Below are 57505 nucleotides of genomic sequence, written 5' to 3' on the forward strand. Positions count from 1 at the left end.
GCGTGCCTGACCCGCGCTCGCGCACAATGAACTGGTGATGCGGCAGGTCCGAGCGGCGGATTCGGCTGGAACGTACCAGCGGATGATCCGGGTGCCCGATCAGAACATAAGGGTGCTTGGCAAACTGATGCGCCGTCGTCTCTAACCGGCGCGGAGGCCGCCCCATCAGCGCAAGATCGATCTGGTCGGTATCCAGCATCTCGATCACCTCGCGGCGGTTTGCGATCTTGAACTGCAGGTCGCATTCGGGGTGTTCCTGCTGAAATTGTGCCAGCAGATGGGGCCCGAAATTGCGCGCCGTCGTCACCATCGCTACCCGCACCCGGTGATCCAGCTTGCCCTGCATGATCTGGACGACATCCACTGCCTCGGCCAGCGTTTCGGTCATTCGTTCGGCATAGGGCACCAGCGCCGTGGCAACCTCGGTCGGGATCACGGACCGCCCCGATTTCTCGAACAAGGGCGCGCCGAATTCCTCGCTCAGTCGGCTCATCTGCATCGAGACCGCAGGCGGGGTCAGCGATAGTCGTTCCGCAGCGCGCACAAAGCTGCGCGTTTCGATAGCCACCAGAAAAATCTGCAACTGGCGCAGGGTGATCTTATCTGAGGATGGCGGCATTGCGGCTCCTGTGACCTAGAATGAGGGTTTGCGGGTAAAGAAATCCTCTCCCTTGTCGTCAATAATCACAAATGCCGGGAAATCCACGACTTTTACGCGGAAAACGGCCTCCATGCCGAATTCGGGGAAATCCAGCGTTTCGATGCTTTTGATGACATCCTTACCCAGAACCGCCGCCGCCCCACCGACCGAGCCCAGAAAGAACCCGCCATGGTCCTTGCAGCTTTGCACCACGGATGACGCCCGGTTGCCCTTGGCGATCATCACGCGCGACGCCCCCAGGGCCTGCAATTCGGGCACATAAGGGTCCATCCGCGCGGCGGTGGTCGGCCCGAACGAGCCCGAGGCATAACCGTCGGGTGTTTTGGCCGGACCTGCATAATAGACCGGGTGATTGTAGATGTAATCGGGAAGGTCTTTGCCCTCGGCGATCATCCGGGCCAGTTCTGCATGCACCAAGTCACGCGCCACGATCATGGTGCCGGACATCAAAACCGGGCTGGACACGGACAGCTTGGACAGTTCCGCACAGATACCGTCCATCGGTTGGTCCAGATCGATCCGGGTCGCGGATTTCGCCGCAACATCCTGCGAGGGCAGGAATTGCGCCGGGTCATGCTCCAACTGTTCGACCCAGATGCCATCCCGGTCGATCCGCCCTTTGATCTGACGATCTGCCGAGCAGCTGACACCCATGCCAACCGGCAGACTGCCGCCGTGGCGCGGTAGGCGGATCACCCGAACGTCGTGGCAGAAATACTTGCCGCCAAACTGAGCACCCAGCGACATGTTCCGCGTCAGCTCCAGTATCTGCGCCTCAAGCTCCAGATCGCGGAACGCGCGCCCATCCGGGCTGCCAGATGTGGGCAGATCGTCCAATTCCTTGGCCGAAGCTTTCTTGACCGTTTTCAAACACTGCTCGGCCGACAATCCGCCAACTACGATCGCCAGATGGTAGGGCGGGCAAGCGGTGGTGCCCAGCGTGCGTATCTTTTCGTCGAAAAAGGCCAGAATGCGCTCGGGCTCCAACAGACGCCGGGTTTCCTGGTACAGGAACGTCTTGTTCGCCGACCCGCCGCCCTTGGCCATGAACAGAAAATCCAGCGCATCGCCGCTGCGTGCCTCGATGTCGATCTGTGCGGGCAGGTTGGTGCCGGTGTTCTGTTCCCGGTACATGCTCAGCGGGGCCATCTGGGAAAACCGCAGGTTCCGCGTCTCCCACGTGTCCTTGACCCCTTGCTCGACGGCGTCGTGCAAATCGCCCCCCACCAGCACATTCTGGCCCTTTGCGCCGTGAATGATGGCTGTACCTGTGTCCTGACAACTTGGAAATTCCCGTTCCGCCGAAATCACCGCGTTTTTCAACAGTTCCAACGCCACATAATGATCATTGGCCGAGGCATCGCTATCGTCCAGAATGCCGCGCAACTGCGCCAGATGGCTGGGCCGCAGCAGATGCGAGACATCCGCAAACGCGGTCGCGGTCAGGGCGCTGACCGCCTCGGGCGAGACGCGCAGGAAGGTTTCATCGCCAAATCGGACCGTTTCCAGCCCGTCATTGCCGAGATAGCGATAGCACGTCGTGCCGAGTGTTTTCGTTGTCTGGGTCATGGCGCGGACCCTAGTGATTCACTACCTATAATTCAATTCTTTTTATTTTTTAGTATCTTTAAGTAATACAATATTACCTTACTTAAGTTTTGGGCCTAGCCGTTCAACAGCAGTCTCGTCTGTTCGGCCTCGGCGCAGACCCATTCGGCAAATGCTGAGGCATCGGGCGACAGCTGTGTCCCCGCACCATGCACTAAGTGATACTCTTCTATTCCCCGCAGGCTGAACTCTGGCAGGCAGCGAGCCAAACCATACACATCCGTCAGGTGATCGCTGGCCGGAGGACGCGCCAAGGCAATACCACCCTTGGCCGAGGCCAAGGCCAGCGCGGACAGGGTGGTGTCGACATAGGTGATCTTCGTGTTTGCAGGCGGCACATCCCCGCCAAAAATCTGCACCCAGTTCATTCTGTGATCCGACACTTCGATCAGCGGAAAGGCCATCAGATCCCCCAAATCCCCGATCTCTGCGGCAATCTGCGGGTGCGCCACCGGGTACAGCCATTCCCCAAACAACGGGCGCGCCTCGGTGCCCGGCGGGGGCGGGCCAAAGGCAATCCACAGTGCCGCGTTGCGCGGCGGGAGTTCGGGACGCCCAACCATCGACGTCAGTTCAAGCCGCACATCCGGATGACGTTCAAGAAATTGGGGCAAACGAGGGGTCAACCAGCCCACCGACAGCGTCTTGGACACTGCCACCGTCAACGGCGGCCCCACCGGCGCCGCGATTGCGGCGGCGGCGCTTTCCACCCGGCCCAGCGACTCACCCACCACCGCCAACAGCGTGCGCCCGGCTTCGGTCAGCGACACACCCGCCGCCGCCCGGTTGAACAGAGGCTGACCCAGATGCGCCTCAAGCGCACGGATCTGCTGGCTGACGGCCGGGGGCGACATCGCCAAACGCTCGGCCGCGCGGGCAAAGCTGCCGGCACGGGCGGCGGCCTCAAAAACGCGCAACCAATTGAGGGAGGGAATACGACGGGACATGAGCCAAGGATAAGCTCAGCTTAACCTCGGGGGCAACAGAGATATCTTTTTAAGCGCCGCCACCGGTGTAGCCTGTTTCAAGCAGTGGGAGGATTTCATGCTGGATGCAGACAACAACCATGTAGACGCCTATCGCCAGAACGGCTTTGTCGCCGGTCTGCCCGTGTTCTCGCAACAGCAAGTCGCGGCGCTGCGCCAACAGATCGAACGCCTTGAGGCCCAGCACAGCGCAGGCGCAGGCGGGCATGATCTGGGTCAGTTCTTTCGCGTGAACGGCCATGTGGTCATCCCGTTGCTGGCCGAGGCTGCGCGCACTCCGGCAATCCTGAACGCGGTTGAGGCGGTTCTGGGGCCGAACCTTTTGGCCTGGTCGGTTGAGCTGTTCATCAAGGAACCCGGCAGCACCAAGACCGTCTCGTGGCATCAGGACATCACCTATTGGGGCATGGGCGAAACCGATGACGAGGTCACCGCCTGGGTCGCGCTTTCGGATGTCTCCGAACAGGCGGGCTGCATGCGGTTCATTCCCGGCAGTCATAAGGGCGGCATCGCCGATCACGAAGATACGTTTGATGAGAACAACCTTTTATCGCGCGGTCAGAGGATCGCCGGGATCGATGAAGACAAGGCCGTGCCCGGCCCGCTGAAACCGGGTGAGATGTCACTGCATCACGGGCGCTGCTTCCATGCCTCAGGGCCCAACCAAAGCGCAGACCGGCGTATTGGGCTGGCGATCCGCTATGTCACGCCCGAGGTGCGTGATCACGCCCCGGGCAAAGACTGGGCCATGCCCGTGCGCGGCGAAATCCCTGCCGGTGGCTGGGATTGTATCGCCGGACCACGGTCCCTGTTCCATTCGGCGGATCTGGCGCTTTATAATCGGATATTGGAAGGTCAGGCCGCCACGCTGGCGGCGGGGGCCGATCAGGATGTGGGCTTGTACAGCGTTGGAGACCGGAAATGAGCGAAACAGTCAGCTTCACTGCAATGAAAGACGGCACCAAAGAAGAATACGAGCTGCTGGAACGTCTTGAAAAACCCTTTCTGGCGCTAACCGCAAATCGTGTCCTGGACGAGCTGCGCCGCGCCGGCGAGGTCACCTTGGAAGGCTACCGGATCAGCCGCTTGCAACACGGGCTACAATCTGGCACCCGCGCCCTGCGCGACGGGGTGGATATCGACTGGGTGGTGGGTGCATTGCTGCATGATATCGGCGACGGACTGGCCCCACAAAACCACGACCGCATGTCTGCCGAGGTCATCCGACCCTTCGTGCGGTGGGAAGTGTCCTGGACGGTGGAACATCACGGCATCTTCCAAACGCTTTACTACGGGCACCATTACGGGTGGGACCGCAACGCGCGCGACCGGTATCGCGATCACCCCCTGTTCGACACCTGCGCCATCTTCTGCGAAGCCTGGGATCAGTCCAGCTTTGACCCCGATTACCCGATGGAGCCGATGGACACCTTCGAGCCCATGGTGCGCGAGGTGTTTTCGCGCAAAGCCTATGACCCCGCGGTGATCCGCGAAGGCGAGGTGACCGGCCTGCCCGCCCAACTCGCGGCAGGGTAATAGCTAGGCTCGGGCGCCGCTGACAAACCATCCCGGCGCGGGTGTTTATCAGACGCGCAGCCTGTATGATACCGACACGTCCGATCTGTATGAGAGAACCGTGTCCGAGATTGATACATTAAACCACTGGCTGATTTCCGATGGCCGGTTGCTGGGCGATGAAATCGCGATCGTTCAGGGCTATTGCGAGGGGTTGGTGAAGCTTGGCGTGCCGCTGGCACGGGCGCGGATTGCGCAGAATTACGCGAACCCTTTGCTCAGCGCCTGGGGCATCATCTGGACCCCGGACGAAACCCGCCGCTACACGGTCCCCACAACCGTCCTGTCGACCAGTTCCTGGCATGGCAGCCCTTTTGAACACGTGGTCACCCAACGCCGCCCGCTGCGCAAACGCCTGTCCGGCCTGAACCTTGAGGATGAACACCCGGTCTATGCAGAACTGGCCGAGGCAGGCGCCACCGACTTTCTGGCCATCCCTCTGGAACATGGCAACGGGTCCGTTCAAGGCACCAGCTTTACCTCAAATGCCGAGGCCGGGTTTTCCGACGCGCATATCCGCTATATCGAAGACTCGCGCCACGCGCTGGCCGCCGCGTTAGAGCCCATCGCCATGCGCCAATCACAACAAAGCCTGCTACAGACTTACCTTGGCCATGGCCCTGCAGAAGAAATCGGGCAAGGTCACATCAAACGCGGCGAGTCCAAGACCGTCTCAGCCGCGATCCTGTTTGCCGACCTCAGGGGTTTCACTGCCAAAGCGCAGATGTGGCCGGAACAGCAATTGCTTGAGATGATGGGCGATTACTTTGAGATGGTCGTCGCCCCTATTCAAGAGGCAGGGGGCGATGTGCTCAAGTTCATGGGCGACGGTATTCTGGCCGTCTTCGATCTGGGAAAGGACACCGCCCCCGCCTGCACAGCTGCCGTTCGGGCGGCAGAACAGGCGTTGTCCAATCTGGCCGAGTATAACAAAAATGCCACGCGCAATGGGCGCGAGGAAATCGAGTTCGTGATCGGACTGGATGCAGGGCCGGTGACCTTTGGCAATATCGGCAGCCCGGACCGGCTGGATTTCACGGTGGTTGGTCAGGCCGTCAACGTGGCTAGCCGCGTACAGGAACTGTGCAAGCGGCTGGGTGAAACGCTTCTGGTCACGGATCGCGTCGCACGTCATATGCGCGGCACCGTTCAATCCGTTGGGCATTACGCTATCCGTGGCGTGACCGGGGACATCGACGTTTTTAAACCTACCCGGGCGGACGACTGACATCTTCGCAGCACCATGTCCCTCCGGCCGATCATCTGACGGTACACACAATACACAGACCAAGTTTCTTGTGTTCCGGGCCCCGTTCCCGCACAAATGCCCCAACCATTCCCAAGCGCCAAAGACACATGCCTGATCTTCTTATTCTCGGCTCTGCGACGCAGGCCATCCTGCAGCGGCTGCAAGAAGCCTTTACCATCCATACGCTGGCCGATCTGGAGGCTGACTGGCTGGATCAGAACGGCCACCGCGTGACGCATGTTCTGACCAATGCCCATGACGGGATGCCCCCGAAAGTCATGGACGCCCTGCCCCGCCTTCAGATGATCAGCTGTTTTGGCGTCGGCTATGATTCAATCGATGTACAGGTGGCGCGGTCGCGCGGCGTCATGGTCACCCATACGCCGGATGTGTTGAACGCCGAGGTCGCCACCACCGCCGTTCTGCTGCTGCTGTCCTGTTACCGCGAAGTTCTGCGCGACGACGCCTTTGTCCGCTCGGGCCAGTGGGAGACGGGCGCGCGGGCTCCCTTTAGCCGATCAGTCGACAACCAGGTGATCGGGCTGCTGGGCTTTGGCAGAATTGGTCAGGCCATCGCCCGCAAACTGGAACCCTGGTCGCCGCGCATCGTCTACCATTCCAGAACGCCCAAAGACGTCCCCTATCAGTATTTCGATGACCTGACCGCGATGGCCGCCGAGGTGGACGCGCTGATCTGCATCACACCGGGCGGCGAAGAAACCCGCCATCTGGTGAATGCCGAGGTGCTGCGCGCCCTGGGGCCCAAAGGCACTTTGATCAACGTGGCACGCGGTTCGGTCGTGGATGAGCCCGCCCTGATCGACGCGCTGTCTGGCGGAGAGCTGGGCTGGGCCGGGTTGGATGTGTTTCAGAACGAACCCTTTGTCCCCGAGGCGCTGCGCCAGATGTCAAACGTCGTGCTGCTGCCCCATGTCGGAAGCGCCACGCATGAGACACGCCATGCGATGGCCATGCTGACCGTCGACAACCTGCTGCAACACGCCACAGACGGCACGGTCAAAACGCCTGTGCCCGAGCTGAGGGATCGTGCCGAAAACGCGCAAACCATGCGGGACACATGATTACGGGCTGAAGATCAGCACGACAAACACCAGAAACAGCACACAATGCATCGCACCATTCAGCACATTGGTGCGCGCGCCACCGAAGGTCATAAGGCTCATGACCAAAGTCAGCAGCAGCAGAACCATGGAACTGTCGCTGAGACCCAGGACAGTGGTTGTACCGCTAAGCAGGCTGATCGCCAGCACCGCAGGCACCGTCAGCCCGATCGTGGCGAGCGCCGAGCCTAGCAGCAGGTTGACCGAGCGCTGCAGGTGATTGGCCCGCGCCGCCGCCAGCGCAGCCAAGCCCTCGGGCGTCAGAACAAGCAGGGCGATAACCACACCACCCAACGCAAGCGGTGCTCCGGCTTGCACGATGCCAATATCCACCAGCTTGGCCATCCGCTTGGACAGCAGCACAATCGGCAGCAGCGTCAGCAGCAGCATCACCGTGTGATACCCTGTCGAATAGACCGGCCCGTGCCCGTGATCCGAGGCCGGGGGCGGGGCGTTTTCGCTGACCGGTTGCAGGAAATAGCCCTGATGCCGCATCGTCTGCACCGTCAGAAACGCCGCGTATAGCAACACGATGATGATCCCGAAAAACGCAGCCTGCGGCACCGAGAAGGTCGGGTCCTCGGTCGAAACGGTGAATTTCGGCAAAATCAGGCTCAGCACTGCCAGCGGCAACAGGACGGCCATGAACGCCTGTGCGCCCTGCAGGTTGTACTCCTGTTCGCGGTGGCGCAACGCCCCGATCAGCAGCGCCAGCCCGACCAGACCGTTCAGCACGATCATCAGCACCGCAAACATGGTGTCACGCGCCAGTGTCGGGGCCGCCTCTCCGGTCAGCATGATGGCGGCGATCAATGACACTTCGATCCCGATCACGGCCAGCGTCAGGATCAGCGTGCCATAGGGTTCACCCAGCAATTCCGCCAATGCATCTGCGTGTCGTACAACGGCAAAGCAGGCCCACATCATGACCGTAAAGATCACGACGAACAGCGCCCCTGCCATCCACAGATTCTGTAGATCATACAAAAGTCCATCCGCCCCGAACTGAAAGACACACAGCGTCAGGATGATCATCGCCGTGGGGGCTTCGGCCCGTATCATGTTCAACGGGCCGGGTTTTGCGGGTGCGGGCTGATCTGTCATGGATCACTTTCCCAAAAGCGGCGGGCCGGGCCGGGCGTAAATGAAAATGCGGTGCTCTCAGAGTGTTACACGCAACCCGCCTGGGTCAAGATTTTCCTATCCACCGTGGTCCCGGCGCGTATGTCAGCCCGAGATCATAGAGCCAAGCTGGTGTTTCAGCTCTTTGGCATCGATGGGTTTGTGGAGCAGTTTCAGCCCGTGCGCGTTGCATTCCTCGGCCGTTTCCGGCGACCGGTTGGCCGAGATGATACAGGCCGGCATATCACCGAATTCCGCCTTGATCCTGCGCACCGCTTCGGTGCCGGTTTTTTCGTGATCCAGCTGAAAATCCGCAACCACCGCATCCGGTGTGATACCAATCTCACGCAGCAGGTCCACAGCCTGATCCTCACTGGCGCATTCCAGCACATGAACACCCCAGGATTCCAGGATCAGGGTCAGTGCGTTGCGCAGGTTGGCGTCATTTTCAATCAGCAATACGATGACATCGACCAGCTGACCCGTTTTCTTGTCCGGCACCACGGGGCGGCCATCCTGAAACGGACCCTGATCCAGCACCGGGGGCACCTCGATGGAAAACACCGTGCCCTTGCCCAGCTCGGACCGCAGATGGATGGGGTGTTTCAACAACCCGCAGGCGCGTTCGACAATGGCCAGCCCCAGACCCATGCCCTCGGCCGCGCTGGCATCGGATTGCACGCGTTTGAACTCTTGAAAAACAATATCCCGCTGATCGGCGGCAATGCCTATTCCGGTGTCCAGAACCTCGATCGACAGACAGGATTTGCGCCGTTTCACCCCGACCAGCACTTTGCCCCTGTCCGTATAGCGGATCGCGTTGGACAAAAGGTTTTGCAGAATGCGCCGCAAATAGCTGGCGTCACTGGCCACAAGGGCGCTGGTCGGAACCACCCGTAAATCCAGCCCCTTGGCCTGTGCAACCGGGCGGAACGCATCCTCCATCTGTTTGAACATGTCCCCTATCGACACCGTGGACAGATGTACCGTGGCACTGCCGCTATCGAGTTTCGAGATATCCAGCAGCGCCTCAAGGATATGTTCCACACTGTTGAGCGCGCTTTCCGCCTTGGTGGCCACATCCCGTGTGTCCACCTGATCCGGCCCGCTTTTGAGAGAGGCAACATAAAGCTTGGCGGCCGACAGGGGCTGCAACAGGTCGTGACTGGCGGCTGCCACAAACCGGGATTTGGACGCGTTGGCGCGCTCGGCCTCGCTCAGCGCGTCGGCCAGCTCGACGGTGCGCGCCTCGACACGTTTTTCCAACAATTCCTTGGCGTCCAGCAGGGCCTGCGCTGATTTGCGTTCCGCCGTGACATCGGTGAAAGAAATCACATAGCCCTTGTCCGGCATCTCTTGCGCAAAGACAGAGAGGATTTTTGACCGCCCCCGATGCAATTGAAACCGCAGCGGCCGCCGATAGGTGCGCCGCCTGGTCCAATCGGACAGATCGGTCCAGGTCATCCCCGGCTGAAAGCTCATGTTCGAGCCCAACCGGTCATAGAGCGTTTCAAACTGCGTCCCCATCTGGAACTGTGTGACCGGGATGGCCAACAGCTCGCTTGCCCGGTTGTTCCAGCCGACCAGCCGGTGCTTGTTGTCGAAAATGCAGACACCCTGATCGATATGTTCCAGCGTGGCGCGGATCAGGCGCGATTTGTCGTCCAGAATACGGTCGCGCTCTAGCCGCTCGATCCGCATCATATCGGTCACATCCGTCTGCAGGATCACCGTCCCGGCATCCGGCGTGCGGTGTTCGGACACCTGCAACCAGCGATTGCCGCTGAGGCCCACATTGAACACCACATGATCATCCACATGGCGTGCCAGCCGCAGTTCGGCCCAATCCCCGGGGGTGACCCCTTCGGGCAGCGACAATGAGCTCGACCGACTGACAAATTCGACATATTCGGTAAAGTGCAGCCCCGGTTTCAGCCAGCCCTGAATATCGGGCATATGCAGCCCGAACCGGCTGTTGCAGAGGATCAGCTTTTCATTGCGCCCAAACAGGGCAAAGCCATCCTGCACCGCCTCAATCGCGTTCGCCAGGTCGGCGCGTGCGGCTTCGGTTTCCTGATTGGCCTTGGCCAGTTGCGCGTTCGAGGCGTTCAGCAGATCCAGCGCGCGTTCCAGATCATCCGTGCGGGTGCGGATTTCCTGTTCCAGCACGGCGGCCCGCTGAAACTGCGCATAGGCCGCACCCGAGGCATCGGTGGATTCCTCGACCCGCCGCATCAGCGCCTCAACGATCCTCAACAGCTTTTCGTTCTGACGCTCAATCGGGTCCAGGGGGTCGGTGAGATGCTCAATCATCCCCTAATCTTCCCCGGGCGGGTAAATCGCCACGCCGGTCATCGTCTGATTGACGTGGAGCGAGTTGAACTGCTCACCATAGGTCGAGAACCCGACCACATGATTGTCCGACAAAATGCCCGAGATTTCATGCGTCTTCTGCTTTTCCTGCGCCTCAAGACGCCGCAGGATACAGTCGCAGGCCAGAATCGTGTCGGGCCTTTGCTTTTCGCCAAGCGCGGCGATTTCTTCCTGCAGATGCACCACCATGTCGCGCGGCTCGGCCAGGGTCAGAACCAGACCTTCGTCAATGGCCGAAAAGAACACCAGATCGCCATTTCCTGCCACCTGTTGAATGGCGCGCACATGGTGTTGGCCGCCGATCTGCACCACAACCGGATGTGCGGCAAATGTAAACGGGGTCAGCTGTTCGGGGTCCTTGCCCAGAATACGCGCATATTCCCGCGCCGCCGGTTCCGCGTTGATTTCCTGTACGATGCGGTTGGCCGGATCAGCCTTGGTCACGACCATGCGCTGCGCGGCGGGCACAAGGTGATCGGTCTTGAACACCTTGATCGGACAGGACGTGCGCACCTGCACCAGAATGGCGGCGTTTTCCAATGCCTGCGCGCCATGCAGAACATAGGTGTGGCCAAAGGCCGTCCCATCCCCCGCCGATCCGCCAAACAAAGGCACCGGACCCAGACCCATGGCCAGTTCCGATGTCAGCTTGTCCTCTTTGGTGGACAGCCCGTCGATCATCAGAAAGGTAAACTCATGCCCCCAATCGGGAAAGCTGCGCATCATCGCATTCCGGTTATGGATCATCCGGGCAATAATGTCCTGCGCGCTGAAATCATCCAGGTCCGGTACCAGAATGGTGCGCGTTTCAAAATGTGACCGCGGCAAGGCCAGCGCCACGATCTGATCCTCGCTATAGCCGCCTTTGGCGAGCTCTCCGGCGGTGGTGCATCCGACAACCATCGTTGGCGCGAACTCCCGCTCGGCCTCGGCGATCACTGTCGCTGCATCGGCGTTCGGGCTGACAAACAGGATAACCAGCGCCATCGGGTCATTGCCCAACGACCGGGACAATGCCCGGATTGCCCTGTCGGCGTTGCACTCTGCAAATGCCGTTTTTACGATGCCTGGCCTGCCGGATTGGGCGGTGGCCCATCCGAATGCTTGGTTCATCGTGCCTCCTCCCTAAAGCGCGACGATTCCTGCGAGGTTAGAGTATCTTGCCCTAATCTTGCAATACGCTGGCAAAGGACGCTTTCTTGGCGATCAGCACCGCCTGCGTGCGGCTTTGGACCCCAAGTTTGCGCATGATCGCAGTGACATGCGCCTTGACCGTGGTTTCCGCGATCGACAGGTCATAGGCGATCTGCTTGTTCAACTTGCCCTCGCAGATCAGTTGCAAAATGCGGCCCTGCTGATTGGTCAGCGCCGCAAGCCGGTTGACCGCGTCGCTATGTTCATCCTCTTCCTCTTCTTCGATCAGCACGCAGCCTTCGGGAACAAAAATCCCGCCCGCATGCATCGTTTCGAACGCAGTGCGGAACACGTCGCGTTGGCTGTGTTTAGGCACATATCCGGACGCGCCCGCCTTGATCACCTGGCTGATCACCCGGTTGTCGGTCAACGAAGACACAACGATCACCGGCGCGTCTGCTGCGGCTTTCAAACGGACCAGCCCATCCAGCCCGTCTACATCGGGCAGGTTCAGATCCAGCAGCACGGCATCCGGGTTCAGGCCCCCTGCCAGCAGCTCCATCGCCTGTTCCAGACGGTCTGCGGTGTGAATTTCGCCAATCTCGGCCACGCTGCGCAAGGTCATCGACAAGGCGTCGCAGAACAGCGGGTGATCGTCGACAATCAGAACATTCTCAAAATCATTCTGTCGGGCGGGTTCTGCAAGCATAAGAGGCGCCTTTGCAAAAATACGTTCTCTGATCCAAGTCTAGCAACCCCGGCGCGAAACGCCTACTGGCCGAAGGTCGTAGATCACAAAAACGCGCGCCCGGCTGGCGGGCGCGCGTTCTTTTTGGGGGTCAGGGCTCGGCTCAGTTCGCCGAGGCCAGTTCCTTGGGCAGGCGGAAGGTCCACAACGTGCCACCTTGATTGAGGTAGTTGACCTTCTTGGCCACTTCACCGCCCCACAGCGGAACCGCACCGCCCCAGCCGGATATGATCGAGACATACTGTTCCCCATCCTGTTCCCAGGTCACAGGCTGACCCACGATGCCCGAGCCGGTCTGGAACGACCACAGCTTTTCACCGGTTTCGTCATCCAGCGCGATGAACTCGCCTTCGGGGGTGCCGAAGAACACCAGACCACCAGCCGTCGTCATCACACCTGACCACAGCGGCGCGTCGTTCTTGTATTCCCACTTCCACTCGCCGGTATCGGGGTCAATCGCCTTGAGCGAACCGATGTGATCCTCGTAGTTCGGCTTGATGGTAAAGCCCGCGCCCAGATAGGCCGCGCCTTTCTTGTAGGTGATCGGCTCGTTCCAGATATCCATGCCCCATTCGTTTGAGGGCACATAGAAATTGCCGGTGTTCTGCGAGAACGCCATCGGCATCCAGTTCTTGCCCCCCAGGAAGGACGGCGAGGCAAAGATGACCTCACCCTTGTTGCCGTCGGCCGCAGCGGCCGGATCACCGGGGCGGTTGTTTTCCACAAAGATCGGGCGGCCGGTGTCATCGATACCATCGGCCCAGGTGATGTCCTTGACGAAAGGTGTCGCCGAGACGAACGCGCCATCCTCGCGGTTCAGGACATAGAAATACCCGTTCCGGTCGGCGGTCGCATAGCGCTTGTTGCCCTCGCGGTCGGTATAGGCGACGACTTCGTTCACACCGTCATAATCCCAGCCTTCACGCGGGGTGGTCTGGAAATGCCACTTGATCTCGCCGGTTTTGGGGTCGATGCCGATGCGGCTGGCGGCATAGAGGTTGTCGCCCTTATTGCCCTCGGTCGGGGTGCCCGCATTGCGCAGCCAGCTGTTCCAGGGGGCCGGGTTGCCCGCGCCAAAGACCAGCGTGTCGGTGTCAGCATCGTAAGAACCGCCCAGCCACGTCGCGCCGCCGCCGGTTTTCCACATGTCACCGGGCCATGTCGCGTTCAGCTCACCGGTCATGGTGCTTTCTTCGCCGTTCAGCGTACCCATATGGCCTTCGATCACGGGGCGTTCCCAGACCAGATCGCCGGTATTGACGTCACGCGCCTGAACCGCGCCGACGATGCCGAACTCACCACCCGAGTTGCCGGTGATCACAAGCCCATCAACGATCAGCGGGGCCGCCGTATAGGAATAGCCCGCCTTGTAGTCGGCGATCTTGTCGCGCCAGACCACATCGCCGGTGTCCTTGTTCAGCGCCACGATACGCGCGTCCAGCGTGCCGAAAATGACTTTGTCGCCATAGATGGCCGCGCCGCGGTTCACCACGTCACAGCAGGGCAGAATGCCTTCGGGCAGGCGCGCATCGTATTGCCAGACCTCTTTGCCGGTCTCCAGATCAATCGCGTAGAGGCGCGAATACGACCCGGTGATATACATCATCCCATCATAAATCAGCGGCTGGGTTTCCTGCCCGCGCTGCTTTTCACCGCCAAGACTGAAAGCCCAGGCCGGAACCAGATTCTTGACGTTGTCCTTGTTCAGCATGTCCAGCGGGCTGTAGCGCTGCAAATGCCGCCCCATACCATTTGTCACGACCTGAGTGGTGATCGTTTGGTCATTGGCCAGATCGTCTTCGGTAACTTCTGCATAGGCTGCGCCAGATGCGAGAATGCTCGCGGCGGCGGCCATGATAAACCGGTTCATCGGTGTCCTCCCTAGACTTATGTCTTTCCTCCACGCCGAATCTCCGACGCGTCGGGATTGTTGGCGAGTGTATTATTCGCAGGCAGGCACTCGTGTTGGAATTGCACATTGGTCGTAGGGCGGTGCGGTCGGATTTCAACCCAAAAATCGCAACCCACCGAGCCAAGAGAGCACGTCGATTTTCCCATAAATAGCAGAGTGTTAGGTCAGTTCTGGTCTTGCAGGCTGTTCAGATAAGCCAGGATAAAGTCCTGCACTGTCCGGTCCTCGATGCCCACATGGCGCATCTTGGTGCCGGGCATGAAGCCATCATTGTCCTCCATCCACGCGCGCAAGGCCGCCGGTGTCCAGACGATGCCCGAACCGGCCAGCGCCTCGGAATACTCATAGCCTTCAACCGTGCCCGCCTTGCGACCCACGATCCCATCCAGCTGCGGGCCATAGCTGGGATCGGTTGCATCCGGCGCGTGGCAACGGCGGCACTCTGAGAAGAACAGGGTTTCCCCGGCCTCGACCTTGACGCGGTCAAAGGTGGACTGCGCCGATGCGGGTGCGGCCGCGATTGCGCAGGCGGCAAACCCAAGGGACAGGATGAAGTGTTTCATGTGATCCTCCGAACGTTTGTCGGAGTATAAATCCGCGCCCCGGACCCCAAGCTTGACGCATATCAAGAAATCAGGCGCGCGGCCTCATCCTTTGGTCGTAGAAAACGTAGAAAAACGGGCCATTTCAGAACAGCGGCGCGTATTTCCATTCGTCTGCGTCGGGTGTGACCTCGTTCGGATCATAGTCTGATGCCTGCAGACGTTTGGCGATTTTCAGACCGTCGCGGGCGGCCTCATCCACATAGGCGCGGCCCAGTTCCGGGTCCTGTGCCACCCCGTGACCGCGCAGCAGGTTCAGGCCGTAATTGAACTTGCCCACCGGATCGCCCAGATCGGCTGCGCGCTTGTCCCAGGCGGCGGCGGCATCCGGGTCATAGTCACCGCCCAGCCCATTGTTGTCCAACTGCCCCATCCACGTCATCGCGCCGGTATACCCGGCATTGGCGCAACTTTCGAACAGCTTGCGCGCCATCTCATGCCGACCGGATTTGGTGATGTAATAGCCGGTGGCGCAGGTGGTCATGTCGGTGACGCCATTGTCAATATTGCTCATGACGCGGCCAAAACCGGTGTCCTGCGGATTGAGTGTGCCATACTCATCCTCGACCGTTTGGGCCGAGGCCGCTGTGCCAAGAACCAGCAGGGAAACTGCGATACGGATCATGTAAGAACCCTCCGTTTGGCGGGCATCCTAGCGCATTGGGGGCTGCATTTCACCTCTGCTATGGTCGTAGACGGCTCAGCCCCCGGACCGTTTGAGGCCACGGGCCGGATCATACCCCCACAGCGCAAGGCCCAGAAACACCAGGCCGGCCAGGATGGTCCAGCCCAGGGCCGCGCCGTTGAACTCACCATAAAGCGCAAAACGGATCAGCTCGACCGCGTGGGTAAAAGGGTTGAGCGCGCAGATATCACGCAACAGAGCCGAGCTTTCGGCCATTTTCCACAGCGGGTAGAGCGCCGAGGACAAGAAGAACATTGGAAAGATGACAAAGTTCATGACCCCGGCAAAATTCTCAAGCTGTTTGATGGCCGAGGACAACGCCAGACCCAGTGCCCCCAGCATCAGCCCGGCGATAATCAGCGCGGGAAAGACGCACAGATAACCGAACCACGGCATATCGATGCCGTAGAGCGCCGCCACCGCCAGAAACGTATAGACCTGCAGGATCGAGATCGTGGTGCTGGCCAGCAGACGGCAGAAGAGAAGCCACCACCGCGGCAGAGGGCTGGTCAGCAGCAACCGCATCGACCCCATCTCGCGGTCATAGACAAGGCTGAGAGAGCTTTGCATGCCGTTGAACAGCATGATCATCCCGCACAGGCCCGGTACGATGTAGATCTCATAGGTGATGTAGGTCTGATAGGGCGGCGTGATCGACAGGCCCAGGGCCGCACGGAACCCGGCCGCAAAGACGATCAGCCAGACCAGCGGGCGGACCAAAGCGGCGATGAACCGGCTACGCTGACGGACAAAGCGCAGCGCCTCGCGGATCAGGATCGCGCGCAGGGCGATCAGCGCGCCGGTCACGCGGTGGCTCCGGTCATCGACAGGAACACCTGCTGCAGCGGCTGGCCGCCGGTGATGTCGCGACAAGTCCCCTGTTCCAGCATCTTGCCCCGATGCAGGATGGCAAGCTGATCGTCGGGCGTGATCTCATCGGTCAGATGGGTGGCCCACAACACGGTCAGCCCGTCCTGCGCTGACAGATCATGCACATGTTGGGTGATGGCACTGCGGGCGGCGGCATCCAGCCCCACCGTCGGTTCGTCCAGCAACAGGACCGAGGGTTCGTGGATCAGACAGCGCGCAATCTCCAGCCGTCTGCGGTGACCGCCATTCAAATCGCGGGTGCGTTCGCCTGCGCGCTCGGCCATATCCAAACGTTCCAACGCGGCGGCGATCCGGGTCTCGGCGGCGCGGCCTGACAGGCCATGCAGGGCGGCGAAATAGCTGAGGTTGCGATGGACGGTCAGGTCCAGATCCAGCGTCGGCTGCTGGAACACAACCCCGATCTGCGCCAGGGCCTGACGGGGCTGTTGAGAGATGTCGTAACCGGCCACCTCGATCCCCCCCCGCCCGGTGGTGAACAGGCGGGTCAGCAGGGAAAACAGAGTTGATTTGCCCGCGCCATTGGGCCCCAGCAACGCGCAAAACGCGCCCTGCGGGACGTGAAAGCTCACATCATCAAGGGCGCGTTTGTCGCCATAGGCGTAGCTGACATTGCGGACCGAAAGCCCTGTCACTTAATGGTAATCTCCAGCCGCTGCGTTTCACCGGTGCTGCCCGGCACTTTCAGATAGTAGCTGCCCGGCTTTATCGCGACAAAGCCTATTTCCATCTCGCCCGCCTCATCGAACTCAACGGAATCCACGCCCAGAGGCCGGATTTCCAACCCTTCGACCACGATTTCATCCACCCAGATCGCGCGGAAGAATTCGGGCCCGACCAATGCCAGTTCCTGGCTGCCATCACCCTGGATTTCGAACTCGTAATAGGTGCCGGATTTCAGCTCCCACGGGGCCTCGGCCAGTGGCACACCAGCAGAGAGCGTGATTGGCGGCAGGTCCTCCTTGTTCTTGGCTGACAAAATGCCCGCCAGACCAAACCCATCGTCGTCGTCATCATCCGCGATGGCAGCGGCGGGCAAAGCCAAGGCCATCATTACAGCCGCAGATATCAGTCGGTTCATCTCTTCAATCTCCTCAATCCTGTCAGTTGGTCGGACGGAAGGCCGCGCCCCAGGGGAAACGCCCAACCTTGATCGTCTTGATCGGTTCGCGCTTGGACACATCGATCACGGTCACATCGCCCGACACGCCGTTGGTGGTAAACAGCAGCGACTTGTCGGCATTGAAATCCATATGCCAGACGCGGCGACCCACAAGGATGTAGTCCTCAACCTCATAGGTTTCGGCATTCACTGCCGCTACATGGTTCGACGGCCCCAGCGCGACAAAGGCGGTCTCATCGCCGTTGGACAGCTCAAAGCCCACGGGCTGCACCCGGTCGGGGTGAACGCCTTCGACCTCAAACTCGATCTTGGCCTTTTCGGTCTGGGTTTCCACGTCAAACACGGTGATGGTGCCACCGATTTCCGAGCTGACCCACAGCTCGGTCCCGTCCTTGACGAACTCCGCATGGCGCGGGCGGGAATCGACCAGAGTGTTGGCGAACAAATCCTGCGTTTCCGTGTCGATCCAATGGGCCATGTTGGTGGTCTCGGACGTGGTGATGGCGATCTTGCCATCGGGCGACACGGCCATGCCTTCGGGTTCGATGCCCACGTCGATCTGCGCAATCACCGTGCGCGATTCCGTGTCGACCACCGTGGTGATCGCGTCGTCCTCGTTGGCGATATAAAGGTGCTTGTCATTGGGATGCAGCACGAACTGCTCGGGGTCTTCGCCCGAGGGCAGGTCATGCAAAATCTCACCCGTTTCCGGGTCCATCACCTGCACCGAGTCACTGTCGGACGCGCAGATGTATAAAACCGAGTAATCCTTGGAGAACGTGATCCCCCGCGGGCGTTCGCCGGTCTCAATCGTGCGGATCACCTCAAGCGTTTCGATGTCGATCACGCTAAGCGTGTCGTCCTTTTCATTGCTGATCCATATCTCATCCGCCATCGCCGGAGCGCAGAGCGCGGTCGCTGCCAGAAGTGCTGCTAATCTCATCGCTACTACTCCTTGAATGCCTGACACTGGCTTTCGGCCTCATCAATGCCCAGCGTGTCCAGTTCGCTGCGTTGATGCAGGAACCCCTCAAGCGGGGCCATCGCCACCACGGCGCGGTCGGTGACCAGCGGGATGGGCTGCCGCAACTGGCCGTTCCAGGCCCGGAAGTTCATCGCGCGACCCTTGAACCCCGCCAGTTCGAAATCATCCGACAGGATGTAGTCGCGCAGGACGGCTGGATCATCGGATTGGGTGCGCGTCACCGCCTCGCCCAATGCCCGGTAAGCCGCCCAAGCCGCGTAGTCTTTCGGACGCATTGCCCGCCCCGCCTGTTCGGCAAAACGGTTCTGCATCTGCACCGCACCCCATTGTTCGACCACGCGCGACCAGGTGACGGGCTGCAGCCCCTCCGATCCGGCAACGGGGCGCGCCTCCCACGTATTAAAGGGGATATAGCGGCCGAAATCGTCCAGCTCATCGGCCACAAGCAAGACGTCGTAGTCGCCGAAATCCTGCGTGAACAACGGCACCTCTTGCGCTGCGTTGCGCCGCAGATCGGCGTCAAACACCCATGTTTTTTCGGCCTGAAGCTCCAACCGGAACTTTTGCAGCGACAGCTTCAGCGCCTCGGCAAAGGCATGATCCCCCGGATGATTGCCCGAGATCAGGACGATCTCGTCCCACCGGCGTTTGACGAGGAACTGCGCCAGCGCATCGGTGCGCATCACGTCCGATGGCAGAGTGTGCAACAGGTTGGCACGGCAGTTGGCTTCGCGCAGCGACAGATCGGGGGCTGACGCGTTGAACAGCACCGCACCCGCCGCCACGGGCAGATCGGCGACCTCAAGCTGCGCTTGCGCGGGCGCGTCCAGAATCACAAACGGACCGTTGGCCAAAGCCTGCCGCGCCGCTTGCGCCCAGTCACCGCCCACGGGCACCGTTGTCACCGTCAATTCGTATTTGTGGCCCAGAAACTTGGCCGTGGTCAGGTTGTCAGCCAGACCCAGCTCGGCCCCCGCCATGCCCAGGTCTTCGGGAATCGGGTCAAGATTGGACAGGACCGGAGGGCGCTCAACCTCTTGCTGCAGATAGGTCACCGAGATTTCAACCTCGGCCTGCGCGGCGCCTGACACCAACGCCAAAGCTGCAACAACATTGGATAGTCTGAACATGTCTGGGTCTCCTCCCCCGTCATCAGAGTAAAAACCTGAGGATAAAGGGAAAGCCATCCGACCTTAGTCGCAGATTTGCGCCATCTGCAACCAAGGTCGAATGTCGCGATGATTCTGCCTGCGCTATGACCGGGGAAAGCATCAATAGGAGGACACGATGCGTCTTGGTTTTTACAGCGCGGCGCTTGCGGCATCGGTGACAGCGGGAATGGCGCTGGCGCATGGCGATGTCGCGCCCCAGCCGGTAAACACGGATGCCCTGCCCGACGTGAGCGAGGAGTGGCTGACCGAAAACCCCTATCGCGAACTGGGCGAAGAGGTCTGGCAGGCTGCAATCGAGATTGGCGATTCCGGCTATAACCAGAACTGCGCGCGCTGCCATGGTCTGGGCGTGGTGTCAGGCGGTCTTGCCCCCGACCTGCGCTATCTTGAGGCCGAAGAATACGGCGATGAATGGTATATCGAACGCTTCCGCGAGGGCTATACCCAGAACGGCATCACAAAGATGCCCGCCTTTGGCGATCTGCTGGGGCAAAAGGCCGCCTGGGCCATCCGCACCTATATCGAAACCCGTCCCGATGACGGTGCGCTGGACGATCATTCGGACCGGTTGAAGGAAATCCGCGATCAGCTTGCGGCCATGGCCGATGGCGCGGATGGGGACGCCGCCGCGCTGCAATCCGAACTGACCGAAATCGCGGGCACGATTGAGACCGGCTCGGGCGCACCGGTGGCCGACTCGGTTGCTTTGCGCGCCGCGGTGCTGATCTCGGGCGAGGCCCCGGATTTCGCACAAGCAGCCGAACAGCTGACCATTGGCTTGTCTGCCGCGCAATAGAACGGCAGACTGGGGCACATGATCGGACGCCATTTCGTATTCTCCCTGTTGGTCGCCGCCCTTTCAGCCGGGTCGGCTCTGGCCAGGTGTGAAGATCATGTGCCCCAACCCAAACCCCAGAATGCCAGCCGCGATATTGTGGGCGCAGACCTCGATACCATTGTCGAGCGTGGCTATATCGAATTCGCCGCCTATGAGGATTTTGCGCCCTGGTCCTTTGAAAAGGACGGCAAGATACAGGGCGTGGATATCGAAATCGGCAAGCTGATCGCCCAGGATCTGGGGGTCGAGCCGCGTTTTAATCTGGTCGCGGCAGGGGAAAACCTTGAGGCCGACCTGCGCAATTGGGTCTGGAAAGGCCCGCTGATCAACGGGCGCGTGGCCAATGTCATGCTGCACATTCCCTATGACAGCGACTTTGCCTGCCGGGTCGAACAGGTGGTGTTCACCGGCCAGTATCATGACGAGGAAATCGCCATCGCCTTTCGCCGCGATGCCTATCCCGAAGACCCCCCGGTTCCGGCCTATTTCCGCTTTGACACCGTGGCGGTTGAAAACGACTCGATTGCCGATTTCTACCTGTCGTCCTTTCCCGGTGGTCAGCTGTCGCAGAATGTGCGCCGCTTTGCGACCGCCGATCAGGCGATGGAAGCGCTGGCCGCAGGCGAGACAATGGCCGCAATGGGCCCCCGCGCCCAGCTTGAGGCCGGGCTGACCCCCGATCTGGATATTCACACCCCGCCGCTGCCCGGGTTTGCCGTCAGCACCTGGACCAATGGTGTGGCCGTACATTTTGCTTATCGCGGGCTCAGCTATGCGGTGGATGATGCCATTTATGCTGCCCTTCAGGATGGCCGCATCGCTGAAATCTTTGATGAATACGGGCTGACGCACACCCCGCCGGAACTGCGCTGACTACACCCAAGGTCGCATATGCTTTGCGGCCCCGACGCCCTAGGTTGGAAAAAACTCTGGAGGAGTGACATGGAGTTACATGACAGCCGCACAATTGCCGCGCCACGATCCGATGTCTGGAATGCCCTGCTGTCGGCAGAAGTTCTGCGCGAATGCGTCCCCGGCTGCCAAGAGATTTCCGGCACCGCAGAGGACGGGTTTGACGCCACCGTGATGCAGAAAGTGGGACCGGTCAAAGCCACCTTCAAAGGGACGGTCACCCTGTCCGACATGGTATCGGGGGAAAGCCTGAAACTGTCGGGCGAAGGCAAAGGTGGCGCTGCGGGATTTGCCAAGGGTGCGGCGGATGTCACGCTCTCGGACGTGCCCGAAGGCACTTTGCTGACCTATAACGTGGATGCGCGTGTGGGCGGCAAGCTGGCGCAATTGGGCGGTCGCGTCGTGGACGGGTTTGCCAAGAAAATGGCCGATCAGTTCTTTCAGAATTTCCAAAGCGCGGTTGAGGTCGAACCGGCCGCTGCGACTGAGGAGCCGGTGGCTGAACCGGACCAACAGTCTGAGGAGACGACCGAAAAGAAAAGCTGGCTCAAGCGCGTTCTGGGCGATTGAGACAAGGATTTAAGGGAGGAAAACCGAATGAAGTTATCATTAAGTGTGAATGGTCGCGTTGTTGAGGGAGAAGTTGAAGGTCGGACGTTATTGTCTGGCTTTTTGCGTGATCATCTTGGGCTGACCGGGACACATGTTGGGTGTGACACGGCGCAATGTGGCGCCTGCGTGGTGCATGTGAACGGCGAGGCCGTGAAGTCGTGCAACATGCTGGCGGTTGAAGCTGCTGGGGCCGAGGTTGCCACGATCGAAGGGCAGGCCAATGCGGATGGGTCTCTGAACGTGATCCAGCAGGCGTTTCAGGATCATCACGGGCTTCAGTGCGGGTTCTGCACGCCGGGCATGGTGATGAGCACGGCTGCGTTGCTCAAGGAAAACCCGCGCCCGACCGAGGCCGAGATCCGCAAGTATCTGGAAGGCAACCTGTGCCGGTGCACGGGCTATCATAACATTGTCAAAGCGATCATGGCCGCATCGGGTCAGGACGTCAGCAGCATCGCAGCCGAATAAGGCGAGACCAAGAATTTTCGACGAAAATTCTTTCCCAGGGAGGAGAACAAGCAATGCCCAAAGACAGTGGCATCGGAGCCAGTTCCAAGCGGCGCGAGGACGTGCGCTTTCTAACCGGAGCGGGTAATTATACCGACGACATCAACGTGGCCGGACAGGCCTATGTGTATTTCCTGCGCTCGGATATCGCGCATGGCAAGATCAACAGCATCGACACCTCGGCAGCCGAAGGCATGCCCGGCGTGGTCCGGGTGTTCACCGGTAAGGATTTCGAAGGCGTGGGCGGCATCCCCTGCGGCTGGGAGGTGACGGACAAGCACGGCGCGCCCATGCAGGAACCGGCGCATCCCATTCTGGCACAGGGCAAGGTGCGCCATGTGGGTGATCCGATTGCGGCCGTGGTGGCCGACAGCCTGGAACAGGCGCGTGACGCGGCCGAGGCGATTGACCTCGACATCGCGGAATTGCCCGCCGTGATCGACATGAAAGCCGCCGCGCAAGAAGGCGCGACGCTGGTTCATGACGATCTGAAGAACAACATCTGCTATGACTGGCAGCTGGGCGAGGCCGATGACGCCAAGGTCAATGAGGTGTTCGCCAACGCGGCGCATGTGACCACGCTGGACCTGGTGAACAACCGTCTGGTCGCCAACCCGATGGAGCCGCGCGTGGCGGTGGCGGAATACAGCCGCGGGACCGAGGACTATACGCTCTATACCACCTCGCAGAACCCGCATGTGATCCGCCTGCTGATGTGCGCTTTCGTGCTGGGCCTGCCCGAGCACAAGGTGCGCGTGGTGGCCCCGGATGTGGGCGGTGGCTTTGGCACCAAGATTTTCCACTATGCGGAAGAAGCGTTTGTGACCTTTGCCGCCAAGGCCTGCAACCGGCCCGTCAAATGGTCGGCCAGCCGGTCCGAGGCGTTCATGTCCGATGCCCATGGCCGCGATCATGTGGGTACGATCGAACTGGCGCTGGACGGGGACAATAACTTTGTCGGTCTGCGCACCAACACCTATGCGAACCTTGGCGCCTATCTGTCGACGTTTTCCAGCTCGGTTCCGACCTGGCTGCACGGCACGCTGATGGCGGGCAATTACAAGACGCCGGTCATTCAGGTGAACGTCAAGGCGATGTTCACCAACACGGTGCCGGTGGATGCCTACCGCGGTGCGGGCCGGCCTGAGGCGACCTATCAGTTGGAGCGCGTCGTCGACAAGGCCGCGCGCGAGCTGGGGGTCGATCCGATTGCCCTGCGCCGTCAGAACTTCATCACCCAATTCCCCTATGACACGCCGGTGGCGCTGACCTATGACACCGGGGATTACAACGGGACGATGGACAAGCTTGAGGCCGCCGCCGATCTGGCAGGCTTTGCCGCGCGGCGTGCGGCAAGCGAGGCCAAGGGCAAGCTGCGCGGTCTGGGCATCAACTGCTATATCGAGGCCTGTGGCATTGCGCCGTCGAACATCGTTGGCATGCTGGGCGCGCGCGCAGGGCTCTATGACGCCGCCACCGTGCGGGTGAATGCCACCGGATCAATCAGTGTCATGGTCGGGGCACACAGCCACGGGCAGGGGCATGAGACCGCCTTCCCGCAGGTTGTGGCCGACATGATCGGCATCGACGAGTCGATGGTCGAGATCGTGCATGGCGACACCTCGAAGATTCCGTTCGGCATGGGCACCTATGGCTCGCGCTCTTTGGCGGTCTGTGGCTCGGCCATGGTCAAGGCCACCGAGAAGGTGATCGACAAGGCCAAGAAGATCGCCGCCCATCTGCTTGAAGCCTCCGAGGCTGATATCGAGCTGAAGGACGGTCAGTTCAGCGTGGCAGGCACCGACAAGTCGGTGGCCTGGGGCGATGTGACCCTGACGGCCTATGTGCCCCATAACTATCCGCTGGAGGTCGAGCCGGGGCTGGAGGAGACCGCGTTTTACGACCCGGCCAACTTTACCTTCCCCTCAGGCGCCTATGCCTGCGAGGTCGAGTTGGACCCCGAGACCGGGCAGGTCACCATCGAGGCGTTCACGGCGGCCGATGACTTTGGCAATATCGTTAACCCGATGATCGTGGATGGTCAGGTCCATGGCGGTATCGGTCAGGGCATCGGTCAGGCGCTGCTGGAGAACTGCGCCTATGACGAAAACGGCCAGTTGCTGAGTGCGTCCTTCATGGATTACGCCATGCCGCGCGCCGATGATGTGCCCTTCTACGGCGTGGATCATTCCAGCCAGACGCCGTGTACGCACAACCCGTTGGGCGTGAAGGGCTGTGGTGAGGCCGGGGCGATCGGCTCACCGCCGGCTGTGGTCAATGCGGTTCTGGATGCGATGAACTCGGGCGGCAAGGCGGTGGATCACATCGACATGCCAGTGAGCCCATCTCGCGTCTGGGCGGCGATGAACAGCTGAGAGGTTGGGGTAGCTGGGGGCTCTGCCCCCAGACCCCCGGGATATTTATAGCCAGATGAAGAGCGGATCTATGTTCTTCGGAAAGGAAAAGCGAAATGTACAGTTTCGAATTTGAAAAGCCCTCGACCATCGCTGATGCGGTGGCTGCGTTGGGGGCCGAGGATGCGCAGGCGTTGGGCGGGGGGCAGACGCTGATCCCGACGCTGAAGCAGCGGTTAGCGGCGCCCTCGGCGCTGGTATCACTGAGCGGAATTACCGAGATGCAGGGGGTTTGTGTCGAGGATGACGGCTCGGTGGCCATTGGCGGGGCGACACCCCATGCCACGGTGGCGCGTGAGGCGGCGGCCAGCTATCCTGCGCTGGCGGCTTTGGCCGGGCAAATCGGCGATCCGGCGGTGCGCAATCGCGGCACTATTGGCGGGTCGGTGGCCAATAACGACCCTGCCGCCTGTTACCCGGCCGCTGTGCTGGGCTCGGGCGCGACCATCGTGACCAACACGCGCCAGATCGCGGCGGATGACTATTTTCAGGGCCTGTTCACCACCGCGCTGGAAGAGGGCGAGATCATCACTTCGGTTCGCTTCCCGGTACCGCAGGCGGCGAGCTATCAGAAGTTCCTGCAGCCTGCCTCGCGCTTTGCCCTGGTTGGCGTCTATCTGGCGCGGTTTGCGGATGGCGTGCGCGTGGCCGTGACCGGTGCGGGCGAGGATGGCGTGTTCCGCTGGTCCGAGGCCGAAGAGGCCCTGTCCAAGGAATTCCGCGCCGACGCCCTGATGGATCTGCGCATCAACCCGGCCAACATGCTGTCGGACCTGCATGGCAGCAAAGACTATCGCGCACACCTTGTCAGCGTCATGACAAAGCGCGCCGTCGAAGCCTGTTCGTAACAGAGCATACACAATACTCTCAAAGCCCCGGGTAAACCCCGGGGCTTTTGCTATGCCGGGAAGGTTCTGACGGAGCCACTCTGGTGAACGCAGATCGCGGCAGTATCGTCTGTGGTTCGGCCAAGGATGGTTTGAACCTCACCCGCATCCGCGTGGCACAGCGCCGTGGACAGCGCATCTGCCGATGTGGCGTCCGCAGCCTGCACGCTGACCGTTGACCATTGGGGCGATCCTGCGCTGGTGGGGTTCAGGATGTGAAACTGGTCATCCGCCAGACGCAGCGCGCCCGGGCTGGACGTGGCAATCGCCCGGTCCCTGAGCCTCAGGGTCTGCACGATGCCATGCTTGGGGTCGGACACGCCTAGGGTCCAATTGCGCCCAGCTGCATAGAACTCGCCGATATTGACCAAGACGTTCTGCCACCCGTGCTGGCGCAGCACTTGCGTGACCAGATCGGTGGCGTACCCTTGTGCAATGCCGTTCAATGTCAGCGCCTGCCCCGCGTCCAGCTTGATGCGGTCCGGTGCGATCAGGACACGATCCCATCCGATCTTTTCACGCGCAGCCTCAAGATCACCCCTTTGCGCAAGGGCCTGCCACAAGGGTTGCACGGTTGGGTCAAAGCGCCCCCCGGTCAGCCGGTAGGCGCGGTCGCAGGCCTGCAACACCGTGAACATCTCGGGTGCAGGCGCGTTCAGATAACCATCGCGGTTCAGGCGGGACAGCGCGGAACTCGGGCGGTAGAGGCTGAACAGCGCCTCACACCGTTCCAACACCGCGCGGGTGCGGGCAATGGCGGGTTCGGCGACATGGGAGCTGGAGTCAAAAGTCAGGCTGACCTCGGCCCCCATTGCATAGCCCTGCCACCTTGTGGGCTGCGCCGCCGCCGGAGTGGCGAGTGCGGCGGCAGAGATGGTCAGGAAACGGCGGCGATTCATAATTCGGCAGCAACCTCTCGGGTCCGGCGGCGGGCGGCGACAATCAGGGGGACGCATTTTGTGCTGTCGTCATGAATGGTCACGCAATCGAGGCATTGAAAGCACTCATCATACTGAATGCGTCCGCTTTTGGCGATGGCCCCGTATTTGCATTTGACCTTGCACAACTGACAGGGTGAGCCGCATTCCGCACGACGGTCGATCCAGTCGCGCCCGCGCAGCAGGCCGCCAATGGCCATGAATGCCCCCAGCGGGCAGACATAGCGGCAGAACCCTTTGAACAGCACCATGCCCAGAAACAGCCACCCCGCCGCATAGGCCACGTAATACCATTCGCGCACAAAGAAGGTGGTGACGGCGGTTTTAAAGGGTTCAACCTCGGCGGCTTTGTCCACCTGATCGGGGGCGGCGAATACAACGCCCACAAGCCCTGCGAGGATGACGTATTTCAACCATTTCAGACGCCTGTCCCAAGCCTCGGACGGTTCGATCTGCGGCAGGCGCAGGGCTTTGCCCAAGTGATGCGCAAATTCCTGCATCGCACCGAAAGGGCAAAGCCAGCCGCAGAACAGCCCCCTGCCCCATGCGATGAACCCTGTGATGGACACGGCCCAGATCAGCAGGGAAAACGGGTCATAGAGAAGGAATGCGAAACTGCCGCCCTCGACCGCCGCCCGCAATGTGCCCAGCACCGTCACGATCGACAGCTGCCCCTGCCCCCACCAGCCGACAAAACCGATGACAACCGCCAGCACGCCCAAGCGGATCGGGGTGAACAGAGGCTGCGCCGCCAGCGCATTCATACGCAGGCTCAGCGCGGCAACCAGACCGGTCAGGAAGAGCCCCAGAACAATCATGTCCCCCTGACGGTTGCGCAACGCCTCAAGCCATGGTGGCACAGGCGTGATCTGGACCGGGCGGGTAAAGAACCGCTCGGGCGTGATGTGGGGCACCTCCAACGTGACCGCGCCTGTTTCGGGTTGGAACATGCCATGTTCGCGCACCGCCAGAACCTTCAGAACCCAATCGCGCGACGGATCAAAGCCAAGTCGGCGATCCGTGCGCAGGATCATGGCGGTGCCGTCGGGCAAACCATCGGCCAGCTCCACAAACAGATCGGCATCGCGCAGGGCCACCGGAAAGCCATCCTGTTCCGCCGACAGCCAGTCCGGCGCCGTGTTGCGCACGAAATCCTCGCTGACCAGCCCATGGCGCGCGGTTTCGATCACCAGAATCGGCTCATCATTGTCCGAGATTTCCAGAAAGCTCTGGAGGTCATCGAAACTGTCCTCGGCCAACGCGGCGCGGGCGATGGAGGTCGGGCCCAGATCGACAACCCAAATGTCCAAATAAGGCTCATCCGGGTAATCCTGTGCCTCGGGGTCGTCATCGGCCCATAGGGTGCCTGCAAACAAGGCATCGACCTGCGCGTTGGTATAGGTTTTGCGCGTGGCGATGCCCTGATCGACCAGATCCTGCCAGGTCAGAACCTCTTGGTGTTCAGGGTCGGGAAAAGCGGGGGGCGCGGTGGCCAGCCCCTGCATCTTTTCACGGGCCACCGCCAGCGCGGCCCCCATGACGGATTCGTGGGCAATGCGCACGCTGGCGGTCGCCTTGGTGACCCCATCCAGATAAACAAGCTGTGAGCCTGCGGCGGCATCGCCATAAGGTGTGCCCACCACAATCGAATCTGAGATCGACAACCCGCCATATTGCTCAAAGAACTTGTGAAACGGGGCCTCGCCCAGCCCCGAGACAAAGATCGGCTCATTATGTTCGATCAGTTGGACATCCAGAAACCGCCCCTCAAGATCCAGCACCACCAGCAGGTTGATCGGCGCGCCCGAGAACCCCGGCAAAGGGGCCAAGGGTTCGGATTCAAACACATATCCGGCCTCACTGCCGCCGGAGTTCAACAGGCTGTAGACCCCGTCATCGTTCAGCGCATCGCCCAGCGAAAACGGCGCGCGGATATAGGTTTCGACCTGCTCACGCGGCAGCGGTTCGGCCCGGGCCAACAGGCTGCTGAACAGCAGAAAGACAAGGAACAGGATCGCGCGCATGGGCGTGAGGTTATATTTCCCCCCGCAACCGTGACATTCGACAAAAGTCCTAGGCCGCTGCTTCTACGACCCCAAGACGGTTGACGCGGCCCTTCTGCCCCTCAACACTGTGTCCCATCCCTACGACCAAAGCAGCATTTTCCGAAAATCGCACCGGTTGTAGGTTTCAGACAACGCCAGTCATTCATCGGGAGGACATCATGACCTGGAGCACACCAAAGCTGAAAGAAGTGAACTGCGGCATGGAGATCAACATGTATTCTCCGTCTCAGGACGAAGGCCGCGAGCACGAGCCCGACCTGTTCTGATCACGTAAACGCAGCGGAGGCCCAAAGTGCATTTCCTGGTTCTTGGGGCTTCTGCAGGTGGCGGTTTGCCACAATGGAACTGTGGTTGCCGGAATTGCGAGGATGCCCGCAAGGGAAACATCCCGCCCTCCGGCCAATCGTCTTTGGCGGTGTCGCCGGATGGTCTGAATTGGAGCATCCTGAACGCCTCGCCCGATATTCGCCAGCAGATGCTGGACAGCCCGAAAATGCACCCGCGCGCGCTGCGCGACACGCCTGTGGCCTCGGTGCTGCTGACCAATGGGGATATCGACCATATCGCCGGATTGCTCAGCCTGCGGGAACAGACCCCATTCACCCTCTATGCCACGGGCGATATTCTGGACGTGCTGTCCCAGAACCGGATTTTCGATGCGGTCAACCGTGAGAAAGTGGGCCGCCGCCAGATCGCCCTAGGCGATGAATTCACCTTGCAGGCGGGATTGCAGGCACAGCTTTTCGCAGTGCCCGGCAAGGTACCCCTGTTCATGGAAGGCGACAGCGTCCAGACCGATCTGCTGGGGGAACAGACCGTGGGCGTCCGGCTGACCACTGCAGACAAGACCGCCTATTACATCCCCGGCTGCGCGCAGGTGACCGATGACCTGCTGGCCCGGATCGCGGATGCTGATCAGCTGTTCTTTGACGGCACGCTTTGGGATGATGATGAGATGATCCGCACCGGCACCGGGGTGAAAACCGGGCAGCGGATGGGTCATATCTCGATCAGCGGGCCTGAGGGGTCGATCGCCCGGCTGCAAGGCATCCGAGCCGCCAAGACCTTCATCCACATCAACAACACCAACCCTGTTCTGCAACCCGACAGCCCGGAACGCGCCTTTGTGGAAACCGCAGGCTGGACCATCGCCTATGACGGGCAGGAGATCACGATATGAGCCGCGACAGCCTTGAGGCCCGCCTGCGTCAGATCGGGGCCGAGCGTTACCACGACAAACACCCCTTTCATCACCGGCTGCACAGCGGGGAGTGCACCCCCGATCAGGTGCGCGCCTGGGTGATCAATCGCTGGGCCTATCAGGCGGCCATTCCGATGAAGGATGCGGCCTTCATGTCGCGCTGCGCCGACCCCGATATCCGGCGCGAATGGCGATCCCGCATCGAAGACCATGATGGCGGCGTGACCGAGGGCGGCGGCATCCGGCGCTGGCTGAAACTGGCCGAGGCAGTGGGGCTGGACCCCGACTATGTCGCCTCGGGCCGTGGCATCCTGCCGGCCACGCAATTCGCCGTCGATGCCTATGTGCATTACGTGCGCGAAAAGCCCCTGTTGCAGGCGGTGGCGTCGTCTCTGACCGAGCTGTTTGCCCCGAAAATCCACGAACAGCGGATCGAGGGCCTGTTGCAGCATTACGATTTTGCCAACCCTGACAGCCTGTCCTATTTCCAAAAACGCCTGACCCAGGCCCCCAAGGACGTGGCCTTTGGCCTGAACTGGGTGCTGGATCAGGCCGACACGGCAGAAAAAGAGGACATGGCGTGCGAGGCGCTGATCTTCAAAACCAACGTGTTGTGGGCGCAGCTGGATGCGCTCTGGTCGGGATATGTGGAACCGGGCCTGATCCCGCCCGGCGCGTGGAAGCCGGGGGAAGGTCTGCTATGACGCTTGAACTGCACCAGACCGACCGCCCCTATCTGCCGCGCGGCGTGCGGGTTCAACGCGACACGGTGCGCGACCGCATGGTCCTGCAGGCCCCGGAAAAAGTGATCGAACTGGACGATATCGGCGTCGCCATCCTGTCGCGCGTCGATGGGCAGACCCCGTTTGGCCAGATCGTCACCGATCTTGCCACAACATACGGCGCCCCGGCCGATCAGGTCGAAACCGACGTCCAGCGCTTCCTGCAAACCCTGCGCAGCCGCCTTTACGTTCTGGTGCAGCCATGACCGCCCCTGCCCCCATTGCGCTGCTGGCGGAACTTACCCACCGCTGTCCGCTCAGCTGCCCCTATTGCAGCAACCCTGTTGAGCTTGAGCGCAAAGAGACCGAGCTGGACACCCAGACCTGGGTGGATGTGTTCCAGCAGGCGTTTGATATCGGTGTCCTGCAACTGCACCTGTCGGGGGGCGAACCCGCCTCGCGCCGGGATATGGAGGAGCTGACGGCACAAGCCGCCCGTATCGGTCTTTACACCAACCTGATCACATCCGGCATCGGGCTGACCCCAAAACGGCTGGACCGGTTGGAAGAGGCGGGGCTTGATCACATTCAGCTGTCTTTGCAAGGCACCAATGCCGATCTGGCGGATCGCATCGGCGGCTATCGTGGCGGCTTTGACCGCAAGATGATCATCGCAAAGGAAATCGGTGCGCGAGGCATCCCGCTGACCCTGAATGCGGTGATGCACCGCCACAACCTTGATGATCTGGACCGCACAATCGAAATGGCCGCCGAACTTGGCGCGCGCAGGCTTGAGGTCGCCTGCGTTCAGTTCCACGGCTGGGCCCTGTCCAACCGCGCCGCCTTGCTGCCGACGCTGGAACAGACGCTGGCCGTCAAGGACACCGTCGCGCAGGCCAGTCAGGACTTGCGGGGTATTCTGGCCATCGATTTCGTCCCCCCCGACTATTATTCGGACTTTCCCAAAGCCTGCATGGGCGGCTGGGGCTCCACGGGCCTGAATGTGACGCCAAACGGAACGGTTCTGCCCTGCCACGCGGCACAAACGATCCCGACCCTGTCCTTTGACAATGTCCGCGACAAACCGTTGGCAGAGATTTGGCAAAACGGCGCGGCATTCAATACCTATCGTGGAACGGATTGGATGCCCGAACCCTGCCAAAGCTGTGACCGCAAGGAAATCGATTTTGGCGGCTGCCGCTGTCAGGCCATGGCTCTGGCCGCAGATGCCGGCGCCACCGACCCCGTCTGCCGCAAATCCCCAATGCACGACCGCGTGGTCGAGGCCTTGAGGAGTTCGTCGCAAGACGACAGCGCGCTTGTCTATCGCGCGACGCCCGGCTGAGTATTGGACGCGGTTAAAATCCCCGCATTCGGTCTTCCCAATCGAAATCTACGGCTGATTGCCCAACGACATGAGCGCGACTTGAACCTTCTTGTTGCAAAGGTGCATGCATCGGATGTTCCGACGTCGCATTCGCACCTGTGTTCGGACTGGCGCCCAACACAGCGCCAACCCGTTTGTTTCAGATACAGCCGGGATCAGAACACGATCTCGGCCGTCAGACGCAGCGAACGGCCGGGTTCATTCAGCGGCACCACTTCGCCTACAAATTCCTGCCCATAGGTGGCGCGGTTTGCGTAGGTTTCGTCAAACAGGTTGATCACTTCGGCCCGCAGGGTCAGGTTTTGAAACTGTTCCGGCGAATACTGCGTAAAGACGTTGACCACGGTATAGCCCGGCAGTTCGGGTCCGCGCCCTCCAGTGGCGAAATCGAAGGTGTCGTCATAGTCAAACGCCACTTGCGCGTCGCCGCCGATCAGCACGCCATTGGCAAACTGATGCGCCGCCTGAAGGGACAGGAATTCACCCATCGGCATGGTCAGATAGTTGCCGGTAAAGGAATCCGCGGTGCGGCCGTTCACCTCGGTATCGATGTTTGCATATCCCAGGCGCACAAAACCGCCGTTCCACGCATAGCCGACACCCAGCTCGAAGCCTTGCGATTCCACATCCGCGGTAACCGCCGGTCCCGCGCGGTACGAGGCGGCGCGGGCGTTGTCGATTTCGGTATGGAAATACTTGGCGTTGAACACCCAGGCACCCGCAGTATAGCCAGCGGCCACATAGGCGTTCTCGGATGTCACATCCTCGATCCCCTCGGCCGGATAGGTCCAGGCCGGGTTCATGATGAAGTTCTCGGCCAGTTCGATCCCGCCCCAGACATTCGAATATCCGGCCCCAATCGTGAACTGATCTGTCAAAGCGTATTGCGCCGCGATATTGCCTGACACGCCGTTTGTGGACTGGTCCGAACCATCTACCCCGGTGAAGTCCTGAAAATCGCCGCGCAGACCAAAGGACACATCCGTGCGGTCATTCGGCTGGGCCCGGACCTGGGCAAAGACACCGATATTCCGCAGCTTTTCTTCGCCCGCTTCGTTGAAGGCCGGGTTCGGCAGGTATCTGTAATCGGTCTCGGCGGTGTCATCAAAGAAATCCACGCCGGCGTTGACTTCTACGCGCCCGAAATCGAAGCGGTTCGAAAACACGCCGTTGAAACTGTCGGTTTTTCCGAAAACCGTCTGCTGCGTCGGCAGGTCCGTTTCGTCCAGATCCAGATCGGTGCTGCTGTAGGCCAGCAGGAATTTAGGGTCCCACAGACCCTTGGGCTGGTCCTCGGTATAGGTAAAGACCACATTTTCGCGGTTCAGGTCATAGGGCCGCGTCAAGGGCACGGGGCGTCCGCCGACGATCTGACCGATATTGGCGCGGTAGGGTCGGGCCTCATCATCACGTACGTTTTCATAGGACAATTCAAAGCGGTTGCCGCTGTCGGTCTGATAGGCCCCCTTCACCAGCCCGCTTGTCAGGTCCGTACCCGATCCGATGATGTCATTGCCGCTGCCATCGACCTGCGTGCCGCCGGTCGCGTATTTCAGATAGCCGATATATTCGAACCCGCTCTGACGTCCATAAAGCGACAGGCTGTTGGCGAAGATATCACCGTTTGTCCGGTATTCGAACCGATAGCTTCCGCCGAAATTGGCCCCATCCACCAGCAGATCGGCGGCATCCTTGGTTTCATAAGCCAACGCACCCGCCAGCGCCCCAGGCCCCGCATCCGCCGGAGCAACACCGGGATCGACGCGTGCCGACTTGAGCAGGCTGGGGTCGATCAGGGTCGTCGTGTTGTGGTGGAAGATTTTGTTGTTCTGCCGCGCGCCGTCAATCGTGATGGCCAGATTGTTTTCCTCAATCCCGTTCACATACAGCTTTTGGGACATCGGAATCGAACTGCCAACCTGAATGGTAGGCTCTGCCACGAACAATTCCGACAGGTCCGCCGGATTCGTCAGTGCAATCTCGTCGCTGGTGATGTTGATCTCTTCGCCTTCCGGATCTTCCAGAGTCGGCTCGGATATCACAATGGTTCCCAGGAATATGTCGTCGTCGGCCAGCGCGGCAAGCGGCATCATGCCCGCAGCCGCATAGGCCAGATATCGGTGTGTTTTCATGTCCTAACCCGTTTTTTGTATTTTGATCGTCTGGCTAGGTGATGAATGGCTACCGATGCGGGCTGTTTGGCACAGTCGAAATTGTACTTCAATAAGTAAAATACAATATTGAAAGAAGAACCGATGTCGTCTTATTAGGACCGACCCCACTGGCTCTGGTTCACGCCATGTGCCAGAAGACGATGGATATCTGCCCAGCCAGTCCTTGCGACAGCCAAGCCTTCAACTCTGAGGATTGTTATGTTCGCAAAGTTTGGTCTTGCATTTTGCCTACTGGCGACACCGCTGGCGGCACAAACCGTTTCTGTTGAAACCTACCGCGGGGCGCAGGATGTGCCCGCTGACCCCGAAAAGATCGCGGTGTTTGACATGGCTGCGCTGGACAGTCTGGTTGCATTGGGGATCGTGCCGGACGGTACGGTTCAGCCGGTCTATGTTGATTACCTGCAGGACGCCACCCGCAATGCCATCCCCGTCGGCACATTGTTCGAACCCGATTATGAGGCAATCGCGACAATGAACCCCGATCTGGTGATCGCCGGAGGCCGGTCTTACAAGGCCGTGCCCAAGCTGAACAAAATCGCGCCCACAATCGACATGACGATCTGGGAGGACACCGTGGGTCAGGGGCTTGATCGCCTGGCCGCTTATGGTGAGATTTTTGGCAAACAGGCCAAGGCGACCGAACTGGCAGACGCGTTCCGGGCCAAGGTCGAGGCGACGCGCATATCCGCCTCGGGTCAGGGATCGGCGCTGGTCGTGATGACCAATGGTCCAAAAATCTCGGCCTATGGCCCGAAGGGTCGGTTTGGCTGGCTTTACACCTCGGTGGGTCTGACCCCGGCCATCGACGAGATCACCGCTTCGACCCATGGCGAAGCCATCAGCTTTGAGTTCATTCATGACGCCAATCCCGACATCCTGATCGTCATCGACCGCATGGTTGCCATCGGTCAGGACGGAGACAGCGCGCACAGCGTTTTGGACAACGCCCTCGTGCACGAAACCATGGCCTGGAAGACGGGCAAGGTTATCTATCTGGACAGCGCGCCTCTCTACATTGCGGCGGGCGGGATTCAGTCCATGACCCACACGCTGGATCAGATCGCAGACGCGTTCAAGGCCAACTGATCTGTGCGCACCTCACGGCTGGCCATTTGGGGCGGGTCCGGCCTGATCCTGGCCCTGTCTGTTGTCTCGCTGGGGGTTGGCGTGATCGACCTGCCCTGGCATCAGGCTTTGCGCGATCCGGATGCCTTTCGCGTTCTGATGGTCAGCCGCCTGCCCCGTACATTGGCTGTTCTGATTACCGGCGCGGTTCTGGCCATGGCCGGGACGATTCTGCAGGCCATCGTGCGCAACCGTTTCGTCGAGCCGATGACAACGGGCACCGGACAGGGTGCGGCGCTGGGGATATTGCTGGCGACGGTCCTGATCCCCGGCGCGCCGCTGATCCTGCGCATGGGGATGGCCGCCGCAACCGCTTTGGCTGCGGCGTTGGGATTTCTGGCCATCGTCCGGCGGCTGCCGGTTGCGCAGCCCCTGATGGTGCCGCTGGTCGGGCTGATCTATGGCGCAGCTCTGGGGGCGGTCGGCGTGTTCTTTGCCTATCAGTTCGACCTTCAGCAAAGCATCGGAATCTGGACGACGGGTGAATTCTCGGGCGTTCTGAAAGGCCGGTACGAGCTGTTGTGGCTGGCGGCCCTGGCCGGGGTGTTGGTCTATCTGATCGCCGATCAGCTGGCGATCGTCGGAATGGGTCGCACCATGGCGACGGGGCTGGGCGTGAATTACCGGCAGATCATGGCGGCGGGTTTGATTGTCGTTTCGGTGGTGTCGGCGCTGACGGTTGTCACCGTGGGCATGATCCCCTTTGTCGGGCTTGTGGTGCCCAACATCGTCTCACGCCGCTATGGCGACAACCTGCGTCAAACCCTGCCGCTGATCGCTCTGACCGGGGCCGGGCTGGTGCTGATCTCGGACATTATGGGCCGCCTTCTGCTCTTTCCGTTCGAAATCCCCGTGGGATCAGTCTTTGGCGTGATCGGAGCGGTGTTCTTCCTGATGATCCTCTATTCGAGGTCGCGCAGTGCCTACTAAGTTTCTGATCGGTCTGAGCCTGAGTTTTGTACTGTGCTGTCTTGCCTACATGACGGTGGGCGTCACGGCGGGATGGGATTTTATCCTGCCGTTTCGCGGCACCAAGCTTGTGGCGCTGGTGGTGGTGGCTGTGGCGGTCAGCACCTCGACCGTGCTGTTCCAGACCGTATCGGGGAACCAGATTCTGACCCCGTCGATCATGGGGTTTGATGCCCTTTATGTTCTGATCCTGACGGGATCGGTCTATGCGATGGGGGGGCTGGCCGTGGCCGATCTGGCCCCTACCCTGAGCTTTTTGGTGACCGCAACCCTGATGGTTTCGGTGTCTTTGCTTTTGTTCGGGACGCTGTTGCTGGAAACGCGGCAAGACCTGTTTCGCATGATCCTGACCGGCGTGATCCTGGCCACGTTATTCCGGTCGCTGACAGCCTTTCTTCTGCGGGTCATCGACCCCAACGAATTTGCCTTTATCCAGGTCGCCAGCTACGCGCGGTTCAACGATCTGTCCACCGACACTTTGGCAATCGCAGCCCCGGTCGCCGTATTGGCAACCTGCGCGGCCTGGGCACTACGCTTTCGGCTGGACGTGCTTGTGCTGGGCCGCGATCTGGCCATTGGTCTGGGTGAGACACCCAAAACCGCCTACCTTATGGTCTTGCTGCTGGTGGCAGTCATGGTGTCGGTCTCAACGGCACTGGTCGGGCCGGTGGCCTTTCTGGGCCTTCTGGTGGTGTCCTTGGCCCGCTTTATCCTGCCTAGCCCCTATCACGCCCATCTCTTGCCGGTTGCGGCGTTGATCTCGGGTATTGCGCTGGTGGGCGGGCAGCTGCTGATGGAGCGTATCTTTCACCTGATTACACCCCTGTCGGTGGTCATCGACCTTGTCGGCGGGGCGGTTTTCCTGATCCTTATCCTGAAGAGTTTGCGCAGATGATAACGCTAACCAACGTAACCCACCGCCATGATGGCAAACCGGTATTGCGGGATGTCTCGGTCCAGATCCCCGGCGGCGGGGTCACGGCGCTGGTTGGTCCCAACGGTGCAGGCAAATCCACACTGCTCAGCCTTATCGCGCGCCTGCAACCTCTGCAAACAGGGCAGATCACGATCAAGGGTCAGGACGTTCAAACCGCCCCTGCCCGCGACATGGCGCGAACCCTGGCCATCCTGCCCCAAACGACCGAGGTCGCCCCCCGCCTGACCGTGGCGGAACTGGTCGGGTTCGGGCGCTATCCCCACCACCGGGGCCGCCCGGGGCCGCAGGACCGCGCCAAGGTGGATGAGGCCATCGAAACCCTGGCCCTGTCCCCCTTCCGTGACCGTCCGCTGGACAGCCTGTCCGGGGGCCAGCGCCAACGCGCCTTTGTCGCCATGGTCTTTGCGCAGGACACGGATTACGTGCTGTTGGATGAACCGCTCAACAATCTCGACATCGCGGCCAGCCGGGCGCTGATGCAGACCCTGCGCGCCCTGGCCCGCGACCACAGCCGCACGGTGGTGATCGTGCTGCATGACATCAACTATGCCTGCGCCTATGCCGATACGATGCTGACCCTGTCGGACGGACGGCTGGGGCCATGTGGCGCGCCGCATGACATCGTCTCGGACGAGATGATGCGGCAGGTGTTTCAGACAGACGCGCGTATCGTGAAAACCGGCAGCAAGGTTCTGGTCGAGGTCTGAAACACACGCCGATAGATTCAGCGCTGTGTTCCTTCAGGCCAGATGATCCTTGAGGAACGCCTGCACCGGGGCCACCAGACCCCGTTCGTCATGCGCGACACCTTCGACAAGATCAAACTGCACGGCGCATCCCACGGATTTCAGCGATGCGGCCAGACTGCGCAACCTGTCTATGCGGGTAAGCCCGGTGTCGTTTATTCCCGGTGTCCAGAACATCTCATGCGGTTCAATCGTGATCTCCCACGTGTCGGTATCCTTTGACCCCACCACACATTGCACCGGAACCTGCCCGACCATTTCGGGCTTGATCGGACCGCCCAGATATTCGGCCATGCCGTCCAGCCCCAGAGGATACCGTTTGGTTGGATCACACAGCGTCACAACCCCCGGCGCGCCAATTGAGACCGCGCGCAGCCGGTCGGGATGGGCATAAAGGAACCGGTGGGCAAAATGACCGCCGCCGGAAAACCCGTGCAACAGGAACCGGTCGGACTGAACCCGGTAACGGGCAGCAACCTCGTCCACCATCGACAGCAACGACAGGTCAAACCGAAACTCGCGCGCCCGCAGCAGTTTGTAATTCTCCTGATCACCGATAAACAGCAGGTTGCACGGGAATAACGGGGCCAGCACGATGACCTTGTGCTGCTCAGCAAACGCGGCAAACCCGTCGCGATACAGATGCGGTGCCCGTTCCGTGCCATGTATCAGAACCACCAGCGGGTACACCTGATCGCCGTCTTTTTTGTAATCCTTGGGGACATACAGACAATAGCTCAGACGCGGCTCGCTCTGCAGTGTATAAAACGGGGTGTGCCCCTTGTCGTAATACCCGATGGGAAACACCGCTTTCGCGACCTGTGCACCCGTTGTCATGTTGTCTCTCCACCTGTAAACGCCATGCGGCGCCGACCTTTTGTATTTGTCGGCGCAAAGTACACTTGCGATTACCTTATGAAAACAGTAAAGAAAAGACCATGCCGGACACAACGCCTCCTGCTCGTAAGGTCTCGGACCTGCAACGCGAGCTGGCAGCCCAAATCATAGATGCCGCAGCAAAGCGGGGACTGGCCGCTGGCGCGCCGCTGAGGGAATCGGTGCTGGCCAAAGAGCTGTCGGTTTCGCGCACTCCGGTCCGGGCAGCGCTGGATTTCCTGTGCGAAATCGGCGTTGCTGAACATCGTCCGCGCAGGGGATATTTCCTTTGCCTCGAGGCCGACCGGCTGCCCGATCTGGATTACCAGACAACCGGTCAGCAAGCTTATAAGCTGTATCACAAGATCATCGACGCCTACTTCGCCGGTGAGCTGTCTGACCGGATCAGCGAAGCCGAACTGATGCGGCGGTTTCAGACCGAACGCCCGCCCCTGCAAGAGGCCCTGTTCCGATTGTCCAACGAAGGGTTGGTGCGGCAGAATCCCGGCTATGGATGGCAGGTCACGCCGCTTGCAAAATCGCGCGAAGCCGAGGCGGCGGACATGTTCCGGTTTCGCCTGCTGCTGGAGCCCGCCGTTTTCCTAGAGCCCGGATACACCGTTGATCCCAAAATGGTTGCCGATCTGCGTGCAGAACAAACCCACCTGATCGAGACGATCCCGGCCCAATTCGATCTGACACGGGTATATGAATCCAACATCCGCCTGCACGGGGCATTGATCTCATTTTGCCGAAACAGATTTCTGATCAACGCGCTGGATTCAGATGAACCTGCGGATCGGATGAAAGAGTATCAGCATTATCAGAACAAGACCCGCACGTTGCAGGCCTGCCACGAACATATAGCCATTCTGGATGCGGTTGCGGCAGGCGAGCTAACCCGCGCCTCGGACCTCATGCGTGCGCATATCCTGTCTGCCAGAGAATCCAGTTTCTAAACAGGATTGCATTGGACCTTTTCCTGGCACTCTCTCAACGCCTTTTCGGCGCAGCGCTTTCAAGCAGACTGCGCGCATTTTTAACCGTTTTTGCGCATTATATGGGCATACCTGGTTTCAAGTGGTAGAGGTCCCCTTTTGGTCAGCTGCGACATCAACCCAAAACATCACTACCCCCCTGCCCTTGCCGCACCAGAAACTGGCGCCGCAAGGTATTGCGGCCCGGACATGTCCCACTAATGCCCGGACCGTAAATCTTACCCGTGGGTAACATCGTCCTCTTCTTGAAGGTCGTCGATCAAGGCTACGATCGCCTCCTCCAATTTCGCACGATCCACGCGGGTGAAGTCCAGGTCATAACGCAGCTCAAGCCGCCCACCAGAGGCTGAGCATTTGGCCACCCCTGCCCTGCCCGACACCTGGAAAGTTGTCTTGGCCCGTCGGGTTTTACCACCTGATGTGGGTGCGGGTTTGCTGGGTGCAGCAGGTTCCGCTTCGACGAAAGTCCGCAGGATTGCCACTTCCCGCGCGCCATCACGCTCGGGTTCGGCCATCAAGGCGGTGCTGACATCGCGGATCAAACCGGGCTCTGCATCCAGCTTGCGCTTCAGCTCGACGCCCAGATTGCGCGGGATATCGTTCGGGTGAACCAGCACCTTGTCCAGCCGCATCAACAAACTGGCAAAGGCTCGGATATAGCTGCGCTTGGTGTAGCTCGCGGATTTGAAAAGTTGCGCCACCGCCTTGTCCACATCGACACAGTTATTGGCCGGGTCTTCGGCATAGGCGCGTGCAAGCGCGCCCATCTCGGCGAAAGAGATATCTTTGCGGATCAGGTTCTCATCGACCATCCGCCGATAGCTGTCATTCAGATCCGCCGCATCCGCGATCCCGGCCGGGATACGCGCGTATTGATCGTCCCCGGTTTCCTCAAGCAACGCCCGATAGGCCGACAGGCGGCGCATCCCCTGGATCAGATCAAAACGCCCATCCGCCCGCCGCTCCAGCCGGATCGGGTTCGACAGGCCAATATCGCGAATCGACTGTTTCAACTCTTCCAGCTCTGCGTCCGGCCCCGGTGCACGGTCGCGGGTCAGCTTTTCGGTCACCACATCCGCCAGCGCCACATGCTCGGTCACCAGACCATCGGCTTTCAGGCGCACCAGCTCATGCGCCAGACGGTCATTTTCGGCGCGGATGGTGTCCTCGGTCGATTGCTGATCGCGCAGCGCCTCGGCATTTTCCGAGATCGCGGCGGCCATCGGGCCCCGGCGTTTCTCAAGAACTTTGTCCGGAATTTTGCCGACCGGGATATCCTCCATCGCCGGCATATCGATGTCGAACATTCTGCGTTTGCGGCTCATGCGTCATCCTCCAGCTGATCCCAGGCCGACAGCATCACGCCCCGGAATTCTTCGTATACATTGTCAAAGGTCGAGCGCGCGCGGCGCCAGGTTTCGCGCGTCATCTCGCGATAATCCATCTCATAGACCGAACTCAGGAACCGGCCCGATTGCTCAACGGCGCGGGTCATCTCTACCGGGTGTTCGGCGACATGCTCGCCAAAAACTTTCTTGAACGCGTCGAACATGGCCAGATGCAGGGCATTGCCGGGTTCATACCGCGTCAACAGAAAGCGCAGCTCGCAAAAGGTTTTGGGTAAACCGATCTTACCCGTGGGTAAGGTCTTGTCGAACCCATATGCCAGATCCTCAAGCGCCTCGGCCAACTGACCGATGAATGAGGTGGTCGAGTCGTATTCCCAATAGCCGGGGCCCGAAGGTACATAAAGCATATCGGCCGCGAAAACCGCATTCATCGACTGGTACCCAATGGCAGGCGGACAGTCGAACAGGATCAGGTCATAGGCGTCATCCGGGATCTGATCCAGGTACCGTGACACAGCGGCAAAGAAGGACCATTCGGGGTTCAGGTGTCGATACTGGGCAGACGCAAACTCGACAAAGGCCGCGTTGGCACAGGAGGGGATCACGTCGATGGTCGACCATGAGCTTTGCTTGATAAAGTCGCTGATGCGCAGATCGCCAAGACCCATGTCGGTGATTGAGGGCGGCAGCTCACGCCGGGGCAGGGCGGTGCCGGATTCGGCGGCAGCCGGGCGGTTGTTCATCCGCTCGGTCTCGCGGATCAGATCGCGGGCCATAATACCCCAGACGGTGAAATCCTCGGCCACATCGGTCAGGCCCATGGAATGGCTGAGCGTCGCCTGAGGGTCGAAATCCACCACCAGCACCCGGTAGCCATCCAGCGCGGCGGCATGGGCCAGATGCAGCGCCACGGTGGACTTACCAGCGCCACCCTTGAAATTCGCAACCGCAGCACGAATGGCGCGCTTGCCAACAGGGCGGGGCGGCATCAGGGACTTGCGGTTCACCTTCAGGCGACGACGCAGCTCGTTCACCTCTTCAAGACTGAACCAGCGCTGACGGCCGTCGGGCTCAACCTCGCCGCCGGGCAGGGTGGGGTCAGCAGCCAGCTTGCCGCGAAAGGTCGATTGATTGACGCGAAAGATCAACTCGGACACTTCCCAGCTTGAAAAGCGCCGCAGGGTTTTCTCCATCTCGGGGCTGAAGGTTTGCTGGCGAATCCAGCCCTGCAGTTTGAGGGATTGGTTGCGCAATGCGTTCAGGTCTTCGTGCGTATACATGCCTCGGGTCTCATCGTTTGGGACGCTATTTTATATGTGTTTCTTATTTACGCTTGATTTGCGCTTTACGCAAAAGAAAATATACTACGAATGTGAACTTACCCACGGGTAAGAAAACAAGGGCTTAACGCGCGCCTGTTGATTCGGGGTGCATGAAAGGCGGCTTAGGCGCCGACACTATGCCAAGCCACAGGATTTAGGGGGTCGTTTACGACCTGAAGACTGCATTTAGGGGGACAAAATGCCCCAATAAGGGGACATTCAGTATGTCCCCCATCACCAATACTTCACCATTTTTATTTTATTATTCAGGAATGGGATTTGCGGAGTTCGATCCGAAAATCAGACTCCGCTTGACAGAATCGCAGCTTTGGACGCTAATCAGCGCATCGACTTGAAAAGCGTTGGCAAACAGCGCAGGGAATTGCGGTATATCCGCTTGAGGCAGTAGAGAGCAGTGAGAACGGGAATGCATGTTGCAAAACCGGTCGGGCGAAATGCGCCTGCCCTAAAATATGATATTCTATCCGCACTGACGGTGCATGCCTTGTCTGGCGACAAACACAGGCAGCGCAGCATCCTGCGTATCATCGCGCTCATCACCACCCGCTACAATTGGCGAACCAACGAGCTTTCCATCGGTCGCGAGGAAATTTCCCGGTTGTGGTCCGTCAATGAACGTACGGTCAAACGCGAGATGGCCAAGCTGCGCACGATGGGATGGATTTCGATCAAACGACCTGCAGTGCGTGGTCGGGTGGCGGTGTATGAAATCGACCTCAAACAGGTGATGTTGGACACGTCCGAGATTTGGCCGGTGATTGGAACCGATTTTCATGCGCGTATGTCGGATGAGCCGGAAACGGATAACACGGTTGTTCCCTTCACGGCAAAACCCGCACCGCCCGAAGCGACAGGGGGGGATGTGTGGGGGCAGGTGCAAGCGATCCTGCATGGGCGTGACCCCGAGCTTTGGGCCAGCTGGTTCCGGCATCTGACCGAGGCGGACAGGGCAGGGGGCGTCGTAACCCTGATGGCGCCATCGCGTTTCATGGCAGATTACATCGCGCAGAAATGGAGCGGGCGTCTGCTTGCCGCCTATAACCGCGTAGACCCCGCCGTGCGCAACCTGCGGTTTGAGGCCGTCGAATGAAGCACGAGCGGACCAGATGACAGAATTGACCTGCCCCAATTGCGGTGCGGCGTGTCCGGTCACATTGCGCAGTGCCAAGCTTGTGACATGTCTGTCCTGCAGCACGACCCTGATGCTGAACGGTGCGCATGTGGAGGGCGCAGGCGAGCAAGGGGTGATGCATGATGCACCGATGCTGTTTCAGATTGGCGATACCGTTGAACTGGGCGACTCACCCCTGCTGATCCTAGGGCATGCGCGGTTTTCTTACGGGCGTGGATTCTGGGATGAGTTTTGCACGACGGATGACAGCGGCGCGGTGATCTGGGTCTCGGTCGATGAGGGTGACGTGGTGGAACAGCGGCGTATCCCCGATGGTCAGGCGCCCCGTGCGCAACCTCCGTTCAAGCCGGGTGAAACGATAGAGTTTCAGCGCTCCACCTATGTGGTGAGTGAGGTCGAGCAGGCGGAGTGCATTGCCCTGCGGGGTCAGTTCGACGAAGCGCTGCACGTGGGTGAGACCTATGATTTCGTCAATGCCTCGGCCGATGGCTACAGCCTGCTGTCGGCTGAGTTCTGGGATGGCGGCGCATCCTGGTACGTGGGGCGCTGGCGCGATCCGTTTGGGATAAAGGTGCAGAGATGACCCGCGCGCCGGATCTGACGACGATCAATTGCACCTCATGCGGGGCTGGGCTGGACGTTTTGGGCGGTGGCAGGGTAATCGTCAAAATCTGTGAATATTGCGGATCAGAGCTGGACGCCCAAAATAATTATACCGTTCTGCGAAAGTTCGCTGATTTGCAGAGACCCCATACGCCGCTATCGCTTGGGATGCGCGGCACCTTCTATGATGTCGAGTTCGTCATCGTTGGGCTGGTGGAACATACCGAACGCTGGGCAGGGCGGGTGTTTACCTGGATCGACCATCAGCTGTATTCACCAACCCATGGCTATGCCTGGCTGACGCTGGAAGACGGTCATCTGGTGTTCTCGCGGCGCTATCGCGGGGAGGGCTGGATATCCGAGCATTGGGTTGAAACCGCGGACCACCCGCCATCCGTGCGCACCAGTCAGGGCACGTACCGCTATTACGAAACCACCCACAGCACGATCACCTATGTCGAGGGCGAGTTTACCTGGAGCCCAAAACTGGGTGAGCGCACGGTGACAATCTCGGCCATGTCGGACGCGGCGATGCTGGGGTTTTCGGAAACGGGGACCGAGCGGGAAACCTATCGCTCGATCTATGTCTTTAAGAAAGAGGCCGAGGCTGCGTTTGGGCAGCCGCTGGACATAACCCCATATCGGGTTCATCCGCTGCAACCCTTTGTCGAAGGTAAAAACTATCAGTTTCTGCTAAAAAGCGCCTTCGTGTTTGCCGCCATCTGCGTGATGCTGGCCTATGGGTTCAGCCTGTATAGCGGGCGGGATGTTGTACGCTCTTACAAAATCGACGTGAGCGATCTGCCGGTTGAGATACCGCTGCCGCTGGAGGCGGATAACAAGCTGGCGTCGATCAGGCTGCAGGGGAATGTGCAAAACAGCTGGGCTTATCTTGAGATGGGGATGACCGATCCGCAGGGCGTTCCCCTGTTCGAGGCCGGGCGGACCATTGAATACTATTACGGGCGCGACTCGGATGGCGATTGGCGCGAGGGGTCATCCTCGACGGAATTGCGGTTCCGTCCCGAGCAGTCCGGCACCTATACGCTGGCCCTGTCGGTGGCCGACGAAGGGTTCTGGACCGGGGTCGGGGCAGGGCGGACAGCGAACCAGCCCGTATCGCAGCTGACGCTGGATGTGCGGGCGGGGCAGTTCACAGGCAGATGGATGGCGATGCTGGCGGCGGCGTTCGGGGCATTGTTCCTGGTTCAATTCGCGCGTAAAGCCGTGCACCGATGGGCCCGCTGGTCCGGGTCTGACTGGGTAGACGAGGATTAACGTGACGCCGTTCCGGATCATTTTTCTTGCGATCTCAGTCGTGGCCATCGGGGCCACGGGATACGTTTCTTATTACGGGTACGGATCGGAAAGCCGTGACCTAGACACATCCGTGCGCGTCGGCAGTGGCGGCGGCGGGTATTATCGATCAAATCGCGTCAAATAGCGGGGACATCATGGATTATTTTGCAGCCATTCAGATTGCCGAGGTGATCAGCACGATCTTTTACACCTTCCTGGGCGTCGCGCTGATGTGGGCGGTGTGGAAGGTGATCGACTGGCTGACCCCGTTTTCCATCGTGCGTGAGATCGAGCATGATCAGAACATCGCGCTAGCGATCGTGATCGGGCTGCTATTCGTGTCGGTCGCCATCATCATCGCGGCTGTCATCCTGTCATGACACCGGCCCGCGCGGTCGAGGCGCGCGCCGCGTGGCTGTTGGCGGCGACGTTTCTGGTTGCCGTTGCGGGCCTGATCTATGAGCTGATCGCGGCGACCCTGTCCAGTTATCTGCTGGGGGATTCTGTCCGGCAGTTTTCGCTTGTGATCGGTATTTTCCTGTCGGCGATGGGTCTGGGGGCGTGGTTGTCGCGCTTTGTGACCCACGCGTTTTCCGGCTTTGTCTGGGCGCAGATCCTGCTGGGGATTGTCGGCGGGTTCATGGCGCCGGTGCTGTTTCTGAACTATGCGTGGATGGGTCATGTGGCGACGCCGCTATATGCGGCGCTGATCCTGATCGGGGTTTTGTCGGGGATGGAAATCCCGCTGATCGCGCGGGTTCTGGAAGAGATCGGCGCGCTGAAGTTCCGGTTCGAAAACGTGCTGAGCGTGGATTACGTCGGCGCGCTGGTGGCGTCGCTGGCCTTTCCGCTGTTGGTGATCCCGCATCTGGGGCTGATGTCGGCAAGCCTGGCCTTTGGCGGGTTGAACCTGGCGGTGGCGGGGCTGTCCTTGCTGGTGTTTCGGCACTGGGCCAGCCGGTTGCAGGTGGCGGTTTGGGCGCTGGCGCTGACGGCGACGCTGGTGGCGTTGTGGCATTCGGAAAAGCTGGTCTCAGTCACCGAGGCCGAGCTGTTCGAGGATGACGTGATCCTGTCCGAGGCCACCCCCTATCAGCAGATCACCGTGACGCGCTATCGCGACCGGGTGCGGCTGTTTCTGGATCACTCGATCCAGTTCGATACGCTGGATGAGCATCGCTATCACGAACCGCTGGTGCATCCGGCGATGGCGCTGGCCCCGCGCCGGGCGCATATTCTGGTGTTGGGCGGTGGCGACGGCATGGCCGTGCGCGAGGTGCTGCGCTACGCCGATGTCGAACAGGTGACGCTGGTGGATCTCGATCCCCGCGTGACCGAGATTTTCCGCGACCACCCCGATCTGTCGGCGCTGAACGATCATGCCCTGTCCGACCGGAGGGTCACTGTTCTGAACCAGGATGCCTGGCAATTCCTTGAGCGGGATGCGGGGGGTTATGACGTGATCGTCATCGACCTGCCGGACCCGAAATCCATTGCCCTGTCGCGGCTGTATTCGCGGCAATTCTACGGGCTGGCCGTTGAAAGGCTGAGCGGGCAGGGCCTGTTGGTGACGCAAGCCGGGTCGCCGTTTTTTGCGCGGCAGGCGTTCTGGTCCGTGGTGGAAACTCTGAACCACAGCCGCAATCCGCAGCAGCCGGGGCAGGGGCTGCACAGCCTGCCGTATCACAGCTATGTGCCCAGCTTTGGCGAATGGGGCTTTGTGCTGGCCTCGCAAGAGCCGCTGTCGCGGCGGGTTTTGCAATTGCCTGAGGGGCTGACCTATCTGACCGATGATGTGTGGCAGGCCACGCAGGTCTTCGGCGCAGATATGGGCCCCGTTCCGGCCGAGGTGAACACGCTGCAGACCCATGTTCTGACCGGCTATTATCTAGACGGGTGGGAGCACTGGTTCCGCTGAACCCCGGCTGATGCGGGTGATCTCGACCCGGTCTGGGCGCAGCTCTTGTTCCAGTATGTCGGCGGCAATCTCGGGTTGGGCGGCGCCGCACATAAAGATGTCGATGGCGGCATAGGCTTTCTCGGGCCATGTGTGGATCGAGATATGGGATTCCGCCAGCAACAGCACGCCGGTGACGCCGCCATGCCCGCCGAATCTGTGCAGCTTGCTGGTCAGAACCGTGGCCCCGGCGGCCCGGGCGGCGCGTATCAGGGCGCGTTCGATCCGGTCCGCGTCACGCAGCGCATCGCCCCCGAAATGATCGATCAGTAAATGAGTACCCGTCGCCGGGGGTCTGCCAACATCCATATACCGCACTTAGCCTTTGCCGGGTGAAATGGGAAGGGACCGACCGGGTGCGCGCAGATGGTCTATTGAAATCTGTGGGGGAATAGTATACCGCCGCATACAAACAAATGCCGGACCGTATAGATCATCGCGACTCCGGCCCTGATCGCCACCAGATGCAAACAGCCGGAATAGCCATGAGCCTTTATACAGATTACCTCAGTGAGATTGAAACCCGCAAAGCCGAGGGCCTGCACCCCAAGCCCATCGATGATGCCGCATTGGTCAAAGAGATCGTGGATCAGATCAAAGATGCAGGCAACGAACACCGGGACCAGTCGCTGCAGTTCTTTATCTATAACACACTGCCCGGCACGACGAGCGCCGCAGGGGAAAAGGCCAAGTTCCTGAAAGAGATCATACTGGGCGATGCAGTGGTCGAGGAAATCTCGGTTCCTTTCGCGTTCGAGCTGCTGTCGCATATGAAGGGCGGCCCCTCGGTCGAGGTTCTGCTGGACGTGGCCCTGGGTGATGATGCGGCGCTTGCTGCTCAGGCGGCTGAGGTGCTGAAATCGCAGGTCTTCCTCTATGAGGCCGACACCGACCGGTTGAAGGCGGCGTTTGAGGCGGGCAACCCGGTGGCGCGCGATATTCTGGACAGCTACGCCAAGGCCGAGTTCTTTACCAAGCTGCCCGATCTGGATGAAGAGATCAAAATCGTGACCTATGTGGCGGCCGAGGGCGATATCTCGACCGATCTTCTGTCGCCGGGCAATCAGGCGCATTCGCGGTCAGACCGAGAGTTGCACGGCAAGTGCTTTATCTCGGACAAGGCGCAGCAGGAGATTGAGGCGCTGAAACTGCAGCACCCCGACAAGCGCGTCATGCTGATCGCGGAAAAAGGCACCATGGGTGTGGGATCGTCGCGGATGTCGGGCGTGAACAACGTGGCGCTGTGGACGGGCAAACAGGCCAGCCCCTATGTGCCCTTTGTCAACATCGCCCCCATCGTGGCGGGCACCAACGGGATTTCGCCGATCTTCCTGACCACGGTCGGCGTGACCGGCGGCATTGGCATCGACCTGAAGAACTGGGTCAAGAAAGTGGACGGAGAGGGCAACCCGATCCTCAACAATGACGACAGCCCGGTTCTGGAGCAGAAATACTCGGTCGAAACCGGCACCGTCATGACCATCAATACCCGCGACAAAAAGCTGTATGACGCCAGCGGCGAGACTGAGCTGGTGGATATCGCGTCGTCCTTCACGCCGCAAAAGAAGGAATTCATGGTTGCGGGCGGGTCTTATGCCATTGTCTTTGGCAAGAAGCTGCAGACATTTGCCGCCGAAACACTGGGTGTCGAGCAGACCCCGGTCTTTGCGCCGTCCAAGGAAATCACCCATGACGATCAGGGTCTGACGGCGGTCGAAAAGATCTTTAACCGCAACGCCGTGGGCGTGACCCCCGGCAAGGTTCTGCATGCCGGGTCGGACGTGCGGGTCAAGGTCAATATCGTGGGCTCGCAGGACACCACCGGCCTGATGACCAGTCAGGAGCTGGAGGCGATGGCCGCCACGGTCATCTCTCCCACCGTGGATGGGGCCTATCAGTCGGGCTGTCACACGGCCTCGGTCTGGGACAAGAAGGCACAGGCCAACATTCCGCGCCTGATGTCCTTCATGAACAATTTCGGCCTGATCACCGCGCGCGACCCCAAGCACGAATATCATGCGATGACGGATGTGATTCACAAGGTGCTGAATGACATCACGGTCGATGACCGCGCCATAATCATCGGCGGCGACAGCCATACGCGGATGTCCAAGGGCGTGGCGTTTGGCGCGGATTCGGGCACCGTTGCGCTGGCGCTGGCCACGGGGGAGGCGACGATGCCGATCCCGGAATCGGTCAAGGTGACCTTCAAGGGCAAGATGGCCGACCATATGGATTTCCGCGACGTGGTGCACGCGACGCAGGCGCAGATGCTGAAACAGTTCGGCGACAACGTGTTCCAGGGCCGCATCATCGAGGTGCATATCGGCACCCTGCTGGCGGATCAGGCGTTTACGTTCACCGACTGGACGGCCGAGATGAAGGCCAAGGCGTCGATCTGCATTTCGGAAGATGACACGCTGGTTGAATCGCTGGAAATCGCCAAGCACCGCATTCAGATCATGATCGACAAGGGCATGGAGAATGAGGCCAAGACCCTGCAGGGCCTGATCGACAAAGCCGATGCACGTATCGCCGAAATCAAATCGGGCGACGTGCCCGCCCTGACACCGGATGCAAATGCCAAGTATTTCGCCGAGGTTGTCGTTGATCTGGATGAGATCGACGAGCCGATGATCGCCGACCCGGATGTGAACAACGCGGATGTGTCGAAACGCTATACCCACGATACGATCCGTCCGGTGTCTTATTACGGCGGCGACAAAAAGGTCGATCTGGGCTTTGTCGGGTCGTGCATGGTGCATAAGGGCGACATGAAGATCGTGGCCCAGATGCTGCGCAATCTGGAAAAGGTTTCAGGCAAGGTTGAGTTCAACGCGCCACTGGTTGTGGCCGCGCCGACCTATAACATTGTCGATGAGCTGAAGGCCGAAGGCGATTGGGAAATCCTGCAGCGCTATTCGGGTTTCGAGTTTGACGATCTGTTCCCGAAAACCTCGGCGCGCAAGGAATATGAAAACATCCTGTATCTTGAGCGCCCCGGCTGCAACCTGTGCATGGGCAATCAGGAAAAGGCCGAAAAAGGCGACACGGTTCTGGCCACCTCGACCCGCCTGTTCCAGGGTCGCGTGGTTGAGGATTCGGACGAGAAAAAGGGCGAGTCCCTGCTGGCCTCGACCCCGGTTGTGGTGCTGTCGGCTATTCTGGGCCGGACCCCGAAGATCGAAGAATACAAGGCCGCGGTGGAAGGCATCGACCTGACCAGCTTTGCACCGCCCGCCAAGCCCGAGGTCACGAACTCGGCGCATTTCTGAACCCGCTCGGGCCGGTTTGCACAGAACCGGCCCGATCTTTTTGCATCAGTGGTTTTCCTGATCCGGTCCGCTGATCTATGGTGGCTGCAAATGCCCAGCCACGAGTGACCCCATGAAATCGAAAATCAGCCTGAAGCAATTGCAGGCCCTTGAAGCGGTTGTACGGCAGGGTAGTTTTACCCTTGCCGCCAAAGAGCTTGGGGTGTCGCAGCCGACGGTGTCCAATCTGGTGTACTCGCTGGAACAGCACTATCAGTGCCGTTTGCTGGACCGGTCGGGCACGACGATCACCGCCACCCCGTTGCTGAGCAAGATACGCGGCGACATCAAGGCGCTGATCGCCTTGCGCGACAGCATCGATACCGTGCTGACGGCCGAACAGGACCTGCATTCCGGCAGTTTCCATATCGGCTATTCGACTTTTCAGATTGCCATCCCGGTAATGTCCGAGTTCGTGCGCGCCTACCCGGCGGTGGATGTGACGGCCCGTGCCATGGCCAGCCATGATCTGTTGCCGATGCTTTATACCGGCGAATTCGATGTCTGCCTGTTCACCGCCAAAGAGCTGCCGCCCGATCTGTCCGGGATCAAACTGGCGGATTCGACTGTTGGATTGATCGTGCCCGAAGGTCATCCTTTGACAGGCGCAAAGGCGGTAACATGGCAAGAGGTCGAAGCGCTCAAGCTGATCCAGCGCGAGCCGACATCCTCGACCCGGCGGATTTTTGAGGCCGCAGCGCGGCTGCGGGGGGTCAAGCTGACGACGATTTTGGGCCTTGGGTCCTGGGGCTCCATCCGGTCGCTGGTGAATTCGGGGGCCGGGGTCGGGGTGGCGCTGGCGCAGGAATGCGAGAATGAGCCCGGTATTCGTTTTGTCCCCATCGAGGATAAGAATCTGACGGTCGCGCATTTTCTGGCCTGTTTGCCCGCAATGCGTCAGACCGCCGCCGTTTCCAGCTTTTTCCGCATCACCGAGCAGTTGCACCCGGCCCGAGGCTGAGTTTTGGGTTCTTCAGGGCGTGAAGGCCGGGTCGGGCTCATGCGCCAGCAGGTCCTGCACCAGCGGGTTGGGAAAGCGGCGGCGCAGGGTGATGGCGTAGAAGGTTTCCTTGATCCGGGGGTGTTCGCGGGCTTCGACCAGCCGGCCTGATGTCAGCTCATCCGTCACAACGATCGGGGCCACAAGGGCAAGGCCGATATCTTCGCGCACCAGCAGGCGCATCATCGCCATATCATCCACCTCGGCCGCGATCTGGGGGCGTTCCGACAACCGGCTGGCCATCGCGTCAAAGGCGGTGCGCACGCTGCTGTCGGTGGTGGGCAGGATAAAGGGCTGTTCGTGCAACAAGTCCTTGATTGGGCGATCCGGGTCCAGACGGTCGGGCGTGCCAACGATGCTGACGGCCTGTTCCGCGATCTGGTGGGTCTCGAACGGGGTCAGGCTGTCATCGGGGGGCGGGCGGTTCATCAGCACCAGATCGAGGTTCAGGGTTTCAAGCCCCTCCATCAGCTCGGTCGGGCTGCCCGAGCGCAGGATCACCTCAACATCCAGCCGCGACAGGATCGGGCGCAGAAACCCGATCTGAAAGTTGCGCGACAGCGTCGCCAATGCCCCGACGCGCAGGGCTTTGCGGGTCTGCACCGTCTCGGTCAGGGTGGCCACAAGCTCTTGCCCTGTCGAGAAAATCGCGTCGGCATGGTCCAGCGCGATACGCCCGGCCTCGGTCAGGTAAAGCTGCCGCCCGCGGCGTTCAAACAGATCATGGCCCAGCCGTTCCTCAAGCTGTTTGATCTGCACCGACAGGGCCGATTGCGACAGGTTCAGCCGCTGCGCCGTTCGGGTCAGGTTGCCGTCATGGGCCACGGCCCAGAAATAGCGCAGGTGATGATAGTTCAAAGGCATATCGTTCTAAATAATAGAATGATACTGATAGAACAATGTATTTTTAACGGCAAAGAATCTGTCCTAACTGACTGTCCCAAACCGATGATCCAGGGACCGTCACCATGTTCTACCTTTTTCTGCCCCTTCTCAGCCCGCTGATCCTGATCGCTGCTGCGATCCATGCCGGGCGTCATCCGGGCCTGCGCCCGGGGCGCGTGCCGCAGATTGCCGAGGCGGCGGCGTTCGCTGCCTTTCTGGTGGCGGGTATCTCTGCAACCCTGCTGGTGGTCTTTGGCCCCGGAACCTCGGGCCTGATCGGGCTGCTTGGGGTTGGGCTGTCGGTCCGGTTGGATGCGGTCAGCGCGGTGATGCTGGTGCTGGTCAGCTTTATCGGCTGGATCGTGTTGCGCTATTCGGCCACCTATATGGATGGTGAGGCGCGGCAGGGGACGTTCACGAAATGGATGGCGCTGACGCTGGCCTCGGTCCTTTTGCTGGTGATGTCAGGGAACCTGATCCAGCTGCTTTTGGCCTGGACTGCAACCAGCCTGGCCTTGCATAAGCTGCTGTTGTTCTATCCCGAACGCGCCACGGCTCAACGGGCGGCCCGCAAAAAGGCGCTGGTGGCGCGATTGAGCGAGGGCGCGCTGGCGCTGGCCATAGGTCTGCTGATCATCGCCATGGGCACCACGGATATTCATACGATCCTGACCACGGTACAGGCCGGATGGATGACCCTGACCGCAGCGCTGCTGATCGCGGTGGCGGCGGTGCTGGCCTCGGCCCAGTTCCCGGTACACGGCTGGCTGACCGAGGTGATGGAGGCCCCCACGCCAGTCTCGGCTCTGTTGCATGCCGGTGTGATCAATGCGGGCGGCTTCCTGCTGATCCGTTTTGCCGATGTGATGCTGGTGGCGCCGGGGGTGATGGCCCTGTTGGTGATGCTGGGCGGGTTCACGGCGCTGTTCGGCGGGCTGGTGATGCTGACGCAGCCAGCGGTCAAGACCTCTCTGGCGTGGTCGACGATTGCGCAGATGGCGTTCATGGTGATGCAATGCGGTCTGGCGCTGTTCCCGCTGGCGCTGCTGCATATCGTGGCGCATTCGCTGTATAAGGCGCATGCTTTCCTCAGCTCGGGCGAGGCGGTCAGGAACGTGGCCGCAATCCACCGCCCCGGACCGATCGCGGTGCCCTCGGCCAGCAATGTGTTGCGCGCCTTTGGGACGGCAATCGTGATCTATGCGCTGGTCGGCACTGTGCTGGGTTTTGACGGCAAATCGGTGCAGGCCATCGCCCTTGGCGTCATCCTGATCTTTGGCGTGGCCTATCTGCTGGCGCAGGGCTTTGCCGATGCCGCGCCGCGCCAGTTGACGCAGCGCACGGTGGTTTATGCGCTGGTGACCTCGGTCAGTTATTTCGCGCTGCAGGTCATCGCACAGCACCTGACCGCCGGGGCCTTGCCCGCCACCCCCGCGCCGGGGCCGCTGGAATGGGCGCTGATCGTGCTGGCGTTGCTGAGCTTTGGCTTCGTTGCCGTGGCGCAGGCCACCTTCCCGCTGTGGGCGTCGCATCCGGCGGCGGCGGGGCTGCGGGTGCATCTGTCAAACGGTCTCTATGCCAATGCCATTTTCGACAAGTTTCTGGACGGTTGGTCCAGACGGTCCGCAGCCTGAAAGGAACTGATGTGATGTTTGCAAAGCTTGAAGCATATCCCGCACCGCTGCTGGAACTGGTGGCCGAGGCGAAATCTGCCGCCCATGCGATCCCGCCGCTGTTCCCGCTGTCGTCGAACGTTGCCGTGAACCCGTTTCTGGGTCAGGCGGATGAGCCGCTGGCCGTGACCTCGGCCCGGCTGGCGCGGGTTGCGGGCACGCGGATCACGCCGGACCGGGCGCATTGGGCCGCCAAGTTGGATGCCGGTGAGATCACCGAGGCCGATATTCTGGATGCGCTCTCAGCCCTTGCTGGGCAGTTCAATACGCCCAGCCTTGAGGATGTGAAAACCGGGCTTGGCGCCGAGGCCCCGCAGCCCGTGGCCCTGCCTACCGTGGCTGAATTAGCGGCTGAGGTGTCTGGCACCGACTGGCCCGGTCTGATCGAAGACCGGATCGGTATCTGGGCCGCCAGCCATTTCGATCAGGGTCAGGCCCTGTGGCAGCAGGCCCGCACGGGCGGCGCGTTCAGTGCCTGGCGCGAGTTTGCCTCGCGCGATCTGACGCCGGAAATTCTTGGCCTGAGCGGGTTTGGGGCGTTTGTTGCGGGCACCAACCGCTCACACTGGCGCGCCATTGGCCGGTCGTCGGAACGGCTGGGGCTGAGCACGGATGCCGCGGCCACCGCCTATCACCGCTGGCTGACGACCCTGGGCGGATGGGCGCAATACGCGCGCTATCTGCTGTGGGAGGCCGAGCTGAAAGGCGAAGCGGACAACACCGTGACCGAGCTGCTGGCCGTCCGCATGGTGTTTGATGAGGCGTTGCTGGACCTCTACGAGGATCAGATCGGCGAAAAATGGGCCGGGGTCATGGCCGCGCATGAGTCACCGGTGACCCCGGATATGGATTTCGTCATCGACGCGGTGCTGCAAGAGGCGGCTGAGCGGGCACAGCAGCGCGCCCTTGCGGACAGGTTGCTGCCGGGCACGGCACGCCCGTCGGGGGGCCGGGCGCAGGTTCAGGCCGCGTTCTGCATCGATGTGCGGTCCGAAGTGTTCCGCCGCGCGCTTGAGGCGCAGGATACCGGGATCGAAACGCTGGGTTTTGCCGGGTTCTTTGGTCTGGCCAGCGCCCACAAGGCCGCCGGGTCGGATGTGACCGAGCTGCACGGCCCGGTTCTGTTGCAGCCTTCGGTCTGTTCTCAGGCCAAGGAGTCTGCGGGCAAGGACCTGTCCCGGCGGTATACGGCGCGGGCGAAGCGGGCCTGGGGCCGGTTCAAGCTGGCGGCTGTGTCTTCGTTTGCTTTTGTCGAGGCGACGGGGCCATTGTATGCGGGCAAGCTGATGCGCGATGCGCTGGGTGTTGGCGGAAAGGCCAAGGTCGATCCCGCACCGCAGCTGGACCCCAATATCGATCTGGACGCGCGGGTCACGATGGCCAAAACGGTGCTGACGGCGATGTCATTGACCGACAATTTTGCCCGCATCGTATTGCTGGCCGGGCACGGTGCGGATGTGACCAACAACCCGCATGAAAGCGCGCTGCATTGTGGCGCTTGCGGCGGGCATGCGGGTGACGTGAATGCGCGCCTGCTGGCCGGGTTGCTGAACGACCCGCAAGTGCGTTCTGGGTTGGCCGAACAGGGGGTCAAAATTCCCGAAGACACGGTCTTTGTTGCCGCAATGCATTACACCACGACCGACCGGGTGCACCTGTATGAGCAGGATTTGCTGGCAGGCAAGGGGTCGGGTGATCTGGCGCGGTTGAAATCCTGGCTGGAGGCTGCTGGGCAGCTTGCGCGGGCCGAACGCGCCGCGCGTCTGCCGAGGGCTGACAAGGCCTCCGATATTCAGCGCCGGGCGCAGGACTGGGCCGAAACCCGCCCCGAATGGGGTCTGGCCGGGTGCCGCGCCTTTATCGCAGCCCCGCGCCACCGCACGGATGGGGCCGATCTGGCGGGGCAGGCGTTCCTGCACAACTATGACTGGCGCAAGGATGATGGGTTTGGCGTGCTGGAGCTGATCATGACCGCGCCCGTGGTGGTCGTCAGCTGGATCAGCCTGCAATATTATGGCTCGACCGTGGCCCCGCGCCTGTTTGGCGGCGGCAACAAGCTGCTGCACAATGTGGTCGGTGGCATCGGCGTGCTCGAGGGCAACAACGGCGCGCCCCGTCCGGGCTTGCCGTGGCAGTCGATCCATGATGGCGAGGGCTATCAGCATGATCCGCTGCGTCTGTCGGTGGTGATCGAAGCCCCGCGCGAGGCGATGTCGGACATCCTGAGCCGTCATCCGCAGGTGCGGGCGTTGTTTGACAATGGCTGGCTGCATCTGATTGCGATGGATGAGCAGGGCAAACTGGCCTGGCGCTATACCGGCGATCTGAACTGGACCCCGATGGCCACCACATCCGATCAGGCCATCGCGGCAGAGTAGGGACAGGGGGAAAGGGTTGTAATCCGACCCATTCCCGCCTAGTCACACCCTCACCTCGGGGTGCGTGCGAAATCACGCTGAGATGCCAGTGGCGAACCCGTTGAACCTGAACCGGCTAGAACCGGCGGAGGGAAAGGTGTCGGATCCATCCATCCTTGCCCTCTCGCCGCAATGGAGGATGACATGAAACATCTGATGATTGCTGCGGGACTTCTGAGCGCGACTACGGCGGTGGCCGCCGATAAACCTCAGCTGACCGTGTATACCTATGACAGCTTTGTCTCGGACTGGGGCCCGGGCCCGCAGGTCAAAGAGG

Annotated in this window: 53 protein-coding genes and 1 riboswitch (2 of these 54 running past the window's edge); of the genes, 30 read left to right on the plus strand and 23 right to left on the minus strand. The window is 60.7% G+C overall.

Features of this window, described 5'->3' with window-relative positions:
- The 3 genes from ACR0J5_RS14465 to ACR0J5_RS14475 all read right to left on the minus strand — a co-directional run.
- A protein-coding gene (locus tag ACR0J5_RS14465) for a LysR family transcriptional regulator (RefSeq protein ID WP_480654501.1) crosses the window boundary here: on the minus strand, window positions 1-619 show its 5' portion. The gene continues 326 nt to the left of window position 1, outside the view; 619 of the gene's 945 nt are visible here — the first part of the coding sequence; it begins with the start codon at window positions 617-619; its stop codon lies beyond the left edge, outside the window.
- A gap of 15 nt (window positions 620-634) precedes the next feature.
- Entirely contained in the window at window positions 635-2230 is a 1596-nt protein-coding gene (locus ACR0J5_RS14470) for a FumA C-terminus/TtdB family hydratase beta subunit (protein ID WP_480654503.1), read from the minus strand.
- Between the two features lie 95 nt (window positions 2231-2325).
- Window positions 2326-3216, minus strand: coding sequence for a LysR family transcriptional regulator (locus ACR0J5_RS14475; protein WP_480654505.1), 891 nt, complete (start codon window positions 3214-3216; stop codon window positions 2326-2328).
- Between the two features lie 97 nt (window positions 3217-3313).
- Between ACR0J5_RS14475 and ACR0J5_RS14480 the strand changes: the two genes are divergently transcribed.
- From ACR0J5_RS14480 to ACR0J5_RS14495, 4 genes are all read left to right on the plus strand, one after another.
- Window positions 3314-4180, plus strand: a complete 867-nt coding sequence (locus tag ACR0J5_RS14480; protein WP_480654507.1) for a phytanoyl-CoA dioxygenase family protein — start codon at window positions 3314-3316, stop codon at window positions 4178-4180.
- Complete coding sequence (locus ACR0J5_RS14485; RefSeq protein WP_480654509.1) at window positions 4177-4791, plus strand: HD domain-containing protein; 615 nt, start codon at window positions 4177-4179, stop codon at window positions 4789-4791. Before ACR0J5_RS14480 ends, ACR0J5_RS14485 begins: the two co-directional genes overlap by 4 nt.
- A 100-nt stretch (window positions 4792-4891) precedes the next feature.
- Window positions 4892-6058, plus strand: coding sequence for an adenylate/guanylate cyclase domain-containing protein (locus tag ACR0J5_RS14490; RefSeq protein WP_480654511.1), 1167 nt, complete (start codon window positions 4892-4894; stop codon window positions 6056-6058).
- 128 nt (window positions 6059-6186) lie between these two features.
- Window positions 6187-7161 (plus strand): 2-hydroxyacid dehydrogenase, encoded by a 975-nt coding sequence (locus ACR0J5_RS14495; RefSeq protein WP_480654513.1) that lies wholly within the window; start codon window positions 6187-6189, stop codon window positions 7159-7161.
- On the opposite strand, the gene ACR0J5_RS14500 is transcribed toward ACR0J5_RS14495, so the two are convergent.
- The 12 genes from ACR0J5_RS14500 to ACR0J5_RS14555 form a co-directional block, all read right to left on the minus strand.
- Window positions 7162-8304, minus strand: a complete 1143-nt coding sequence (locus ACR0J5_RS14500) for a calcium:cation antiporter (protein WP_480654515.1) — start codon at window positions 8302-8304, stop codon at window positions 7162-7164.
- A 123-nt stretch (window positions 8305-8427) separates the two neighbouring features.
- Window positions 8428-10635, minus strand: a complete 2208-nt coding sequence (locus ACR0J5_RS14505; protein WP_480654517.1) for a hybrid sensor histidine kinase/response regulator — start codon at window positions 10633-10635, stop codon at window positions 8428-8430.
- 3 nt (window positions 10636-10638) lie between these two features.
- On the minus strand, window positions 10639-11808 hold the full coding sequence (locus tag ACR0J5_RS14510) for an FIST N-terminal domain-containing protein (RefSeq protein ID WP_480654519.1): 1170 nt from the start codon (window positions 11806-11808) through the stop codon (window positions 10639-10641).
- 52 nt (window positions 11809-11860) lie between these two features.
- Window positions 11861-12538, minus strand: coding sequence for a response regulator (locus ACR0J5_RS14515; protein ID WP_480654521.1), 678 nt, complete (start codon window positions 12536-12538; stop codon window positions 11861-11863).
- Window positions 12539-12680: 142 nt separating this feature from the next.
- Window positions 12681-14447 carry a PQQ-dependent methanol/ethanol family dehydrogenase gene (locus tag ACR0J5_RS14520; protein WP_480654523.1) on the minus strand — a complete coding sequence of 589 codons (1767 nt, stop codon included), beginning with the start codon at window positions 14445-14447 and terminating at the stop codon, window positions 12681-12683.
- A gap of 206 nt (window positions 14448-14653) precedes the next feature.
- Window positions 14654-15052 (minus strand): c-type cytochrome, encoded by a 399-nt coding sequence (locus ACR0J5_RS14525; RefSeq protein ID WP_480654524.1) that lies wholly within the window; start codon window positions 15050-15052, stop codon window positions 14654-14656.
- Between the two features lie 124 nt (window positions 15053-15176).
- Window positions 15177-15716 carry an SEL1-like repeat protein gene (locus ACR0J5_RS14530; RefSeq protein ID WP_480654525.1) on the minus strand — a complete coding sequence of 180 codons (540 nt, stop codon included), beginning with the start codon at window positions 15714-15716 and terminating at the stop codon, window positions 15177-15179.
- A 75-nt stretch (window positions 15717-15791) separates the two neighbouring features.
- Window positions 15792-16583: an ABC transporter permease gene (locus tag ACR0J5_RS14535; RefSeq protein ID WP_480654527.1), complete on the minus strand. Its 792-nt coding sequence runs from the start codon at window positions 16581-16583 to the stop codon at window positions 15792-15794.
- Entirely contained in the window at window positions 16580-17299 is a 720-nt protein-coding gene (locus ACR0J5_RS14540; protein WP_480654529.1) for an ABC transporter ATP-binding protein, read from the minus strand. Before ACR0J5_RS14540 ends, ACR0J5_RS14535 begins: the two co-directional genes overlap by 4 nt.
- Window positions 17296-17745, minus strand: a complete 450-nt coding sequence (locus tag ACR0J5_RS14545) for a cupredoxin domain-containing protein (RefSeq protein WP_480654531.1) — start codon at window positions 17743-17745, stop codon at window positions 17296-17298. The genes ACR0J5_RS14540 and ACR0J5_RS14545 overlap by 4 nt, the downstream gene beginning before the upstream one ends.
- A gap of 22 nt (window positions 17746-17767) precedes the next feature.
- A complete protein-coding gene (locus ACR0J5_RS14550) occupies window positions 17768-18730 on the minus strand; it encodes a YVTN family beta-propeller repeat protein (protein ID WP_480654533.1) in 963 nt (320 codons plus the stop codon).
- 5 nt (window positions 18731-18735) lie between these two features.
- The gene (locus ACR0J5_RS14555) at window positions 18736-19902 is read right to left on the minus strand and encodes an ABC transporter substrate-binding protein (protein ID WP_480654535.1); all 1167 of its coding nucleotides are present in this window, start codon (window positions 19900-19902) and stop codon (window positions 18736-18738) included.
- A gap of 157 nt (window positions 19903-20059) precedes the next feature.
- Between ACR0J5_RS14555 and pedF the strand changes: the two genes are divergently transcribed.
- The 6 genes from pedF to ACR0J5_RS14585 all read left to right on the plus strand — a co-directional run bounded on the left by pedF (window position 20060) and on the right by ACR0J5_RS14585 (window position 26075).
- Window positions 20060-20740 carry a cytochrome c-550 PedF gene (pedF, locus tag ACR0J5_RS14560; RefSeq protein ID WP_480654537.1) on the plus strand — a complete coding sequence of 227 codons (681 nt, stop codon included), beginning with the start codon at window positions 20060-20062 and terminating at the stop codon, window positions 20738-20740.
- 18 nt (window positions 20741-20758) lie between these two features.
- Window positions 20759-21655, plus strand: coding sequence for a substrate-binding periplasmic protein (locus ACR0J5_RS14565; protein ID WP_480654539.1), 897 nt, complete (start codon window positions 20759-20761; stop codon window positions 21653-21655).
- Between the two features lie 69 nt (window positions 21656-21724).
- Window positions 21725-22264, plus strand: coding sequence for an SRPBCC family protein (locus ACR0J5_RS14570; RefSeq protein ID WP_480654541.1), 540 nt, complete (start codon window positions 21725-21727; stop codon window positions 22262-22264).
- Window positions 22265-22291: 27 nt separating this feature from the next.
- Window positions 22292-22774, plus strand: coding sequence for a (2Fe-2S)-binding protein (locus ACR0J5_RS14575; protein ID WP_480654543.1), 483 nt, complete (start codon window positions 22292-22294; stop codon window positions 22772-22774).
- A gap of 53 nt (window positions 22775-22827) precedes the next feature.
- Window positions 22828-25188, plus strand: coding sequence for a xanthine dehydrogenase family protein molybdopterin-binding subunit (locus ACR0J5_RS14580; protein ID WP_480654545.1), 2361 nt, complete (start codon window positions 22828-22830; stop codon window positions 25186-25188).
- 95 nt (window positions 25189-25283) lie between these two features.
- On the plus strand, window positions 25284-26075 hold the full coding sequence (locus tag ACR0J5_RS14585) for an FAD binding domain-containing protein (protein ID WP_480654547.1): 792 nt from the start codon (window positions 25284-25286) through the stop codon (window positions 26073-26075).
- A 50-nt stretch (window positions 26076-26125) separates the two neighbouring features.
- On the opposite strand, the gene ACR0J5_RS14590 is transcribed toward ACR0J5_RS14585, so the two are convergent.
- Together ACR0J5_RS14590 and ACR0J5_RS14595 are read right to left on the minus strand one after the other, a co-directional pair.
- Entirely contained in the window at window positions 26126-27013 is an 888-nt protein-coding gene (locus ACR0J5_RS14590; protein ID WP_480654549.1) for an FAD:protein FMN transferase, read from the minus strand.
- A complete protein-coding gene (locus ACR0J5_RS14595) occupies window positions 27010-29076 on the minus strand; it encodes a 4Fe-4S binding protein (RefSeq protein WP_480654551.1) in 2067 nt (688 codons plus the stop codon). The genes ACR0J5_RS14590 and ACR0J5_RS14595 overlap by 4 nt, the downstream gene beginning before the upstream one ends.
- A gap of 200 nt (window positions 29077-29276) precedes the next feature.
- On the opposite strand from ACR0J5_RS14595, the gene pqqA reads away from it, so the two are divergent.
- Genes pqqA through pqqE form a run of 5 tightly spaced genes read left to right on the plus strand, consistent with a single transcriptional unit; the run spans window position 29277 to window position 32386 of the window.
- Window positions 29277-29384, plus strand: coding sequence for a pyrroloquinoline quinone precursor peptide PqqA (gene pqqA, locus ACR0J5_RS14600; RefSeq protein ID WP_480654553.1), 108 nt, complete (start codon window positions 29277-29279; stop codon window positions 29382-29384).
- Window positions 29385-29410: 26 nt separating this feature from the next.
- Window positions 29411-30298, plus strand: coding sequence for a pyrroloquinoline quinone biosynthesis protein PqqB (pqqB, locus tag ACR0J5_RS14605; protein WP_480654555.1), 888 nt, complete (start codon window positions 29411-29413; stop codon window positions 30296-30298).
- Window positions 30295-31023, plus strand: a complete 729-nt coding sequence (gene pqqC, locus ACR0J5_RS14610; protein WP_480654557.1) for a pyrroloquinoline-quinone synthase PqqC — start codon at window positions 30295-30297, stop codon at window positions 31021-31023. Before pqqB ends, pqqC begins: the two co-directional genes overlap by 4 nt.
- Window positions 31020-31307, plus strand: coding sequence for a pyrroloquinoline quinone biosynthesis peptide chaperone PqqD (pqqD, locus tag ACR0J5_RS14615; RefSeq protein WP_480654559.1), 288 nt, complete (start codon window positions 31020-31022; stop codon window positions 31305-31307). Before pqqC ends, pqqD begins: the two co-directional genes overlap by 4 nt.
- Window positions 31304-32386: a pyrroloquinoline quinone biosynthesis protein PqqE gene (gene pqqE, locus ACR0J5_RS14620; protein ID WP_480654561.1), complete on the plus strand. Its 1083-nt coding sequence runs from the start codon at window positions 31304-31306 to the stop codon at window positions 32384-32386. The genes pqqD and pqqE overlap by 4 nt, the downstream gene beginning before the upstream one ends.
- A 197-nt stretch (window positions 32387-32583) precedes the next feature.
- Here pqqE and ACR0J5_RS14625 read toward each other — a convergent pair whose 3' ends face one another.
- Window positions 32584-34560 carry a TonB-dependent receptor domain-containing protein gene (locus ACR0J5_RS14625; RefSeq protein ID WP_480654563.1) on the minus strand — a complete coding sequence of 659 codons (1977 nt, stop codon included), beginning with the start codon at window positions 34558-34560 and terminating at the stop codon, window positions 32584-32586.
- 240 nt (window positions 34561-34800) lie between these two features.
- On the opposite strand from ACR0J5_RS14625, the gene ACR0J5_RS14630 reads away from it, so the two are divergent.
- The 4 genes from ACR0J5_RS14630 to ACR0J5_RS14645 are packed head-to-tail and all read left to right on the plus strand — an operon-like array spanning window position 34801 to window position 38343.
- Window positions 34801-35691 (plus strand): siderophore ABC transporter substrate-binding protein, encoded by an 891-nt coding sequence (locus ACR0J5_RS14630; RefSeq protein ID WP_480654565.1) that lies wholly within the window; start codon window positions 34801-34803, stop codon window positions 35689-35691.
- A 3-nt stretch (window positions 35692-35694) separates the two neighbouring features.
- Window positions 35695-36660, plus strand: coding sequence for an ABC transporter permease (locus ACR0J5_RS14635; protein ID WP_480654567.1), 966 nt, complete (start codon window positions 35695-35697; stop codon window positions 36658-36660).
- The gene (locus ACR0J5_RS14640; RefSeq protein WP_480654569.1) at window positions 36650-37594 is read left to right on the plus strand and encodes an iron chelate uptake ABC transporter family permease subunit; all 945 of its coding nucleotides are present in this window, start codon (window positions 36650-36652) and stop codon (window positions 37592-37594) included. The genes ACR0J5_RS14635 and ACR0J5_RS14640 overlap by 11 nt, the downstream gene beginning before the upstream one ends.
- Window positions 37591-38343, plus strand: coding sequence for an iron ABC transporter ATP-binding protein (locus ACR0J5_RS14645; protein ID WP_480654571.1), 753 nt, complete (start codon window positions 37591-37593; stop codon window positions 38341-38343). The genes ACR0J5_RS14640 and ACR0J5_RS14645 overlap by 4 nt, the downstream gene beginning before the upstream one ends.
- Before the next feature lie 33 nt (window positions 38344-38376).
- On the opposite strand, the gene ACR0J5_RS14650 is transcribed toward ACR0J5_RS14645, so the two are convergent.
- Complete coding sequence (locus ACR0J5_RS14650) at window positions 38377-39219, minus strand: alpha/beta hydrolase family protein (RefSeq protein WP_480654573.1); 843 nt, start codon at window positions 39217-39219, stop codon at window positions 38377-38379.
- Window positions 39220-39320: 101 nt separating this feature from the next.
- Between ACR0J5_RS14650 and ACR0J5_RS14655 the strand changes: the two genes are divergently transcribed.
- Entirely contained in the window at window positions 39321-40217 is an 897-nt protein-coding gene (locus tag ACR0J5_RS14655) for a GntR family transcriptional regulator (RefSeq protein ID WP_480654576.1), read from the plus strand.
- 257 nt (window positions 40218-40474) lie between these two features.
- Here ACR0J5_RS14655 and ACR0J5_RS14660 read toward each other — a convergent pair whose 3' ends face one another.
- Together ACR0J5_RS14660 and ACR0J5_RS14665 are read right to left on the minus strand one after the other, a co-directional pair.
- Complete coding sequence (locus ACR0J5_RS14660) at window positions 40475-41581, minus strand: ParB/RepB/Spo0J family partition protein (protein ID WP_480654578.1); 1107 nt, start codon at window positions 41579-41581, stop codon at window positions 40475-40477.
- Entirely contained in the window at window positions 41578-42885 is a 1308-nt protein-coding gene (locus ACR0J5_RS14665) for an AAA family ATPase (RefSeq protein WP_480654579.1), read from the minus strand. The genes ACR0J5_RS14660 and ACR0J5_RS14665 overlap by 4 nt, the downstream gene beginning before the upstream one ends.
- A 469-nt stretch (window positions 42886-43354) precedes the next feature.
- On the opposite strand from ACR0J5_RS14665, the gene ACR0J5_RS14670 reads away from it, so the two are divergent.
- From ACR0J5_RS14670 to ACR0J5_RS14690, 5 genes are all read left to right on the plus strand, one after another.
- Complete coding sequence (locus ACR0J5_RS14670) at window positions 43355-44038, plus strand: DnaA N-terminal domain-containing protein (RefSeq protein WP_480654581.1); 684 nt, start codon at window positions 43355-43357, stop codon at window positions 44036-44038.
- Between the two features lie 16 nt (window positions 44039-44054).
- Window positions 44055-44663 (plus strand): DUF4178 domain-containing protein, encoded by a 609-nt coding sequence (locus ACR0J5_RS14675; protein ID WP_480654583.1) that lies wholly within the window; start codon window positions 44055-44057, stop codon window positions 44661-44663.
- Window positions 44660-45961, plus strand: a complete 1302-nt coding sequence (locus tag ACR0J5_RS14680) for a DUF4178 domain-containing protein (protein WP_480654585.1) — start codon at window positions 44660-44662, stop codon at window positions 45959-45961. The genes ACR0J5_RS14675 and ACR0J5_RS14680 overlap by 4 nt, the downstream gene beginning before the upstream one ends.
- A 176-nt stretch (window positions 45962-46137) precedes the next feature.
- Window positions 46138-46362, plus strand: coding sequence for a DUF350 domain-containing protein (locus ACR0J5_RS14685; RefSeq protein ID WP_480654587.1), 225 nt, complete (start codon window positions 46138-46140; stop codon window positions 46360-46362).
- Window positions 46359-47900 (plus strand): polyamine aminopropyltransferase, encoded by a 1542-nt coding sequence (locus ACR0J5_RS14690; protein ID WP_480654589.1) that lies wholly within the window; start codon window positions 46359-46361, stop codon window positions 47898-47900. Before ACR0J5_RS14685 ends, ACR0J5_RS14690 begins: the two co-directional genes overlap by 4 nt.
- On the opposite strand, the gene speD is transcribed toward ACR0J5_RS14690, so the two are convergent.
- Window positions 47871-48248: an adenosylmethionine decarboxylase gene (gene speD, locus ACR0J5_RS14695; protein WP_480654591.1), complete on the minus strand. Its 378-nt coding sequence runs from the start codon at window positions 48246-48248 to the stop codon at window positions 47871-47873. The genes ACR0J5_RS14690 and speD overlap by 30 nt on opposite strands.
- Window positions 48249-48424: 176 nt before the next feature.
- Between speD and ACR0J5_RS14700 the strand changes: the two genes are divergently transcribed.
- Together ACR0J5_RS14700 and ACR0J5_RS14705 are read left to right on the plus strand one after the other, a co-directional pair.
- A complete protein-coding gene (locus tag ACR0J5_RS14700; RefSeq protein ID WP_480654593.1) occupies window positions 48425-51214 on the plus strand; it encodes a bifunctional aconitate hydratase 2/2-methylisocitrate dehydratase in 2790 nt (929 codons plus the stop codon).
- Window positions 51215-51326: 112 nt separating this feature from the next.
- Window positions 51327-52214: a LysR substrate-binding domain-containing protein gene (locus ACR0J5_RS14705; protein WP_480654595.1), complete on the plus strand. Its 888-nt coding sequence runs from the start codon at window positions 51327-51329 to the stop codon at window positions 52212-52214.
- A 12-nt stretch (window positions 52215-52226) separates the two neighbouring features.
- On the opposite strand, the gene ACR0J5_RS14710 is transcribed toward ACR0J5_RS14705, so the two are convergent.
- Window positions 52227-53117 carry a LysR family transcriptional regulator gene (locus ACR0J5_RS14710; RefSeq protein ID WP_480654597.1) on the minus strand — a complete coding sequence of 297 codons (891 nt, stop codon included), beginning with the start codon at window positions 53115-53117 and terminating at the stop codon, window positions 52227-52229.
- Window positions 53118-53221: 104 nt separating this feature from the next.
- Here ACR0J5_RS14710 and ACR0J5_RS14715 point away from each other — a divergent pair, with 104 nt between their 5' ends.
- The 3 genes from ACR0J5_RS14715 to thiB all read left to right on the plus strand — a co-directional run.
- Window positions 53222-54772 (plus strand): proton-conducting transporter transmembrane domain-containing protein, encoded by a 1551-nt coding sequence (locus ACR0J5_RS14715; protein WP_480654599.1) that lies wholly within the window; start codon window positions 53222-53224, stop codon window positions 54770-54772.
- 14 nt (window positions 54773-54786) lie between these two features.
- A complete protein-coding gene (locus ACR0J5_RS14720; RefSeq protein ID WP_480654601.1) occupies window positions 54787-57189 on the plus strand; it encodes a YbcC family protein in 2403 nt (800 codons plus the stop codon).
- Window positions 57190-57235: 46 nt separating this feature from the next.
- Window positions 57236-57340, plus strand: a riboswitch (TPP riboswitch).
- 32 nt (window positions 57341-57372) lie between these two features.
- Window positions 57373-57505 carry the 5' portion of a thiamine ABC transporter substrate binding subunit gene (gene thiB, locus ACR0J5_RS14725; protein ID WP_480654603.1) on the plus strand. It continues 848 nt past the right edge of the window, so 133 of the gene's 981 nt are visible here — the first part of the coding sequence; its start codon is at window positions 57373-57375; the stop codon falls past the right edge of the window.

This window comes from Ruegeria sp. BE1 (assembly GCF_056538885.1).

Excerpts from the sequence above, each read along its gene's own strand:
- ACR0J5_RS14525 (WP_480654524.1), bottom strand. The coding sequence starts at position 15,052 with ATGAAACACTTCATCCTGTCCCTTGGGTTTGCCGCCTGCGCAATCGCG.
- ACR0J5_RS14495 (WP_480654513.1), top strand. The coding sequence starts at position 6,187 with ATGCCTGATCTTCTTATTCTCGGCTCTGCGACGCAGGCCATCCTGCAG.
- ACR0J5_RS14515 (WP_480654521.1), bottom strand. The coding sequence starts at position 12,538 with ATGCTTGCAGAACCCGCCCGACAGAATGATTTTGAGAATGTTCTGATT.
- ACR0J5_RS14555 (WP_480654535.1), bottom strand. The coding sequence starts at position 19,902 with ATGTTCAGACTATCCAATGTTGTTGCAGCTTTGGCGTTGGTGTCAGGC.
- ACR0J5_RS14590 (WP_480654549.1), bottom strand. The coding sequence starts at position 27,013 with ATGAATCGCCGCCGTTTCCTGACCATCTCTGCCGCCGCACTCGCCACT.
- ACR0J5_RS14720 (WP_480654601.1), top strand. The coding sequence starts at position 54,787 with ATGTTTGCAAAGCTTGAAGCATATCCCGCACCGCTGCTGGAACTGGTG.
- ACR0J5_RS14660 (WP_480654578.1), bottom strand. The coding sequence starts at position 41,581 with ATGAGCCGCAAACGCAGAATGTTCGACATCGATATGCCGGCGATGGAG.
- pqqC (WP_480654557.1), top strand. The coding sequence starts at position 30,295 with ATGAGCCGCGACAGCCTTGAGGCCCGCCTGCGTCAGATCGGGGCCGAG.
- ACR0J5_RS14505 (WP_480654517.1), bottom strand. The coding sequence starts at position 10,635 with ATGATTGAGCATCTCACCGACCCCCTGGACCCGATTGAGCGTCAGAAC.
- pqqE (WP_480654561.1), top strand. The coding sequence starts at position 31,304 with ATGACCGCCCCTGCCCCCATTGCGCTGCTGGCGGAACTTACCCACCGC.
- ACR0J5_RS14480 (WP_480654507.1), top strand. The coding sequence starts at position 3,314 with ATGCTGGATGCAGACAACAACCATGTAGACGCCTATCGCCAGAACGGC.
- ACR0J5_RS14470 (WP_480654503.1), bottom strand. The coding sequence starts at position 2,230 with ATGACCCAGACAACGAAAACACTCGGCACGACGTGCTATCGCTATCTC.
- ACR0J5_RS14550 (WP_480654533.1), bottom strand. The coding sequence starts at position 18,730 with ATGAGATTAGCAGCACTTCTGGCAGCGACCGCGCTCTGCGCTCCGGCG.
- ACR0J5_RS14625 (WP_480654563.1), bottom strand. The coding sequence starts at position 34,560 with ATGAAAACACACCGATATCTGGCCTATGCGGCTGCGGGCATGATGCCG.
- ACR0J5_RS14715 (WP_480654599.1), top strand. The coding sequence starts at position 53,222 with ATGTTCTACCTTTTTCTGCCCCTTCTCAGCCCGCTGATCCTGATCGCT.
- ACR0J5_RS14580 (WP_480654545.1), top strand. The coding sequence starts at position 22,828 with ATGCCCAAAGACAGTGGCATCGGAGCCAGTTCCAAGCGGCGCGAGGAC.
- ACR0J5_RS14670 (WP_480654581.1), top strand. The coding sequence starts at position 43,355 with ATGCATGTTGCAAAACCGGTCGGGCGAAATGCGCCTGCCCTAAAATAT.
- ACR0J5_RS14685 (WP_480654587.1), top strand. The coding sequence starts at position 46,138 with ATGGATTATTTTGCAGCCATTCAGATTGCCGAGGTGATCAGCACGATC.
- ACR0J5_RS14650 (WP_480654573.1), bottom strand. The coding sequence starts at position 39,219 with ATGACAACGGGTGCACAGGTCGCGAAAGCGGTGTTTCCCATCGGGTAT.
- pqqD (WP_480654559.1), top strand. The coding sequence starts at position 31,020 with ATGACGCTTGAACTGCACCAGACCGACCGCCCCTATCTGCCGCGCGGC.
- ACR0J5_RS14630 (WP_480654565.1), top strand. The coding sequence starts at position 34,801 with ATGTTCGCAAAGTTTGGTCTTGCATTTTGCCTACTGGCGACACCGCTG.
- speD (WP_480654591.1), bottom strand. The coding sequence starts at position 48,248 with ATGGATGTTGGCAGACCCCCGGCGACGGGTACTCATTTACTGATCGAT.
- ACR0J5_RS14595 (WP_480654551.1), bottom strand. The coding sequence starts at position 29,076 with ATGCGCGCGATCCTGTTCCTTGTCTTTCTGCTGTTCAGCAGCCTGTTG.
- pedF (WP_480654537.1), top strand. The coding sequence starts at position 20,060 with ATGCGTCTTGGTTTTTACAGCGCGGCGCTTGCGGCATCGGTGACAGCG.
- ACR0J5_RS14500 (WP_480654515.1), bottom strand. The coding sequence starts at position 8,304 with ATGACAGATCAGCCCGCACCCGCAAAACCCGGCCCGTTGAACATGATA.
- ACR0J5_RS14510 (WP_480654519.1), bottom strand. The coding sequence starts at position 11,808 with ATGAACCAAGCATTCGGATGGGCCACCGCCCAATCCGGCAGGCCAGGC.
- ACR0J5_RS14680 (WP_480654585.1), top strand. The coding sequence starts at position 44,660 with ATGACCCGCGCGCCGGATCTGACGACGATCAATTGCACCTCATGCGGG.
- ACR0J5_RS14530 (WP_480654525.1), bottom strand. The coding sequence starts at position 15,716 with ATGATCCGTATCGCAGTTTCCCTGCTGGTTCTTGGCACAGCGGCCTCG.
- ACR0J5_RS14585 (WP_480654547.1), top strand. The coding sequence starts at position 25,284 with ATGTACAGTTTCGAATTTGAAAAGCCCTCGACCATCGCTGATGCGGTG.
- ACR0J5_RS14575 (WP_480654543.1), top strand. The coding sequence starts at position 22,292 with ATGAAGTTATCATTAAGTGTGAATGGTCGCGTTGTTGAGGGAGAAGTT.
- ACR0J5_RS14485 (WP_480654509.1), top strand. The coding sequence starts at position 4,177 with ATGAGCGAAACAGTCAGCTTCACTGCAATGAAAGACGGCACCAAAGAA.
- ACR0J5_RS14665 (WP_480654579.1), bottom strand. The coding sequence starts at position 42,885 with ATGTATACGCACGAAGACCTGAACGCATTGCGCAACCAATCCCTCAAA.
- ACR0J5_RS14570 (WP_480654541.1), top strand. The coding sequence starts at position 21,725 with ATGGAGTTACATGACAGCCGCACAATTGCCGCGCCACGATCCGATGTC.
- ACR0J5_RS14700 (WP_480654593.1), top strand. The coding sequence starts at position 48,425 with ATGAGCCTTTATACAGATTACCTCAGTGAGATTGAAACCCGCAAAGCC.
- ACR0J5_RS14475 (WP_480654505.1), bottom strand. The coding sequence starts at position 3,216 with ATGTCCCGTCGTATTCCCTCCCTCAATTGGTTGCGCGTTTTTGAGGCC.
- ACR0J5_RS14690 (WP_480654589.1), top strand. The coding sequence starts at position 46,359 with ATGACACCGGCCCGCGCGGTCGAGGCGCGCGCCGCGTGGCTGTTGGCG.
- ACR0J5_RS14645 (WP_480654571.1), top strand. The coding sequence starts at position 37,591 with ATGATAACGCTAACCAACGTAACCCACCGCCATGATGGCAAACCGGTA.
- ACR0J5_RS14565 (WP_480654539.1), top strand. The coding sequence starts at position 20,759 with ATGATCGGACGCCATTTCGTATTCTCCCTGTTGGTCGCCGCCCTTTCA.
- ACR0J5_RS14520 (WP_480654523.1), bottom strand. The coding sequence starts at position 14,447 with ATGAACCGGTTTATCATGGCCGCCGCCGCGAGCATTCTCGCATCTGGC.
- pqqA (WP_480654553.1), top strand. The coding sequence starts at position 29,277 with ATGACCTGGAGCACACCAAAGCTGAAAGAAGTGAACTGCGGCATGGAG.
- ACR0J5_RS14710 (WP_480654597.1), bottom strand. The coding sequence starts at position 53,117 with ATGCCTTTGAACTATCATCACCTGCGCTATTTCTGGGCCGTGGCCCAT.
- ACR0J5_RS14705 (WP_480654595.1), top strand. The coding sequence starts at position 51,327 with ATGAAATCGAAAATCAGCCTGAAGCAATTGCAGGCCCTTGAAGCGGTT.
- ACR0J5_RS14675 (WP_480654583.1), top strand. The coding sequence starts at position 44,055 with ATGACAGAATTGACCTGCCCCAATTGCGGTGCGGCGTGTCCGGTCACA.
- ACR0J5_RS14655 (WP_480654576.1), top strand. The coding sequence starts at position 39,321 with ATGCCGGACACAACGCCTCCTGCTCGTAAGGTCTCGGACCTGCAACGC.
- ACR0J5_RS14545 (WP_480654531.1), bottom strand. The coding sequence starts at position 17,745 with ATGAACCGACTGATATCTGCGGCTGTAATGATGGCCTTGGCTTTGCCC.